Origin of the sequence: Bordetella genomosp. 8 (assembly GCF_002119685.1) — a bacterium.
Lineage (GTDB): Bacteria > Pseudomonadota > Gammaproteobacteria > Burkholderiales > Burkholderiaceae_B > Bordetella_C.
In genome coordinates, this window is sequence record NZ_CP021108.1 from 4,842,724 (window position 1) to 4,900,394 (window position 57,671).

The window sequence follows — 57,671 nt, forward strand, 5'->3', positions numbered from 1 at the left end:
GCTTGTCAGCCACGCCCTTCTCGTTCAGCCGGCTCACGAAATCTTCCGCCAGGTGTATCAGCGCCTTCGACAGGACGGCCGCGTCGTCGGGCGAAAACGCGCTGACGCGCAATACGTCGATCTGCTCCAGCACGTTGAAGGAAACCTGGACCGCCGACTGGTAGGCCCGGTAGAGCTCGTCCTCGCTCGCGTCCTCCGACAGTCGATTGATCGGGTCCAGCCCACCATGGGACAGGTAGCGACGCAGGCCGATGGCCTGGTCCAGCTGGCGCATGCAATCGCGCGACTTCAGGAAATCGCTGACCGCCCAGCCGTCCACGAAGCCGCCCAGCATGCCCGCCATGTTGCCGGTGGTGAGCAGGTTCGCCGCACCGCCGCCGCCGGATTGCTGCCCGGCGCCGGATTGCACGAAGAAACGCGACTCGGCCTCGTAGCGCGGCGTCGCGATCAACAACACATAGACCAGGGCCAGCGCCACCGGGGCCAGCACGATGAGCGCACTGACCAGACGATCGCGGCGACGCGCGCGCAGCGCGGCGCGCCGCTCGCGGCCGCGGCGCTCGACCTCCGACTGGGCCTCAGAGACCGAGCTGGCTGTCGCCGAATCCGCTTCCGTAAGCGTCTTCCCCGGCGCTTCCGGACTCGCTCCGGGATCGTCTTGGCGGATACTTGCGGATGCACCCGTCGAGGTCGTCTTCGATTCTGAGCGTGCTTCCTTCATACACTAAGCCTTTGAAGCAATAGTCCGCCATCTGGTTCTGGCGATAACTTGAAAAAATAAGCGTGCGGCCTACCAGGCGCTCCTCGAACAATGCAAGCCAGAGCCGGGTGAAACGGCAAGGCTCGAACGGTATCGCCCCCTCGATCACATACACATCGAACGCGGGCGCCAGCGCCAGCGCGAACGAGAACTCCTGCCTCGCATAAAGTGGCCAGTGCTCCATGGGACTGGACAACCACTTGGGATCGCTGACCAGGTCGGCAACCAGCTCCACGGTGTCGTCGGCGTCGAGTTCGTACATCTCGGATACGAACTCGATCATGCTCAGGCCGCTGGCCTTCCCGCGGATGAAACCTTGCCGGCCGATCGCCCAGGAAACGCTGCCGTCGTGCCTGACGTAGCCATGGCGCGGCGGACGCAAGCGGCACAGCACGTCGATGACCTGCCGGTGCAGCTCCGGCGTGGGCGACAGCAGCGCATAGCGTCCGACGGGCAGATCCAGATCGACGCCGGCCAGCAGCGTCTGCCGGCTGCCGAAGGCATAGGGTTCGTCGGTGACACCATTCAAATGGATCATCGCGGTTCCTCACATCGGCTGCACATTGCTGCGGGCCAGGCGCTCCGCCGCCAGCGAGATCACCGCCAGGAAAACCAGTGCGGTCAGGAAATAGCTCAAGCTGGCATCCTGTGACTTGTAGCTGTTGAAGTACGCCGAACGCAGTAGCTGCATGCCATGCGCGAACGGCGACCACAGAAAGTAGGGTTTCAGTTGCTCGGGCAATTGCTCCGATACGAAAAAAACCGCCGAAAAGATCTGCAGGAATCGCTCGATCACCGGCGCCAGCCTCAGGAAAAAATGCCAGGCCGTGGCAATGGCGCCGAACAGCACGCCGACGGACGCGCCGCCCAAGGCCATCAGCACCACGAACAGCAGGAAGCCCGACCAGCTGGCCGGCAGGGTGATCCAGCCCAGCGTGCTGCCCGCGCCGATCAGCACGGCGAACACCACCACATACACGGAAACATAGATAAGCGCCTGCACCACCGCCCCCATCAGCGGCGTCACGCCCTGGAAGTTCAACATGCCGCGCGCCGACACATAGCTCGTGCTGCTGCGGAAGACGATCTGGCGAAACATGATCCAGGTGGTCGCCCCCAGCAGCGAGAAGGTCGGCACATCCATCCCCAGGATGTAATGGGTTCCCATCAGGAAATACAGAGACGAAATCAGCGTCAGCAGCACCACCGGGCCGACCAGCGCCCATAACAGGGCAATCCGGCTCTCACCGTGCATCACGCGCAGCTGATAGACGAACATCGGCAACAGCGTGCGCAGCCGAGGCCGTCCCTGGTCGACGTCGCGGCCCGCGGGTGCCCCGTGCAAGGCGCGCAGGCGCGCACGCAGGATCGCCAGGTCGCGCGCCTCGTCCTCGGGCAGCTCGATCCGCAGCGCGATATCGTTGCGCGAAGCATGGCGGCGCGCGCTTTGCGCCTCGTCCTGCAGGCGCCGCCGTTCGCGCCGCTCATGCGCCTGGCCCAGCCGTTCGTCTTCCGCCGCCAGCCTGGCCGGCATATACCCCGGCGCAAACACATCGGCGCCCGCACGGATGTCCAACTCCAGCAGGCGCACCATGATGCGCAGGCGACGCCGGGGAAAATCCGCCGACGTGTCCGCGTAGCCATTGCGCTCGATCTCGGCGTCGAGCTCGGCCTGCACGGCTTCGTACACCGCCCGTCGCGCCGCCACGCTGTCATGCCGCTGGCCGCGCAGCCGCGCGACCAGCCGGGTCAACACCGACGCCGGCGATATGCTGGCGTCGGACAAGGCGGCCAGGTCCAGGCGCCAGGCCGCGATGCCTGCCCCTACCGTATAGCTGCGATCCTGCCGGCGCGCGCGCCAGTCCTTGATGCGGTCCTCATTGCTCGTCGACACGCTACTGGTTCACCGTGTTGCTGGAACCCGAATCGCTGTCGATCGCACGCGTCGCGCTGAAGCCGGCGCTCATGGTGACGCGGAAGGCCGACAGGACCTTCTGCACCTGGGTGAAGGGCGCATCGGAGATATAGATCGCCTGCCCTTCGCGCACGGTGAACTGGCCGGCCAACGCCACCTGTTCCGGACGCGTCAGGTCGAACTGGTAGACGATGGGGAGCGTGTCCGGCGCCCCCTGCGTGCCAGGCTTGGCCGGCGTGAACAGGAACACCGACCGAGGATCCGCGGTCTTGTCGTCCAGGCCCTTGGAATCGCCCAGCGCGTCCAGCACGCTGTAGTTGCGCTTGCTGATGGCGACCCGTCCCTGCGTACCGGCCGCGCCCAGCACGGTCAGGTACTCCCGCGCATCATGGGCGGTAATGACATCGCCCGCGCGCAGCAGGATGTCGTTGTCCTGGTTGCGATACAGGTCCGCCAGGCGCACCGATGCGATCTGCTTGCCCCGGCGCAGCGTGATCACCAACTGCTCGGGATTGGTCTGCACCGGCGCCGCCTGCGCCAGCGCGCTGCTCAACCGCTGCGTGGTCTGCGTGATGGGATACATGCCGGGCTTGGTCAGATTGCCCTGCACCGTCACCATCTGCCCCCGCGCGTCCGCCGCGCGGGTCACGCTGACGTCGGAACCCACGATCAGCTTGCTCAGGCGGGCCACGACGGCGTCGTGCAACTGCGCCAGCGTCATGCCGGCGGCCTTGAACCGGCCGAGTATGGGAACGTACAGATTCCCCATCCGGTCGATTTCCTGCGTGCCGAGCTCGCTCGCGCCGGCGGCGTTGGCGGCGAACACGCCCAGCCCGTCGCGCTCCCAGACCGTGACGTTGATGCCGTCGCCCGGGACGAGGACGTCGAAGGCGACGTCCTGGGCGTCACGATAGGGCGCGGGAAAATCCATCACCTCCGGCATATTGCTTTCGCGCGCCAGGTCCCGGGTCACCGGCATGACGATGACGTCCTTGTCGTCATGCGCCGACGTCATCTCGCTCAACATCGGGCCGGAGCGTGGAAGCTGGCATCCGGCCAGCGCAAGCACGGCGAGCAGCGCCATCGCTGGCGCCGCCCTGCCCCTGGATCGGACCACCATCACGCCTCCATCAAACGCATGGGTCCCATGGCGATACGCTCATCGTTCTGCGATATGCCCATCACCGACACGCACAGGCTCAGGAACTTGTCCAGCATCGCGTTCAGCGAAAACAGGTCGCGCGCCCGTTGCCGGCTGTGCTGCTTCAATACCTCGTTTCCACGCATCTGGTCGACGATGGACTCGATCTTGTCGCAGGCCTCGTTCAGGTCCGGATGATCGAGATCCTCGATCAGGTGGCCCGTGACGTTCTCGACGAAGCACTCGCCAGCGCCGCCGGCGGGCGTCGATACCACCGGCACCCCCAGCAGCTGCGCTTCGATCAGGACGTTGGGCAAGCCTTCGAACCGGGAAAGCAGAACCTTGGCATCCATGCGCGAATACCAGTAGCCGACGTGATTGGACAGCCCGACGAACATCAGCCGGTCCACCACGCCCAGTTCGTCCGCCAGCGCGACCATGTTGTCGAGCAGGCGTCCGTCGCCCACGATGAAGAAGCGCGCCTGCGGTCGCCGCTTCAGGTACATCGCGGCCAGCTTGATCCACAGTTGCGGCCGCTTGTCGGGCTCCAGCCGGAACACGCCGCCGATGGTTTCGGTGGCGTCGGGCGTGGACGCCACGAAGGCCTCCCACTTTCGCTCGTCTTCCGGCGAGGTATCGGTCGGCAACTCAGGGACGCCGTTATAAAGGATATGAAAGCGTTCGAGCGGGATGCCCAGCCACTTTGCATACTCCTGCGCCGCCGCCTTGCTGTTGCTGACGAAATGCACACCGGGAATTTGCGCGAGGGCCTGGTACAGCACCGGATATTCCTCGCGGAAGCGGTCCTTGCGGATATTGGGCGGCAGCCCCCGGAACACCAGGTGTAGGGTGGGCACGCCAGCCAGCAGCGCCGCCAGCGCGCCGAACAGGCAGGTTCCGTCCTGCCACAGGCTGACGACGTCGAACGCGTTCTCGCGCAGCAGCGGCGCCAGGCGGGTCACGCCGTAGTGCACGGGCGGCGGCAATTGTTCGAGCAAGCGGTTCAGGGCGGGATCGGTGACCGTCTGATGCGACGTGGAAATCGCGGGCAGTCCGTTGATCTCCGTGACCGGTATCCGCGCCTTGGCCAGCACGGGCAGGAAGAAATCCAGGCCCTGCTTCTTGCCGGACCCGGCAGGCTCGGTGTGCTGTTTCACCAGCACTTCGACCTTTTCAGGCCGCACCCGCATGAAAGCGGGGCGGCGATCCGCCGCCACCATGCGATCGCCGGACGCGGCCATGCGGTGCAGCTCGCCGGCCAGCCGGGTCAGTTGCCGCTCGGCGCCGCCCGGGCCCAGGCTACCTGTCACCAGTGCGATCGAGACCGCGTTTTCCGCCGGTTCCTCGACCACGCACCGGTTGCGGAAATGCAGGATGGCGTGCTTCATCGACACGATCCTGATGTCCTTGCCCGCCAGGCCCTCTTCCGGTTCGAAACGCCGGTAGAACGCGTAGTCGTTCGCCAGGGCGGTGGCGAGCTCGGCCGCCTTGCTGCCAGGGGCCAGTTGATCCGCGACCGGCCTGATCGTGTCATAGGCGTCCGCCAGCAGGCCACGCTTGCGCAGGCGCTTGGCGAACTCGACGCGCACGTTACGGTCTCCGTGCCGCGCGATCAGGCGCCGGAACAGGGCATCCGACTGCTCGTAGGCCCGGATGTCGCTCAGCAGCTTGGCCCTGGCGAACAACTTGTCCGGATTCCTTGCGGTTGCCGGAAAATAGCGGTTGACCAGTTCCAGGGCTTCGTCGACGTGACGGTCCTTGACCAGGCGGGACGCGCTGTAGCGCACGACCTGCGGATCCTGCGGGCAATCGCGCAGCAGCGCGCTCCACTGCTCCGACATGCCTTCGTTCAGGCCCGCGGCTTCCTTCAGACGCAGGACCAGATAGCGGACCTTGGGGTCGGCCATGTGTCCGGCGGCCAGCGCTTCGGCACGCGCCAGATTGGCCTGCGCCAGTTGCACCCTGCCCGACGCGGCGACGATTTCTTCCAGCTGGGCCTGGACCCGGTGGAGTTCGGCGGTACTGTCGGTACTGTCCTTATGCTCGGCTTCCGCTGGATGGTTCATGCTGCCTTCCTACGGTTGGCTTTCTCGATCCAGACCTGGCACCGCTGGATGTAGTGATCGAACTGATCCGGATTCTCGGAACGCGACTTCAACGCTTCCCAGTAAGGCAAGGCCTGCTCAAAACGGTGCAGGCGCATCGCACCGACCGCCGCGAGCCGCAGACCGATGGCATCGTCGGGCACTAGCTGCACGATCCGCTGGCCCAGGGCCAGGCGTTCGCTCGCGCTCGACGGATCCAGCGCGCGGGCCTCGGCATACAGCACGGCCAGGATGCGCCGCTTCTCGTGGGCCACTTCGGACATTTCCGGCCAGGACTGCGCAATCCGGTCCAGCAGCTGCCAGGCGCCGCGATGGTCGCCGGCGGCCAGTTTCTCGCGCGCCGCGCGTATCGATCGGGGGCCCAGGCGGCCGAGCTGGCGCTCGGCCTCTTCCTTCGCGCCCTGGTCGGCCGACGGATGGGCGAGCACGGCGGTATAGGCATCGATCGCCTCGCCATACCAGCCGCCGCTGAACGCCACCCGGGCGAAATACAGCCGGGTACTGAACTGCGCGGCGTCCTCGGCGGCCGCCAGCTTCAGATGCCGCATCGCGGTCTGCTTGTCGCCCAGCGCATCCGCCGCCCGTCCGCGCATCGCGTCCAGCTCGGGGAAATCGACATGCGCATCGAGCGCGATGTCCGTCAGTTCGATCACTTCCTGGTGATTGCCCGCCAGCAACGCCGAGCGGACGGCCAGGCGCATCGCACGTTCGAAGGCGCGCTGCGCGCGCACGCCGGCCAGGGCGTCCGGGTCGAGCAGGCGGTGCGCGCAGATGCGTTCGGCCGCGTCGCGCAAGCGCCCCTCTTCAAGCGCGCGGGCCCCTTCTTCGGCCCACGTCGCCGACTGCGAGCGCAGCCATGCGCGGACGTCGTCCTGCTCGCTCTTCACCAACCCGCGGGACACGGCCAGACCGGCCGCGGCCACCAGGAAGCCGCGCCAGGATGCTTCCTTGACCAGTTCCAGCGCATCGCCGTCGGCCAGCGCCGGGAACTCCGCCGCCAGCGCGCGCAGCGCGACACGGTCGCCGGCCATCAGATGATGGCGCCACAGCACCGCGTAACCACGTCCATACGAAGGCAGCGCGGCGCGGACCTCTTCGACCCAGCGTATGGCGGCGTCCATCTCGCCGCTTGCCTGCAGCATGGACAGAACGGTGTCGGCCGCCTCCGTCGCCAGCGGATCGTCAGGCGACGAAATGCGGAACAGCTGCCGCCAGCTGCCCAGCGCCTCGTCGACATTACCCAGCTGGCCCGCGCAGATCGCCGCGATGCGCAGGATTTCCGGCGTCTCGATCTCGTCGCCCAGCAGGCCGGCCGCCAGCGAGTAGGCCACGTCGTGGTGGCCCAATTCGAAGTGATTGCGCATCAGTATCTGCTCGGCCTTGCTGCCCGAGGCGATCTCGCCGTCCGCGCTCTGCAACAGGGCGATCGCGCCTTCGTAATCGCCCAGCTCGCCCTGTATGCGCGCCAGCAGCAGCACATGGTCGGGCGTGCCGGGATGACGGCGCAGCACATCGCGCGTGCGCCGGGAGGCCTCGCGCAATTCGCCCGCTTCCCAGACCTTCTCGATGCGCTCGGCGCTGTCGTCGGCGGACAGTTTCGCCACCGTGGGCGCCGGCGTGGAGGCACCCATACGCGGCCGTATGAAGGCCTTGTACCAATCGGCGCACAGGCGCTCGGCAAACAGCTCCGTGTAGTGGGTCAGGTCCAGCCCGCCGTCTTCCATGGCGTCCGCCTGGCCGATCTTGTTCATCAGCGGCGTGGGGTCGTAGCACGGCACGCCGATGCGCTGCGCGCCCGCGCCCACGGACGAGATCAGTTGCTGCCGCTGTTCGATGGGCGCGTTGTCGGGGGTCAACGCATTCACATGCGTGACGAACACCACTTTGTCCTGGCCCAGCAGGTCGACGAGCTCGCGCATATCGCTTTCGATCTCGTCGTCGGTCAGGTCGCGCTTGACGATGCGCGCGAGCAGTTCGCGGTCCTCCGCGGACAGGCTCTTGAACACCGGATCCTTGTCCAGCAGGGCGCGCCGCTCCGCCAGGCCATCGGCGGCGGCCAGCGACCAGAACGTCCTGGTCCGGCCCCGGTCGGCGAAGAACTCGCTGAAATGGCGCGCCAGGTAATTCGACTGTATGGGGTAGCCGTCTATGGTCAGCAACTTGCGCGACGACAACTCGACCATGTAGAGATCGGCCGGCTTGTGCGTGCCGCGGCGCGCCTGCTCGCCATTGGACGGACGGAATATGAGCCGCTGTACGTCGGCGGGAATATCGCGCTTGCCGTACATGAACCGCACCTGCTGCAAGGCCTCCGCGCTGGTGTGCACGAAACCGTAGTTGCGCCCGAGTTGCAGTTTGATCGGGTAGCGCCCCACGGCGTCGCGCAGCGGCGTATGGATCCGGCAGGTTCCCACCGGAGCGATCGTGAAAGCAGTCATTCAGGTCACCTCTGTTGATGGATCGACGGTGATGGGACCTTCGCCCTCGTTCACAGCGACCAGTACAGGAGATCGGGCTGGAGCTTGCTGCTGTCCAGCACCGACTTCAGGTCGCACACCATGCCGCCGCGCTTGACAAGCTGCGGCAGGTCGTCCCAGATGGACTCCATGGTCTGCTGGTGCGGGACCGCGAGGATCAACACGTCCATGTCGTTCAGATGGCGCCGCTCCGTAAGCTTGATGCCGTACTCGTGCTCCATCTGGGCAGCATCGGCCATGGGATCGCAGGCCAGGGGCGTAATGCCGTATTCGCCCAGCGCGTTGTACAACTCGACCACCTTGGAGTTGCGGATGTCGGGCACGTTTTCCTTGAAGGTCATGCCCATGATGCCCACCCGCGTCGAGCCGTTCAGGCGGCCGTTGCGCGCCAGCACCTGGACCACGCGCGACGCGACGTGATTGGCCATGCCGTCGTTGATGCGGCGGCCCGACAGGATGACTTCGGGGTGATAGCCCAACTCCTGCGCCTTCGACGTCAGGTAGTACGGATCGACGCCTATGCAGTGGCCGCCCACCAGTCCCGGCGTGAAGCGCAGGAAATTCCATTTGGTTCCCGCCGCCGCCAGCACTTCGGACGTCCGGATGCCCACCAGGTCGCAGATCTTCGACATCTCGTTCATCAGGGCGATGTTGATGTCGCGCTGGGTGTTCTCCAGTACCTTGGCAGCCTCCGCCACCTTGATCGACGAGGCGCGGTGCACGCCGGCCTCGATGATCTTCTCGTAGACCCCGGCAACGGTCTCCAGCGTGTCGGCGTCCTGCCCGGACACGATCTTGACGATTTTTTCCAGCGGATGCTCGCGGTCGCCGGGATTGATCCGCTCCGGGCTATAGCCCAGCTTGAAGTCGATGCCGCAGCGCAGGCCCGAGGCCTTTTCCAGCTCCGGACCGCAGATTTCCTCGGTCGCGCCGGGGTGGACGGTGGATTCGAAGACGACGATGCACCCCGGACGCAACACGGGGCCTATGGACTGGCAGGCGCGCACCAGCAAGGAAAAATCGGGATTGCACTTCTCGTCGACGGGCGTCGGGACGGCGACCACGAAGAAGTCGCATCCCTGCAAATCGGTGACGTCATCCGTAAACCGGAGCGTGGAATCAAGCAGAACATGGCGTTCGATTTCGCCAGTCCAGTCATCGGCCTCTTTCAGGCGCGCGATCCGGCGCTTGTCCACATCGAAACCGATGACATCAAAACGCCGGGCGAAGGCGACGGCAACCGGCAGGCCTACATACCCCAGGCCGCACACTGCGATTCTCTTTACCACGTGAACCTCACTATTTCATTCGTGTCGTGGACACAGGATCTCCACCGTGGGAGACACACGAGCAGATACGTCAGAAACTTTTTGTTTGATTTAGCCGGCCCTGGACAACGCCGCCCCGATTTAGGGGAACGACATCGAAGGAAATTTTTCGACCTTCAAATGGCCAGCCGCCGAAATGTAGACGCAAGGTTCAGCAATCTTTCTTTCTAAAAATTTTGATTGCTGTGGAAATGAATCAGACCCGGGCCTAAAGGGGCCCGGATGGGCCCAAATGAATTACATCCATTACAGGAGGCGCAACAAAAACAGGTAGTTCTTATATTTCTAAAAGTTTTTATTAGTGCCAAACAATCCCTATTAACAGATTCGTAACGTATTCCCGGGGCGGTCTGCATGCTTGCTGCTCGCGCCCCCCCCCGCGAGAAAAAGAGCCCCAGAGCCCTCAGGCCATAGGAGCTTGTTCCAATGAAATTCACGTTGGCCATATTGGCCGAATACAGACAGAGGGATCGGGTCTTTGGAAGGGCCCGAAACGTGTGGTCTCGTTCCCTATGCGCGTGCCTTGAGGTATTCGCGCAGTTTGGGATCAACGGCGTAGACATAGCATCCCTTCATGCCGCGCGTCATGAGGGTGCGATACGTATTCTTTATGATCCTGTCGGCAAGCAGTGCAGCTTCGGCCGGCCTCTCCTTTGACATTTTCACGAACCCTTTCATGGTCTTGTCGTGCTTGTCCCGGGCCTTGGGTACCGAAGTCAACGCAACGCCATCACTGCCCATCACGAGGTCGGGCCCGATGATTACCCCCACGTAGTCAACCTCCAGCCCCTGACAGGTGTGAATACACCCTACCTGCTGAACCGAGTTAGGAGCGACGATCCACAAGCTTCCGTCCTGGTCCAGATTCCATTGACGCTCATAATCGCCTATGACCACATCATTGACACGCGGGTGCTTCTTGCTGTTCCAAGGCCAGCAGTAGCCTGCGACCACGCGCGCACGGTTATTCCCGTTTTTGGCCTCAATCGCAGCATGCAGCGTCGCTGGATCGTCGAACACCTGAAAGTCGAAAGGGATGCCGTCGAGGGTCTGGTGGGCAGTCGAGCGAATCTGCAGCACATCGTCCACCCAAGCGAGGTAGCCGTCAGAGCCAGCGCAGCGAAATTGCGAAGTCAGCGAATATTCTTCGACCTGGGCACCACGCGTTTGTGCAAACTCGCGGATAACGGCTTTGGAACCCACATCCTTGAACGTCACGCGCTGGTCTTCGTCGATGAAAAAAATGCTGCACTTGGCCGCGTCGATGAGTTCTTTTACCTGATGGACGCCGAGGTTTCCGTAGAAACCGCTCTTCTCTGTGAGTCGGTGCGCCTCATCCACCACCAGTACATCGAAGGCGTCCGGGTCCGCTTCGGTGAAGGAACCTGATCCACCAAACAGATTTACGAGATGCGCGTTCTCACGGGTCTGGATAAGCCTGTCGCTGTAGACCGCCCGAGGCGCCGCATTTTTCGAGACGTACTTGACGGTCAAACCCTCTCGCAGCGCAGCGAGCAGGTTGACCGCGACGATCGACTTTCCCGTGCCGGGCCCGCCTTCAACGATGACGACGCGAGGCTTGCCCGAAGCGTTCGCCTGTCGGCACGCCGCCTTCGCCGCCTCGAACACTTCTTTTTGATCGTCGATCAGCGCGAACTCATTGTTGCCCTTCAGGAGCTTGTCCACCACATCGGCAAGGGCCTTCGAAGGACGAAGCCGTCCGTTCTCAAGGTCGAAAAGCACCTGGCGCCCGCGGCCATGCCTGATGTGCTGTTTGATAAATTCGCGAAGCCGCTTGCGATCTTCATCGCCCTTGAGGAACAGAGGAGCGCGCTCTATGTAGGGCTGGTAGTGCACGGCGTCGATAACGCCATCGGCGGCATAATTGTGCAGATAAGCGCACGGGCGCAACTGAAGGCCGCCGTCGTAGACCGCCTCGTTGAAGCCCTCCAGGAACGCTGTGTACGACCATGCCTGATAGCTGGGATGGACGCGCACCTGATCGGGGTGACCGTTTCCGCGCAGCAGCACCATCGCGTCCCGATCCGTGGCATCGACCGATGACCACTGTTTAAGTTCGACCACGACCAAACGGCGGGAACCGTCGTCAGCATGCCCCGCGAGGATCACATCGATACGCTTGGCCGTCTGGGGAAGGATGAATTCGACAGCCACGCCCACATCGTCGGCAATAGCCGAATCACGCAGTACGCGGGCAATGTAGCCCAGCGACTCGCGCCACGATCGAATCTCGGCCTTGGCGACTTTGCGACTCGTCGCCGCCTGGTACTTTGCATGGATAAGATCTTCAATATCGCGGTCGTCGTAGTCGAGTAGGAACCCTTTCTTATCGGCCTGATAGACGATCATGACTTTTTCAGCTGGTCGTACTTGGTGCTGACTCCCCGCGATGCCTCGACGGGATATTTGGCGGCGTTCGAAGCAAGCTTGCTGGCGATGGCCGCATTGAGATCCACCCCGAGAACGTCGGCGAGCCGAATGAGATACAGGGCGACATCGGCGATTTCGTCGCGCACCGCATTGGCGGTTTTGGGAGCTGTAGCGGCGGCATACGAGTCGGCTTCACTCGTCCACTGGAAGATTTCCGTCAGCTCACCGACTTCACCCGCCAGCGCCATCACTAGGTTCTTGGGCGAATGGAACTGTTCCCAGTCCCGCTCTTCGGCGAATTGCCTTAACGCCTGTGTTGCGCCGTTGACGTCGACCAAACTCTTTGCCATATCCGGCCCCTTTTTGACCGCTGATTTTAACCACCCGCGAAGCGCATCTGATACACCGCCGCGCCCGGGCTTTTCGGCAATTGCCGGCCGCGTCGAAAAGCGGCAAGCCCCCCTGACACCGCAGCGGAAGCGCCGTAGACCTGGAGGGCCCCGGCGCCGCCAGCCAGTGAGCGACGGCCGCAGGCTGGAAGATGGCCGCATGCATAGGGTGGGCCGGCTGCCCCGAGGCGGGCAGGGGTTTTATAGGCTTTTATAGTGAATTATGGTGGATGGAGTCGGACTGACACGTCGGCCTGTCTGCTGAGGCCGCCAACCGTGTGAGCGCAACACTTCGAGGCAGCCACCAAGGTGCGGCACGCAGCCAATTTGATCGAGCGAAGAAATCTGTGTATACTCTTCCCTCTTCACTGGTGACGCGTCGCCAGTATAGGGAAACCCGATCCGGGAATACCCAAGCGGGCTGTTAGCTCAGTTGGTAGAGCAGCGGACTCTTAATCCGTAGGTCGAGTGTTCGAGCCACTCACAGCCCACCAGAATTCTTTCGCAGTACCCGCACTTAGCCCACCGATCGCGGTGGGCTTTTTGCATTCCGGGGCTTGCAGGCTTGACGCGCATGGCCCTAGCCCTCGCCCCCAATCCCCGGCACCCCGCGCCGGATATTGCGCGAATACTCCGCCGGATCCCACGTCGCCCGCGCCCGGTCGGTGTAGCGGCCAGCGGCGCGATAGGCCTGGACGCTGTCCGCCCCCGACAACGCACCGATCCGATACAGGTATTCCGGCAGATACCCCGACAGCAGCAACCGGTAGTCCAAGGGCAGCCCGGACACGATCCTGTCGGCAAGGCGGTACGCGATCGTGATGCAGTTGGCCGACAGCGTGTTGTAGAAGCGCGGATGCTCCCGCAGGCGCGTGGCCGTGTCCACGTATGACAGCAGCAGCTTGCGCGGCGCGCCGGCCGGCATGTGGACCCGGTAGAGGTAGCCGTCTTCGCCGCGCACGTTGGTACGCACCCGCAGGCTGTCTTCCTCGGTCGAGGCCAGCACCGAAAGTTCGTACTGGCGGAAGAGCCCGCCGATCTCGGAAAACGTATCGCCGCGCTTGCGGCGGATTTCCACCGAAAACACCAGGTACTGGCCGTCCGTGAAGCCGAACGAGACCAGCGCATGCGCGATCGCGGGCCGGCCCCAATAGGAGAGCGCCAAGTCCACCGACGCCAGTTTCGTCAAGTCGTAGCGGCGGGTTTCCCAGCGCGCGTCGAAATCGGTCGCGCTGCGCCAGTCGAAGTTGCGCACATTGTGCAAGGTCAGGATATCGCCATCGACCGAGCCGTGGGTGATGCAGGCCACCTCTGGCATCCAGTCGCGCGCGTTGGACGGCCGCAAACCCAGGAACCACCAGGCCAGCAGTCCGGCCAGCATGGCGCCGAACAGCGCCGCGCCCCACGGGCGCCCGTTCGCCAGCCCCGCCAGCGCGGCGACCATCATTCCCAGCCACGCCAGTGGCGGCAGCAGGCGCAGGCGCCCGGCCAGGGGCGACTGGAACCACAGCGCCAGCGCGCCCCATACGCCGCCGGCCACCATCGCGGCCGCGGCCAGGGCCGTCATGACTGGGTCTGGGTGTGGGTCTGGGCGTTGCGGGCGACCGCCTCGCGATCCTGGCGACGCCAGGCGGCGCGCAGTGCCGCCATCTGGCGCAGCGCCGCCTGCGACACCTTCCACCAACCGAACGGCCGCGGATCGGCCAACATGCTGAGCGCGCGCGCGTAGTCCAGCGTCAGGCCGGGCGTCCACGCCATGGTCAAGGCGCGCTTGCGTATCTGCGCCGCCACCCACAGCTCCGGCGTCAGCAGCAGGCGCCACAGCACGCCCCAGCCCGCCTCCGGACCATGCAGGCGGCCGACCACGCCGTCCAGCGCCGCTTCCAACGCGGCCGACACCGAACTGGAGCAGTTGCGGTGCGTCAGGTTATAGATCTCGACGTTGCGGTAGTCATCCCAGAACGCCCGCAGCTTCGCCGCATCGTAGTTGCGGATGCGCACCTGCGCGGTCGACGGACACCAGGCCTTGGACTCGGTGGCGTAGTCGGGCTGGTAGATGCCCGGCACGTCGTTGTCCGCGGTGGCGCGCAGCAGCGCGCCGAACTGCTCGGGCGAGTGGTCGATTTCCTCCGCCGGGTACAGGCTGATGTATATGCCCTCGGGCGACTCCAGCGCGGCATGGCCGGTGGAGACCACGCCATTGACACCCACCGCCGCGATATAGCGGTTGACCACCGGATAATGGCGCGTCTCGGTCTTGGCCGAGCCCGACGGCGTCCACACGTGCACGGTCAAGGCGCGCTCGCTGGGCAGCGGCGGGCCGTCGAACACTTTCCGCGACGGGCCGTCGACGCGCGTAGGCATGAAGGACGGATCGGGATTGCTGGCCAGCGCCGGATTGGCGTCCAGGTTGCGCACGCGGCGCGCGAGCCACAGCAGCTTCAGGCCCGATATCGCCAGGAACAGGCCGACGCAGTACGGCACCGTGCCGGCGTAGTGGGTGGGATAAGGCTGGAAAAAGAAGATTGCCAGCAGCACCTCGGCCACCCCGGACGCGAACACCACCCGCCAACGCGGATAGCGCACGACGTGGGCGGCGATGCACTGGATCAGGCCATCTACCAGGAACAGCAGGCCGAACATCATCGACAGCACGAAGTTGCCGTGGTGCTGGCCCGCCAGCACCAGCGTGCCGGCCATCAGCACGAAAACGCCCTTGGTATAGCGCAGCACCCGCTGGCCGCCGACACCCGACTTGGCGATGGAAAGCGTCGCGATGCCTTCGATCACCAGCAGCGCGGCGAAGAAATCCAGGGGAAAGTAGAGTACCCCGTCGAGCGCGTCGATGAAGATCACCGCGCCTGCCACCAGCATCAGCAAGCCGCAAATGGCCAGCGCGCGGGCGCGCCTGTGCAGATAGTCGATACCAAGCAGCAGCAGGACCAGGTGGCTCATGGGGCAGGGATCTCCATGCGAGGGCGTAGTGCCGCGGAACGACAAGTATCGCATTTGGACGGGATCACGAGCCCAACCCGGCGCCGGTTCGGGAATGCCTGGCGGGCATCGCGTTGCCGGGGACACGGCGATGGACTGCCCCCTTGTCGCGGCAAGGCGACACTATCGCCTGCTGATCAGCACGGTTACATCTCGCCCCCGTGCCAGCATCCGCCTTTGGACTAGACCCGGCGTATGATCCTCCGATTCCATGCTTGAGTAGCCCCGCGGGTCGCCCGTACGTCCAATGTTCAGAATCGACCTGCGCCGTCTCATCCTTTGGCTGTGCCTGTGTTCGGTGCTGCTGGCGCTCGGCAACAGCTTTTACGCCAGCTATCGCGTCCAGCGCGAAATCCTGCTCACGAACACGCTGGAGGGCAACCACGCCTACGCCGCCAAGCTGGCCAACACCACCGACAACTTCATCAAGACCGTCGGCCAGGAGCTCGCCTACAGCGCCGGCATGCTGGCCGAGATGGAGACCGGCCCCGACCGCGCCACCGCGGAGACCCGGCGGCTCATGCGGCAAAACGACCATTTCAATTCGGTACTCGTCGTCGACGCCGCAGGCCTGATCCTGACGGTGGACCCACCGGTGTCCGCGCTGATCGGCGCCCGCCTCGACAGCGAGCCCGTACAGCGTGCCCTGCGTTCCCGCCAGCCGCAGGTCAGCGAACCCTATCTCGGCGTGACGGGACGCTGGGTCATCCTGATTTCCCAACCCATATTCGATCGCGGCGGCCGCTATCTGGGGTTCATCGCCGGCACCTTGTACCTGCACGAAGAAAACGCGCTGCACTTCCTGCTGGGCGAACACTATTACCGCGATGGATCCTTTCTGTTCGTGGTCGATCGTACCGGCAAGCTGATCTATCACCCGGAGAAGGGGCGCATCGGCGAATCGGTCGCCAAGAATCCGGCGGTGGCGGACATCATGCGCGGCAACTCTGGCGAGCGCCGCCTGATCAATACCAAGGGCATCGACATGCTGGCCGGCTATGCGGTGGTTCCGTCCACCGGCTGGGGCCTGATCGCCCAACGGCCCGTCGAAGGCACGCTGCAGCGCCTGGACGACCTGCTGTGGATGACCATCCGCAACTCCCTGCCGCTGATGCTGATCCTGCTGCTCGGCATCGGCTGGCTATCCAAGCTGATCGCCCAGCCCCTGTGGCAACTTGCCCGTGCCGCCAAGCAAATGGACGAACTGGACGCGTCCGACCGCATACGCGGCGTCAAGTCCTGGTACTTCGAATCCGCGCAGTTGAAACGCGCCTTGCTGACGGGGCTGGGCAGCATCAATCACAAGATCCGCAGCCTGCGCCGCGAATCCACCACGGATGCGCTGACCGCCCTGCTGAACCGCCGCGGCCTGATGCGGGCGCTCGATGAATTCGCGGCCACCGGCCTGCCCTTCGCCGTGGCGGTCATCGACATCGATAACTTCAAGGCAATCAACGACAGCCATGGGCATGACATGGGTGACGACGTCATCCGCATGTTGGCGTCGCTGATGCGCCATGGCTCGCGCAGCAACGACGTGCTGGGCCGCGCCGGCGGCGAAGAGTTCACCATGCTGCTGCCCGCCACCTCGCTGGACGACGCCGTGCGCGCCGCCGAACGCTTGCGCGCCTCCATGGAGAACACGGTCAATCCGACGGGCGGCAAGGTGACCATCTCCATCGGCGTATCGCGCTATCCCGACCACGGCAAAGATGTTTACGCCGTGCTGAAGGAAGCTGACAAAGCGCTCTACCAAGCCAAGAACCATGGCCGCAACCTGACCTGCGTGGCCGCCCCGACCGAACCGGAAGGCTTTCGCTTCGCGGCGCGCCAGGCGGCCTGACGACACGCCTGGGCGGGACTATCGACCCTGCCGGGCTTTCGCGGCCGGCTTCGGCGGCGGCGCCTTGGGCGGCTGCTGCATCTGGTGCAACAAGGTCGAACACTGGTTCTCGGCGCTCGAATTGCTCGGCACGATCAGGGCCAGCAGGCCCGCCGCCGGTGTCAGCACCGCGCCCAGGGCCACCATGCCGGCGCCCCGTGCCAGCAATGGCGCGACCTTTACGCCGGCCTTGGGATTCTTCAGCGTGCCATCCACATACAGCGGCGAACGCAGGGAGATGATGCGCAGGCCCTTGCTATGCGGCGTGATATCCAGATCGATCGCTTCGGTCTTGAAGTTCACCGACCCGTCGATATTGATCACTGCGTTCTCGGTGTCGAACACGAACAGGTCCGGGGTCGCCAGGCCATCCTTCACCTTGACGTCCGCCGCCGCGCAGTTGATAGGCACCTCCTGGTCGCCGAACAGCCTGGCGACGATATAGTTGCCCACGTTCAGCCCCGCCAGTTCCATCAGGCTGGCGCTGATCACGCCGTCATTGACCAGGAGCTTGGTCTCTCCGTTGGCGGTGGCGAGCAACGCCGCCACCGAATTGCCGGTGCCGCTCAAGGCGACATCGCCATTCAACTCGCCCAGGCTGCGTTTCATGCTTTCCACCTTGGGAAACAACTTGGGCAGTTGCAGGCGCCGCGCGGAAATCTTCGCGCGACCGGGCATCGGCTTCTTCGAACCGTCCAGGTGGATATCGGCATCCAGCGTGCCGCCCGCCAGGCCGAAACGCAGGGGCGTCAGCGCCAGCGCGCCGTTCTGCATGACCGCGCGCACCTGCAGGTCGGTGACGGGCAGGTCGGCGGTCTGGACAATTCTCTTGGCCATCAGGCTGACGTCGGCGTCCATGGCGTTCCAGCGGTCGGTGCGGAATTCCTGGACCGGCAAGGCCTTGTCGGCCGGCTGGTCAGAAGGCGTCTTGCCGCTATCGGTGGCCTGGCCCGACGCACGCTCGGCCTTCGCCACCTTCGCGCTGTCCGAGTTCGCCTTGCCGCCGCTGCCCTTGCCGGTATCGGCGCCCACCAGCGGCCCCAGGTCGGCGAAGCGCAGCAGGTTGGAGGTGAACTGCCCTTGCAGCCGTGGCCGCGGCTTGCTGTCGGTGAACGTCAGGTCGCCATGGATATCGCTGTCGCCGACCTTGCCGTTGAAGCCGCGGTATTCATAGACCGCGCCCTGGGGTTCGTTCAGGCGCCCCACCAGACGGCCGTCGGTGCTGTAGGGCGGCGTGTCCGGCAAGGCCACGCCGATCAGGGGATACAAGTCCGCCATGCTGGCGCCAGACAGGGTCAGGCGCAGGTCCAGCGCGCCCAGATGGGTGGGATTGGTCAAGGTGCCGACGGCGGACGCCTTGGTGTGACCCAACGCCGCCTTGACCTCCAGCGGGAAGGGCTTGTCGCTGTCCTGCAGCGCCAGCACGCCCCCCACCTTGCCTTGCGCATCGACGGGCAGGCCTTTGTACTTGCCCTTGGCCTGCCAGCCAAAGACGTAGGCATCGTTCGCACTTGGCTGCCCCGACTGGTCCGCTGTGTTCGACTGTCCGGATTGCCCAGCCTGCCCGCCCTGCGCGGCCTGGCCCTTGCCATCGGCTTGCGCCGGCTGCGCGTCGGATTTGCCAGCAGCCCGTTTCTGTCCGCTCAGGTCGCCGGCGATCTGGGCCCCCGCCAGATTGGCAATGGAGATGGGCTTGCCCAGCGGATCCACCACGACCTGCACATCCGCCTGGCGGGTGGCGTCCAGGTACGCCACCGTCCCCTTGTCGAAGGCGATCTCGCGCACGTCCAGCGTCCAGGCCGATGGTTGCTTGTCGGCATCCTTGTCCTGATCCTGCTGCGGTTGGAACTCCCAATTCGCGCGTCCGTCGGCTAAACGCTCCAGATTCACCGCCGGTTCGCCAAGCTGGATATGACGCAAGGCCACCCGATGCGTCAGCAAGGGCAACAGCCCCACCTGGAATTGCAGTTGTTTCAGCGTGGCGAACTTGGGCGCCTTGCCCCAGTCCGTATTCGCGACCGAGATGTCGCCGGCGGTCAGTTGTGCCCAGGGTATCCAGGCCCGCCAGCCATGCTCGTCTTCCGGCCGCCGCCATTCCAGCCGCAGATCGCCGTTGATGGCCACCTGCCGGCCCAGCGCGGCCGTCGCCTTCTCCTCGACAAAAGGTTTGAAGCGGTTTGCGTCCAGCGTCGCCAGGAACACGACCACGGCCGCCAGGATTAAAATTAACGCGGCTGCAATACCGGCAAGGATTTTGTTTCTACGCGCCATTCTTGTCGCCTTCTTCGATGACAGTCGTGGGACATGCCCGTCCTTGGCGGGCGCGGCGCATATTCCGTGCCGGGCCGCATCGGCCGGCCCGCCACGGCGCGGCGCCCCGATACGCATTAACATTGCGCCCCGGGGTTCGCCCCGGTCAAACCGGCCGCCTTCCCAGGAGGCCGACCCCGTCAGACCATACGGCAGCGCGGCTCGCGCGCGCATGCCAGGAGAGCCCATGCGGCAACTGTGTTTCGTTTTTATCGTCGCGGCGCTGATCATGCTGACCGTCAGCCGGTTGGCGCTGGCGGCCTGGCAGCGTGAGCGGGTGCGCAATGCCGGCGGCCTCTGGCCCATCGTGCTGGGGGGCTGGCGCATCGACGCACACCAGGTCTCCGTGCTGGCGATCGCGCCTGCCGTCTTCGCGCCCTGGCTGGGTCATTTCCCGACGGCGGCGGCCATCACATCGGTCTGGTTCCAGGCGGCATGGCTGCTGCTGGTATTCATGGAGGTCGCCACGCCGCCCTTCATACTCGAATACGACGCCCGCCCCAACCGCCTGTTCATCGAATACCTGAAGCACCCGCGCGAGGTCTCCGGCATGTTGTGGCGCGGCTTCAAGGGCCCGCTGGTGGGCGGGCTGGTGGTGGTTGCGCTGGCCGCGTGGGCCGGTCACGCCATGTTCGGTTCGCCGCGCCCCGACGCCGCCCTGGCCTGGTGGCAGATGCCGCTGTACAGCCTGGCCGCCCTGGCCATCGGCATCCTGGCGATACGGGGCACGCTGCAACATCGCCCCATCAATCCATCCACGGTGGCCTACTGCGGCGACGGCATGCTGAACATGCTGCCGCTGAACTCTCTCTATAGTGTGCTGTACGCCGTCTACAGCATGAAGAACGAAAAATCGGCGTCCGCCGTCTACGGCGACATGCCGGACGAAGAAATGCACGCGCAGGTGCTGCAGGCCGCCGGCCTCCCTCAGCCGCCGGCGGACCCGGCCTATCCCAGCATGCACCTGCAAACGCCCGGGCAACGCCGGGCGCGCCCCCTGAACCTGGTCATCATCCTGGAAGAAAGCCTGGGCGCCCAATATGTGGCCAACCTGGGCGGGCAGGCGCTGACGCCATGCCTGGATGCGCTGGCACGCGATGGCTGGAATTTCACGCGGGCCTATGCCACCGGCACGCGCTCGGTACGCGGCCTGGAGGCGGTCGTCACCGGCTTCATGCCGACGCCGGCGCAGGCCGTGGTCAAGCTGCCCGATGCGCAACGCGGTTTCTTCACGCTGGCGGATCTGCTGGGCCGGCAGGGCTACCATTCGCGCTTCATCTACGGCGGCGAGGCGCACTTCGACAACATGAAGGGCTTCTTCCTGGGCAACGGTTTCAACCAGATCGTCGACCGCGGCGAATTCGTGGATCCGCAGTTCGTCGGCACCTGGGGCGCCTCGGACGAAGACATGTTCAACCAGTTGCACCGGCTGTTGAGCAGCGACGGCGACCAGCCCACGTTCACGCTGGCCTTCACGGTGTCCAACCATACGCCCTGGGAATATCCCACCGGCCGCATCCAGCCGGACGGCAATCCCGCCACCGTGGAAAATACCGTCCGCTACGCCGACTGGGCCTTGGGGCGCTTCTTCGAGCAGGCCAGGAATTCGGCGTATTGGGAGAACACGGTTTTCCTGATCGCCGCCGACCACGATTCGCGCGTGTCGGGCGCCAGCCTGGTGCCGGTACGGCACTTCCATATTCCGGCACTCATCCTGGGCGCGGATGTGGCGGCACGCCGCGACGACCGCATCGTCAGCCAGGTCGACCTGGCGCCTACGCTGTTGTCGCTCATGGGCGTCGAAAGCCGCCATCCCATGCTGGGCCGCGACCTGACGCGCGCCCTCCAGGACGGCGACCCGGGCCGCGCCATCATGCAGTACGGCGACAACTACGGGTACCTGAAGGGCGATCGCCTGCTGGTCCTTGGCCCGCAGAAGGCACCGGTGCAGTACCGCTATGGGCAGCCCGAAACGTACGAAGCCGCGCCTGTCGATCCCGGCCTCGCGCGCGAAGCCCTGGCCCACGCCTTGTGGCCCAGCTGGGCGTATCGCGAAGGCCGTTACGCCTTGCCCGCCCTGCACGGCTCCGCCAGCCGGACAGCCCCATCGCTGCGCAGCGGCCTTGAAAGAGCCTGAATGGGCACCGCAAAATAGTACGAATCCAGGAGGCGTCTGAGCCGCAACGGATAAATTAGAAACAAATAGAAACTTCAACGGCTATCTGTATCATTATCCTGCTGTTCGGGCTGTTGCCTTTGTTAAACGTGTCACACTACCGGACAAAACAGAACGCTCGCGTGCCAGGAGAAAACCCCAGAATGACCGACAAAACCCTCCAGATCCTGATCGTGGACGATAACGAGATGGCCTCGGAACTGCTGTCGGAATTCGTCGAACTGCTGGGCCATGGCGCACAGACCACGGCCACGGCCGGCGAGGCCATTACCGCTTGCGCGGCGCGCCGCCCCGACGTCGTCATCACTGACATCGTGCTCCCCGACCTGGATGGCTACGAGCTGGCCGCCCGCCTGCGCGCCACCTACGGCAAAGCGCTCCGCATTCTTGCACTGAGCGGACTACCGCGGAACAACGATCGGGTGGAGGCGGTCAATTTCGACGCCTGGCTGGAAAAACCGCTGGATCTTTCCGTGCTGGAACGCTTGCTGGGTACTCCTGGGGAAACGACGACATAATGCGGTCCGGCAATCAAGACCTTCATCTGGTGGAAGGCATCCAGTTCAGGATCCTGGCGCACGTATTTCCGGTACTCCGCCACGATGCGCTGAAACCGCTGTCCAACGCCAAGCTCACGATCGTGCTGCTGGAAAAAGCCATTTCCAAGGGTACGATCGCGGAAACCGACCCGCCGCCGTTCGTCGGCGACCTGGACAACATGCTGGACGACAGCGTGGCGGCGATTCGCCTGTTGAACAACTGGTTCCAGGACGACAGCCCCGCCATGGACGTCCATGGCATCCTGCAGGAATGCCGGCGCCTGGCGTTTTCGCAACTGCTGCTGTCGGGCAAGAAGGTCCAGATCGACGACTTCCCCCACGCGACGCCGGTCGCCCATCGCCCCAGCCGCTACGTGCTGATGGCGTGGATGATCCTGGCGATCTACGGACTGCCGGAGCGCGGCGTCCTGCATATCAAGCAGGAAGGACCGCATGGACTGTCGGCCCGATCCCTGCCGGCGCCGCCGGATGCCACCACCCGTACCTTGCAGCCGGAAAGCGCCCCGCCCATCTCGCTGGAAGACGCGAAAAAAATAGCCTCGTTCTACGGATGGGAGCTGGTCAAGCAGGACGGCGGCTGGCTGCTGAACCTGCCGGTGGCAGATAACGCCTGAGGTGTCCGGCATGAACGCCTGGCCCAACATCAACTCGGATCACGGGGCGCCGCTCATTCCCTTGAGCGTGCTGGGTCTGCGTGAAGGCGAGGACCTGCCCGGCGTGCAGGAGCTCTGTCGGCTCACCGGCTTTTTTTTTGGCGTCTCGATGTTTGCGGTAACCTGGCTGCGCGACGCCAGCCCGGTCAGCCTGTGGTCCAGCGGCGCCTGCCAGCGCACCGCCGAGCTGCTCGCCCGGTGGAGCTACCCCGTACTGAGCTCGCCCGGCATCGTCACGGCGACGGCGGCCTCGCTGGCCGCGCATGACCCCGTCTGCGGGGGCGCCGCCACGGGCCCCATCCCGGCCGTGCAGTTTTTCGCCGCGGCGCCCCTGACGCTGGCCGATGGCACGCGCGTCGGCGCGCTGTGCATCGCCGACACCGATCACCGGACATTTTCCGAAGACGACGCACAACGCCTGCGTGACTTCGCCGCCATGGCAAGCGAAGCCTTGCGTGGGCGCAAGGCCCTGGCCGATACCAGGCGGCGCGAACAGCTGCTGGCCCGCGCCTTCCGCCTGGCCAAGGTGGGCGGCTGGGAATACAACGTGATCACCGGCCAGTTGACGCTGAGCGAACAGGCGCTGGAGATCTACGGCATGGATCCCACCATCCAGCCCACGCTGGACACCATGATGCGCCGCTTCTATCCCGGCGATGCGCTGATCGACACGCGCGACGACTTCGCCCGGTTGCTGCGCGACGGCCAAGGCTACGATTCGCGGCGGCGCATACGGCGGCTGGACGGTTCCTCGCGCTGGATCCACGTACTGGCGGAGCCGGAAACACAGGAAGGCCAGGTCGTCCACGTCCACGGACTGGTCGAGGACATCACCGACGAGGTCGAATCCCAGCAGCGTTTCCACGAGCTGGCCTACACCGACAAGCTGACCGGCCTGCCGAACCGCGGCGCCTTCCTGCTGGAACTCGGCAGGCACTTTTCGCGGCTCGAGCCGATCGTCCTGATCGCCATCGATATCGACGGATTCAAGGACATCAACGACACGATCGGCCACCATGCGGGCGATCAGTTGCTGATCGAAGTCGGCAAGCGCATCGCCGCGTATTTTCCGGTCGGCACCTTTGCCGCGCGGGTCGGCAGCAATGAATTCACCGTCATCGCGCCGCCCAACGGCACGATCGAGCAGGCGATCGAGCAGATGAACCAGTTGCGCCTGCAGCTCAAGCAACCCATCTACTACAGCGAGCAGACGCTGTCCGCTTCGGTCAGCATAGGTCTGTGCGAAGCGCCCGCGCAAGCCGGGGACGCCGACCAGCTCGTGCGCAATACGGATATCGCGCTCTATCAGGCGAAGAAGGCCGGCGGCGACCGTACGGTGGCGTTCGAACCCGAAATGCGCGACCGCCTGGAAGAGCGCGTCCAGTTGCTGCGCGACGTACGGCGCGGGATCGAACGCAAGGAGTTCATCCTTTACTACCAGCCCATCTACGACATGCGCACGCACACGCTGTCGGGGTTCGAAGCGCTGATGCGCTGGTCGCTGCCGGAGAAAGGCATCCTGGGTCCGGCATACTTCAACGCCGCCTTCGACGACCAGACGCTGGCGCCCCTGTTGGGCGACGAAGCCCTGCGCAATGCCTGCGAGCAGATGCGGCGCTGGACGAGCAAGGGTTTCGACTTCAAGCGCGTGTCGGTCAACGTCGCCGCCGCGCAGTTCTATCGTTCCGATCTGTCCAGCCATATCCTGGCCATGCTCGCGCAATATGGCTTGCGCCCCGACCAGTTGACGCTGGAGATCACCGAAAGCGTCTACCTGGGGCAAGGTGCCGACGCGGTGGAGGACGCCTTGCGCACCCTGCATCAGGCGGGGGTGGGCATCGCCCTGGACGACTTCGGGACGGGCTATGCATCCCTGACGCAATTGCAGCGCTTCCCGGTGGACTCCCTGAAAATCGACAAGTCCTTCGTGCAGAACCCGGGCGCCAGCTCGATAGTCGAAGCCATCATCGCCCTGGGCGCCAGCCTGAACATACAGATCGTCGCCGAAGGCGTGGAAACCGAGGCGCACCAGGACGCCCTGCTGAAGCGCGGCTGCCAGTTCGGCCAGGGCTACTACCTGGGCAAGCCCATGCCGGCCGAGTTCTATGCCTGATGTGCCTCGTGTTGCCAGGCCACAGGGTGCGAGGCCTGGCTGCGCGGCGCATTGTGCATAGCCACGCTGCGCGACGCGTCGGCGCTCTCCTGTAAACGCATCGCGGTGGCCTGCAGCTGGAAGACGCTGACCAGTTGCGACAAGGTCGAGGCCTGCTCCTGCAAGGCCGCGGCAGCCGAACTGCCCTGCTCCACCAACTGCGCATTCTGCTGAGTGACCGTGTCCATCTGCATGATGGTCCGGTTCACCTGCTCGATACCCTGCGCCTGCTCCACGCTCGCGCCGGTTATCTCGCCGACCAGCGAAGTCACGTGCTGCACGCTGGTCACCACTTCTTCCATCGTGACACCCGCCTGCGTGGCCAACTCGCTGCCGCTGCGCACCTTCTGCGCCGAATCGTCGATCAAGGCCTTGATCTCCTTGGCCGCCGCGGCGCTGCGCTGCGCCAGCGCGCGCACTTCCGACGCGACGACGGCGAAGCCGCGTCCCTGCTCGCCGGCCCGCGCCGCTTCCACGGCGGCATTCAAGGCCAGGATATTGGTCTGGAACGCGATGCTGTCGATGATGCCGGTGATATCGACGATCTTGCGGGCCGACTCGGAAATCGACGCCATCGTGTCGATCACCTGCCCCACGACCGCGCCGCCACGCGTCGCGATTTCCGATGCGGACATCGCCAGCGTGTTGGCTTCGCGCGCATGGTCGGAATTCTGCGACACGGTGGCCGTCAACTGCTCGATCGACGATACCGTACTTTCCAGCGAGGCCGACTGCTGCGCCGTGCGCGACGACAGATCCTGGCTGCCCGCGGCAATCTGCGCCGCCGCGGCGGCCACGGTATCGGTGCCCGCGCGTACCTGCCCGACGATGCCGGACAAGTTGTCGCGCATGCTCTTGACCGCGAACAGCAGGCTCGTCCTGTCGTTGTCCTTGACGCGCACCTGCACGCTCAGATCGCCCTGCGCGATACGGTTGGCGATTTCAGTGGCGTCGCGAGGCTCCCCGCCTAACTGGCGCAGCAGGCCGCGCACGAACCAGGCCGCCACGCACACGCCCAGGACCACCGCGAACAGCGACAGCGCAGCCATTTCCAGTTCGAAGTGGCCAGAAACTTCCTGCGCATGCATGGCGATGGTCCGATTCAGCTTCTCCTCCAGGTCGATCATCCGGTTGATGTCGGCCAGCCAGGTCACCAGGGCCGGCGCCGCCTGCGACAGCAGCAGATCGGTGGCTTCCTGGATCTTGCCCGACTGCTTCAAGGCAATGACGCGCTGGATCAGCGGCATGGTGCGCGTTTCGGATTCCTTGATCTTGGCCAGCGCCGACTTTTCCTCGGGCAGCACCACTTCCCGTGCGAACAACTGATCCAGGGGCCGCGCGGATTCCGCGTAGTCGCGCGCCAGCGCCTCGATGTGCTGCACCGCCTTGGCGACCTCGGCGGGCGAATTCTGCAGCACGACGTCGCGCAAGGCGATGGAACGGTCATGCACGCTGCCGCGGAAATTGATGGCATAGCGCTGCTTTACGCTGTTGATGCCATTGATCATGTTCAGGCTGCTGTCCACGGACCGCATGCGGACCATGCTCAGAACCGCCAAGGCCACCAGCAAGGCCAGCACCACTCCGAAGCCCAGCGCCAGCCGGCTTCCCACGCTTTGATCCCTCAACCGCATTTACACCACCCGTAGAAGCAAATTCCCTAACCATGTACGCGGGCGAGCCAGCGGTCCGGGCGCCCTGGGCACCGGACAGCCATCCAGCTTCGCAATATTTCGAAGGAAATTTTATCTTTTTTACAGGAAAGTGCGACTACAGCACCGCGCTCGGTTCCGCGGCCGCGGCGTGCACGCCGGCCAGGTAGCGGGCCTCCAGCGCCATCCGGCGCCGCATCACCGCGTCTTCGACCCCCCGCCTGGCCTGCTCCACACTGGAACATACGCCCGTCTCGTAAGCCGTCTGCCACCAGTAGCCGATGTCACGCATGTCCTCGAACCAGTCTATGCGCCCATGCGTCCTGCCCGCGACGTCGATGTAGTTCCAAGAGAAGATCTGCGACACCCAATACATCGTCTTCATACCCATGTCCCGGCTCCTCGCTTGAGGGCGCTCGCAAGGGTGGACGACGGGTCTGGCGGAGGGAGGACGCCAGCGTTCCGCGATGTCACGCGCCTGCGAGGCCGGAGGGCATTCTAGGAACCGGCGCGGGCTTCGGGTACGCGAAAAATCTGAGCCGCGGGACATGACGCTCGTGGAACCAGACTCGGAAATTTCCCACAATCAGATCAGCGATGCGAGTCGAGACGCCGTGTCTTCGGACAAGTGCCAGGACATATTCCCACGGCGCTTTCAGCACGTGGATACACGCAATTTCCGACCGCTCATGGAACGATTCCGACGCCGTTGAACAGACCTGAATTTCTGCTTGCACGGTTCGGTCGAGGCCTGGGGGTATTGCGCCATACTGGCCCGCCCCGTGACCTTTTGGCTATTCCATGCGATATCTCCACGACAATCACCATGGCATCCAGGCGGCACCGCCCATCGCTTACAACGCGACCGCCAATGTGACCAGCGCCAGCATCGCCATCGCAACGTCGCACAGTGCCTACGAAGCCGTCTTCCGGGAACTCGTGCAGAACCACGCCACCCGCCTGCACCGCTTCATCATCAAGCACATCGGCAATTGCCCCGACGCGGAAGACCTCACCCAGCAAGCCTTCCTGGAAGCCGCCAAGTCGTACCACAGCTTCCGCGGCGAATCGCAGCTTTCCACCTGGCTCTACGGCATCGCCTTGAACCTGGTGCGCAACTACCTGTCGCGCGCGCCCGAATGCCGCTACTTCTTCGTCGGCGAAGACGCGCTCAGCGACCACGCGTCCCAGGACCTGACCCCGGACGACGCCGCCGAGCAGAACCAGACCCTGCGCCTGCTGGAAGAATCCATCGCGGAACTCCCGGAAAACATGCGCAGCATCCTGTTGATGATGGGCCTGAACGATTTGACCTACGAAGAAGCGGCCGCACGGCTGACGGTACCCGTCGGCACCATACGCAGCCGTTTGTCGCGCGCCCGCGCCGCGCTGCGTTCCAAGCTGGAAACCAAGGGCGTCCGCCTGGACGCCTGATGGCGGAGGATCATTCCGCGGATCATTCCGCGGATCATTCGTCCGGTCATTTCACGGCCGGGACCTTCAACACCTGCGTGGGCCCCGGCTGCGACAACTGCAAGGTCCTGTCCATGCCGTCGGCATACACCGTCGATCGCGATCCCCCCTCCCAGGACCAGTTGACGGCCTCGCCCCACTTGCGCAACGATGCCGGAATCAAGGGCGTCCCGTTCACTTCCACCACCCGCGGCCGGATCACGAATATCCGTTCCCATCGCTTGCTGCTCTTCTTCTTGTGCGAGAAAAAGGCGCCCAGGCCCGGGATGTCTCCCAGCAAGGGAATCTTGCTGATTTCATCGCCGTCCTCGCTGATGTTGTACCCGCCGATCAGCAAGGCCTCGCCGTCCGCGACGACGGCCAGCGTGCTGACGCTGGTCTTGGACGTGACGGGCAATTGGTCGACCTCGGCATCCTGGGTGATCTTTCCGTCCTCGATGTCCACCGTCAACTCGACCTGGCGCGCGCCGTTCGCATCGATATAGCGCGGCGTCACACGCAATGATGTGCCGACCGTCACCGCCCGCGCGTCCACGTAGCGGTCGGTGGCCAGCCGGATGTAGAACGTTTTCGAGTGATCGATCAGTGCCCCCATGTTGTCGGAGGTCAATATGGACGGCTTGGACAGGATCTGCGCGTCGTTGTTGTGCTGCAGCGCGTTAAGCCGCGCCAACAGGGAATCCGCCACGCTCAGCCCTATCGTGCCGGGCGGCATGATGCCGCGGTCCAGCCCCCTGCCATCAGGGTTGTTCGCCCTTGGACCGCTGTAGCCCATGCCAAACTCCGCCTTGCCGGCCTTGGCGCCCCATCTGACGCCGAGCTCCTTGGTCGCGTCGGCCGATATGTCGACGATCATGACCTCGATTTCGATCAAGGTCGTAGGCACGTCCAGCTGGGCGATCAGCGAACGATACACGCCCATGCGCTCGGGAATATCCTGCACGATGACGGCGTTCAGGCGCGCGTCGGCCTGTATGGTGGCTTGGCGGGCTCGCCGCCCGGCATCGAACGAGCCAGCGCGCGACGGCTGCGCCGGCTTGCCGATGCCCGACAACGGAGACGTCCCTGCCGCGCCAGGTTCGCGCAAGGCGTAGGGATCGCGCAGCGGCGTCGCCATCGCGGACAACACCGAATTGCCGGCGCCGGGACCACTGCCCGCGATCAGCTCGCGCAGCAGGGTCGCCAGGCCCGGGGTCGTGATCGACTGGTCCCGGTAGCGCACGACGCGATCATTGACGGACGCATACTTCAGGCGAAACACGGCGACTTCCTGCCTGCCCGCCGTGGGCGGCAGCGCGTTGATGGTCCGCTCGATCAAGGCGACGTAGGCGGGCGGTCCCGATACCAGCGCAAGTCCCTGGTCGGGCAGCTCGCCCCAGCCGAAGCGGTCGTCGATCACGCCCAGCCTGTCCAGCGCATCGCGCAGACCGGCGATGGCGCCGTTGCCGACGCTGATCGTCTTGGTCACCATCGCGCTCGCCGGACTGACGAACAGGGTACCGGCGTACACGAACCAGTTGAAACCGTAGACCCCCGCCATCTTGTCCATGAACTCCGTCGGACTCGCCGCCGTGAACTTGCCGTTGACCAGGCCCGCCACGCCCGGCGCCAACTGCAGCGCCAGGCTGAAGCCGCTGGAGAACCGCCGCAGGACGTTTTCAAGCGATTCATCGGTCGCAAAATAGGTATAGGGGGCCGCCGGCCAGGAAGGCGCGGCCTCCGCGTTCGCCACCAACACCACCGTCGCGACAGTCAGGCACAGGCTGGGTAGCACCTTCCGACCACGGGAACACCATCGCTGAAACATCATTGTCCAACTCATCGATAATCATGGATACGCGTCTCTACGGGGATCCCGGCGGGCTGTCTCCATCCTCCATCGCCAGATCGCGCACGGCACGTAATACGTGGGCGACCGGAACGACGAGCTCGCTCGGGATGTATTCGTTCTCGCGGGCATCGGCCAGCAGCGCGCGCGCCAGCGGCACATCCCGCATGACCGGCACGCCGATACGGCGCGCCATGTCGATCATCTGCAGCGCCACACCGTCCAGGCCTTTGGCCATCACGATCGGCAAGGGCGTCTGGTCCGGCACATAGCGCAGCGCCACTGCGATATGGGTGGGGTTCACCACCAGTGCGGCGGCCTTGCGCACGGCCTCCACGACACTGCCATTGCTCATTTCCTGATGCAGGCGCTTGCGCTGCTGCTTGACCTCGGGCTGCCCCTCCATATCCTTCTGCTCGCGCTTCACTTCTTCCTTGGTCATCATCAGGCGCTTGTTGCGCTGCCTGCGTTGCCAAGCCATATCCAGCCCGGCGATCACCAGACAGAACACCGCCGTGTAAAGCAACAGCATGCGGAACAGGCTGCCATTCACCGCCAGCACGCCTTCCAGCCCTCCCGATCCGGCATGGACCAGCGGCGCCAAGCCGGCACGCAGCAATAGCCACGTCAGCAGGCAAAAGCAGACAATCTTGACCGTCGACTTGATCGTTTCGACCAGGTTCTTCACGGAGAAGATATTCTTGGCGTTGGACACCACGTTCAGCTTCACGCCCGACGGCTTGGCCTTTTCCGCGGCGAATATCACGCCGATCTGCGCGAATTCCACGAACAATCCGAAGCCGAGCACGATCGCCACGACAGGCCAGAGCAGGTCCACGCCTTCGCGCAGCGCGATCGTCGCCGCCACCTTGAGCGCCTCGCGGAACTCCAGGTCGCCCAGTCCGGCCGGCACGCCCAGCAGCCGCAGCATGCCGGCCAGAATGGCGTGACCGCTGAAGACCAGGTACGCCAGCAATGCCAGGGTCAGCATGGTCTGGCTGAAGTCCCGGCTGTACGGCACATCCCCCTTCTTGCGAGCGTCCTGGAGCTTTTTCGGTGTCGGCTTTTCTGTCTTTTCGCCGCTCACGGAGCCCGCCAGATGTGTGTCAGCAAGGGCAGCAGTTCATCCGCGCGCCGGGCTTCCTTATCGATGTGGCCGAACAATATGCCGACATACAGCACGAGCACGAACAGTGCCAGCCCCGTCTTGATCGGCATGGCCAGGAAGAAAACCTGCAGCTGCGGCGTGAAGCGGCTGGCCAGGCCCAGCCCCATTTCCGCCAGCAGCATGATGATGACCACGGGCGCCGACAGCAGTACCACCAGATGCATCAGTCGATCCAACTGGGCCAGGAACAAAGGCATGGCATCTTGGCGGAAGGCGGGGTACCACTGCCAGGGATTCCAGAGCCGGAAGCTGTCATAAAGTATCGAAAGCACCAGTGAAATGCCGCCACCCACGAAAAAGAAAACCCCATAGGCCAGTTGCATCAGCACGGCGGTAGGCGTGGTTTCGCCGCCCACCGTGGGATTCAGCAAGGCCCCCATGCTGGCGCCACGCTGGTAGTCGATGACCGAACCCACCCCTTCGATGGCCCAGAAAGGGATGGCCAGGAAGAGCCCCAATACCAGACCGATAAAGGCTTCCTTGGCCACCAGCATCAGTACGGCGAACAGGCTGATCGGCGCAGCGGCGGCGGTACCGGGCAGCACGAGCGGAACCACCAACAACCCCAGGGCGATGGCCAGCGCGCCCCGCAAGCGCCCAGGCAGTATTTGCTTGCTGAAGACCGGCAGCATCATGCACAGAAGCAGGATCCTGGGCTGCGTCAGCACCATGGATAACAGCAGGTCATATACCGCGGCGTAGGTGGCGTAACCCTTCATCCGGTTCCCCTCGTACTACCGGATCGCACGGAAAGACTCGAATATCGACAACGAGTAGTTGAAGATTTCCATGCCGATCCAGCCCGCGGTCAACAGCAGTGTCACGAAGACCGCCAGCAGCTTGATGGCGAACGACAGGGTCTGCTCCTGGATCTGCGTCAATGCCTGGAACAGGGAGAACAAGGTCCCTACCACGGACGCCACGGCCAAGGGCGGCAGCGACAGCCAGAAGATCAGGTACAAGGCTTCCTTCAGTTGATATACCAGTTCAGCGACGTTCATTCGGTCCCGTCTCATGCATAGGAAAGGACCAGGCCCTGGATCAACTTGGTCCATCCATCGAGCATCACGAACAGGAACAGCTTGAGCGGAATGGCGATGGTGACCGGGGACACCATCATCATGCCCATGGCCAGCAGGATGTTGGAAACAATCAGGTCGATGATGATGAACGGCAGGTAAAGCAGGAAGCCGATCTGGAACGCGGCGTTCAGCTGCGAGATCACGAAAGCGGGAATCAGGACGAGCAGATTGTCATCCCGCAGGCCGCTGGCCTGCTCCACCCCCCATAAGGCCGTGGCCGTCTCCACGAAGAAGCGGCGCTGCTGGACGCCACTATGCTTGAGCATGAACGACCGCAACGGGGCGGAGCCGCGTTCGACCGCCACCATCAGGTTATCGAAGCGCTCCGCCGGCTCGCTCTGCGTCGTGGCGCTCCGGTAGGCCTGCCTGGCCTCCTCGACCACCTTGCCCAGCACCGGCGCCATCACGTAGACCGAGAGAATCAAGGCGAGCCCGTTCAAGGCTGTGTTCGCCGGAACCTGCTGCACGCCGATCGCGTTGCGCAGAAGCGCGAGCACGACAGAGATCTTCAGGAAAGAGGTCGTCAACATGATGATCAGCGGCAAGAGCGCCACGCACAGGATGACGACGATCAACGCGACCGGATCGAAGTCGCTCAACCCCATGAGTCGCGGCCTGGAAACAGCGTGAGCACGCGTGCGCCTATGCGGCCATCGATATCGACAAGCTCGGCGGTGCCGATCAGCGTACCGTTCGCGCGTATGTGCACGGGACCCGCGTCGATACGCCGTTGCAGATCGAAGAATTCGCCGGGTCGAAGACGCCGCAGTTCGCCCAGGGGCATGTTCAGTTCGCCCAGGTCGAAGACCAGGTGCACCGGGATGCGGTCGACGTCCGGGCCGTCCGCCCCCGGGCGCGTCCCGGCCTTCGGCATGGCGGCGGAGGGATGGGGCATGGCGGTTGCTTCGACTTCAGCGGGCGACGCGTCATCTTCAAAAGGAAAATGCTCCCCCGCGTGCGGAGGACTTCCCGCGGAAAAGTCCTGCCCATGCTCCCGGTCATGGTCATGGTCTTGCCGGATTCCGTAATGATCCTCCGGCGACGGATAATCGTTCATGCGTAAGCTGCTCCATTCCTGTGTGACGACATAGCGGGATGCGCCCGGCCCGCACGCCCGCACGCCTAGACCTTGCCCATCGGGTGTGGCCAGCCAGGCATCGCCATCCAGGCTCGCCAGGCTATGGTCGAACAGCACGACGTCGCCGGTTTCCAGGCGCCGCAACGCCTCGCTGCGCAAGGTCGTTTCGCCGGCAAGTACGGTCAGCCGTATGGGCAGCGCGCCCGGAAGATCCGTCTCGGTCGTGTCCTGCCCTGGCGGGATGCGGCCCAGCAGTTCGCTCAGCAGCGGCAGGCCCGGCTCGTCCACGGCCAGCCGCGCCGAAACCGCGCGTCCGCTGGCGGGCGCATGCATGGTCAACGTCCACGCATATGGGTAGGCGGGCGCGGGCAGACCTGGATGCGCGGGTGCGTCTACTCCAAGCACCCGGATGCCGGGGCATCGCCGCTCGATGCCCAAGCCCTCGAAGGCGTCGCGGATCAGGTCTTCCCATGCGGCGTGGACGAAGCACGGCGGCAACGGCGCGAGGTCCAGGTCCGGCATGCGCAGGGCCAGCCATTCGTCGAATACCCGCGATGACAGTTGCAGCGCGAGCTGCGCCCCCTGCCAATCCAGCATGACCCAGCGCCATGCAGCGCCCCGCGCATTTTCGCCGTTTAAGGGCTCGCGGTGCTGCTCCGACGCACCGTACGTGGGTACTCCGCTCATACATAAATTCCACGGCTGAATGTCGGCATGTCCTTCGTCTTGCGGTTGGACGACGGCGCGGGCCGCATGCCTGGCGATCTTGCTCAGCGCCTGCGCCTGCGCAGCGGTGCGGCGGATCAGCCGCAATGGCACGGGCGCCGTCATGCCATCGACTCCCGCCGCGGCACGGGCGCCGCATCCGCGCGCGCTTCCAACGGCTGTCGATCGCCGTCATGGGCCGCCACCTTGACGGCGACATCGCGCGACAGGTCGGCCGCTATGCGGTTCGCCAGCGTGGCCGCGCCACGCCGCAGGCGATCGCGCGCGCGGGCATCGATGCTGACGAAATCCACCGCCAGCCGCCCCTCTCGTTCCTCGACGGACAGACGCGTGGCGGGGAGCAGATCTTCGTTCAGCGCCAGGCCCATCGTGCGACGCTCGTCGTGCAGGCCATCGAGGTAGACCTTCGTGACCATGCGTGCCAGCGCGTCCAGATCCCTGGGCGTAAGCGACGTGCGGTCGATGGACATGTCCTCCCGGGGTTCGGTGTCGGCCTGCCGTGCCGTCGCGCGCCCGTTTTCATCCTCGCATCCGGGACGGCGTTCCAACTGTTCCCATCCAGCATGCGGAGGGGAAAGTTCGACGAGCGTGTCGGGCTGCTTCCCGCCGCGCTCGCACAGCAGCGCGCGGAATACGGCGGCATCGTCCGGATCGACGGGAACCCGCATCGGTAAGCGGCGCGCATTCTCCGCCAGGCGCGCGCCGCGTTTCCGCGTCATCCCGGCGTGCGCAGGCAGGCTGGGTCTGGGCGTTCCATAGGGCTCCCTGCCCTGCGTCGGCGTTTGCGTGGCGGGCAATTGCGCTGATGGCGATACATTCATGTTGGCAACTCCTGGTTCGGCATATGAATGGGGCGATCATGGCGCGAAGCGGCCGTGTATCGTGACGGCTGCCTCATCGAGAGCATCGTCGGCCACCCGCTCTTGCTCCAGGGCGCGGTGCCGACGGTAGCGTTCCAGCACTTCCGTCGACTTGCGTGTCGCCCTGGCGGCGGCGGCACGCACGGCCTTTCCCTGGGCCAGCGCCGCGTCCGCTTGGTCGCGCGCCTCACGTGCCGCTTCCACGGCCCGTTCCAGGGCTCGTGTCCGCTGGCGCAGTGCGTCGATTTTTGCGAACCTGCGTTCCAGTTCGCGCCGGTTGACCGGCTCGCCGAGCAAGGCCGCGTACATGGCCGCTTCTTCATCAGCGGCCTGGATGCGCCAGTTGTCCAACTGGCGCTTCTGGCGAGCCAGATGCAGTGCCGCTTCTTCGGACTGGCGATACAACGGGGCCAAGGCCCGGGCCGCGCGGTCTTCCCGCAGGCGACGCAGGACGACCAGATCGTGCCTCAGGTCACGCGCGATCGTCGTCATCCGTGTACCAGGCCGGCCATGCGCGCCACCGTGGCATCGAAGCCGTCCTTCTCGTCACTCGCCTGGCGCAGGAATTGGCGCATATCGCCTATCTTGCGTACGGCCTCGTCCGCCACCGGGTCGTGGCCAGGCTGGTATTCGCCGATATTGAGCAACAGTTCGATTTCCGCGTACTTGGCCATCAGTTCCCGGAAGCGCCCCGCCGCGGTCGCATGTTCGCGCGACACGACGTTGCCCATCACACGACTGGCCGAAGCCAGCACGTCGACGGCCGGGAAATGGTTTTCCGCACCGAGCTTGCGGGACAGCACGATATGGCCATCCAGGATGGAGCGAACCTCGTCCGCCACCGGCTCGGTCATGTCATCGCCTTCCACCAGCACCGTGTAGAACGCGGTGATCGAGCCGCGCTCGTTCATGCCGGCGCGCTCCAGCAGCCTGGGCAGTACGGCGAATACCGAGGGAGGAAAGCCCCGCCGCGTCGGCGGCTCGCCCGCGGCCAGGCCGATTTCCCGCTGGGCTCGGGCGAACCGCGTCACCGAGTCCATCAGCAGCAGGACCCGCTTGCCCTGGTCGCGGAAGTACTCGGCGATCGCGGTGGCCACATAAGCCGACTTGACGCGCTCCATCGCCGACCGGTCGCTGGTGGCGCACACCACGACGCTATTGCCGAGCTTGTCGCCCAGGTCCCGCTGCAGGAACTCCCCAACCTCGCGCCCGCGTTCGCCGATCAGGGCGACTACCCGCACATCGACGTCGGCGTCATTGGCCAGCATGCCCATCAGGGTCGACTTGCCGCCGCCCGCCGCCGCGAAGATGCCCATGCGTTGGCCTACGCCACAGGTCAACAGGCCGTCGATGACGCGTATGCCAAGTTCCAGCGGCTGCTCTATGGGCGTGCGCGACAAGGGATGGGGCGCGGGTCCCAGGACAGGATAGGTCTGCGTCGTCACGAGCGCCCCACGCGTTGCCTCGTCCAGGGGACGCCCCAGTCCATCGAGAACGCGCCCCAGCAGTGCCGTTCCCACCGGCACGCACAGTACGCCGTCCGTGGGCAGGACTTCCGTCCGGGACGAGATGCCACGCATATCGCCGATAGGCGTCAGCAAGGCGGCGTCTTCAGCGAAGCCGATGACCTCGGCCTTGATGTCGCCGCCGCCTTCTGGATCGCGCAATATGCAGAGCTGTCCCACGCGCGCGCCGGCCACGGCGGCCCGTATTATGGTGCCCGTTACCTGGGTGACGCGCCCGATCACCTCCATGGTGCGGGCCTCGGCCAGGCCCGCACGCAAGCGGGGAAGAATGTGATCAAACATCATCTTGCGCCGACCCGGCGCCTGGCCGCGGCCCGCCTTGATCGACCACCGCGATTTCCAACGCCCGTTGCAACACGTCGAGCTGCTTGTCCACGCTGGTCTCTATCGTCCCGATCGGCGTTTCCATCCGGCAAGTTCCGCTGGGCAGCCGGTCGTCCGACACCACATCCAGGTAATCCACGCCGGGAAACCGCACCAATAGCGCCTGCATATGCTGGCGCACCACCGCCGCATCGTCGGTATGCATGCGCAGCAACACATTTTTTTGCCGGCGCAACACGGCAAGCCCGCCGCGCACGACGGTCAGGGCACGGTCGGTCGCGTCGAAGTCCCCTACGATGCGGCGCACCGACGTCACCACGAGGTCCGCCATGTCGCGCTCGATCCGCCGCAGATAGTCGGTCGTCTGCTGTGCCACGGACAGCATGGCGGCAGCCTGCTCGACGCGCGCGGCCTGCAGCCCTTCCGCATGGCCGCGATCGCGTTCGCGTCGATAGGCCTCGCGTGCCTGCTCCGCCAGGCGCGCGGCATCATCCCGCGCACGCCGGAGCAGGTCTTTGGCATCCAGGAATGCGACGTGTTCGTCACGGCGGACGATCTTCCCCACGGGGACGGCCATCAAGTCCCGCGGCTGATCATCGGCCGCCGCTTCAACCCGGAATATCATCTCGCCCCCCCGGAAGGTTGGACCGGGGCAAGAGGCCGGCCGTGGACAGCCCTTGCCAGCGCCATCGCGCCATCACTATCGATGGCCGCCGACACCGCATGCACGATATCGTCATTCGCCATGCTCGCGGACAACGATGGTGCGGCGGCCGCCAGAGGCGGAAGCTTCAGGAACAGGCGGCGCGCCAGCGCTGGCGGCGCGCCGCGAAATGCCAGATAAAGCGAGGCGTACCCAGCCAGGTCAACGTCGCGGCGTGCCTCGGCGGCATCGCCAAACATCGCTCCCGGCAAGCCGGGATGGACGGCGCGAGCATCCCGGATCCAATGCAAGACATCCGGCCCCAGTGCATCCTGCAGCGCCCGAACGGACGAACCCGTGATCGCGTGGCGCAACCTCGGAGCGCACAAGGCAACGCCCATTCGGCGGACCAGCAAGGTCAGCGCGTGCTGCGGCAGGACGGCGATGTCGAGCCCGGCATCCGCGCCGTCGGTCACCGGCATGTCGTGCAAGCCCTCCCGTAGGAGTATCGCGGCGGACCAGTGGCGGTGCCACGACGCCGCGGTGGTGGGAGCGACGGCCATGGCACAAGCGCGGGGCCAGGGCTCGTAATCCGCCATCCTCGCGGGATGCAGGGTTTTACTCGGCAGAAAGTTGAAGATAACCAGCGGCCGCTCCAGCAAGGACAAGCCAGACATGGTTCAGCCCTGACCGAACCGGCCCACGCCGGCCCCCTTGTCCAGCAGGGAGTCGTGGACGAAGCCATCGCGCCGCTTGCGCCATGCCCGGACCGCGACCACGCCCACGGCACAGGCGATCGCCAGCACGCCCGCAAGCCACCAGATCCAGCTTGCCTGCGTTCCCTGCGGGCGTCCGCCCTGCCAGGCCCCGGGGGTCGTCGGCAGGAGGGCCGGCAAGGATGTCGGCTGGGCTATCGGCGTGGGCGTCGGCAGCGAGAGCCCGGACGATGCCGGCGTCCGTTGGGCCATGACCAGCACCACGGACACCCGGTCTTCGCCGAGCTCCGGAATCGCATGCGACACCAACGTGCGAATCTGCGGCTTGAGCACCTCCAGGTTGTAGCCGGACTGATGCTTGATGAACACCGCGGCGGATGCCGGGGTCCTGCTGATCTTCGCGGCATCCTGGTCGGGCAGCACGACATGGACGCGGGCGACGAGGACGCCGTCCATCTTGGTCAGCGTACTCTCGAGCTCTTGCGAAAGCGCATAGATATAACGCGCCCGCTCTTCCAGCGGCGATGAGATCATGCCTTCCTTCTGGAAGATCTTGCCCATGCCTTCGAAGCGCTCCCTGGGCAGGCCTTGCAGCCGGAGGATACCGAGCGCCTTGGCGACATCCGACTCGGCCACGGACAGGGTGACGCCGTTCTTCTTGATCTGCTTCTCGGCGGGAATCGCGGACTGCAGCAGCACCGCCAGGATTTCGTTGGCTTCGGCATCAGTGATCGCCGAGAACAGGTCCACGCGGCTGGAACAGCCCACGAGCAGCGCCAGGGCGATCGCACCGAACAGTCGTATCAATACCTGGGGCGATGCTTGCTGCATGGAAGGCAAGTCAACCCCGCGACATGACGTCGGCCGTATGGGAGAACTTCCCACCCACCTTGGCTGCGACGTCGATATCGACCGACAGCCTGCTGGCCGTCCGAGCCAGTTTGAGCGCGTCCCGGATGGCCTGTCCGTCCAGCACCGGCCGCTGCTCCAGATCGGCTGCGAGCGCCTGCGCCTGCCCCCAGTTTCCGGAGATTCCGGCCAAGTGATTGCGCACACCGCCAGCGATATTCCGCAGCAGCGTACCCATGCCCATGGCATCGCCATCGCTTGATGGATCGTCGCCCGCCCCGGCGTCGCCCAATGGCGACACCGGCCCGTTCATGGCAGCGCGGAACAACGCCACCTGCAAAGCGTCGGCGCCGTCCGGCGGCAGGGCGACAGCGTTGACCGCGGGAATGGAATCGAGCAATCCGACTTTCAATTTGAACTCCTGAGTGTAGGCACGCGTTCGTCGCGCTCAACGGCGCAAGGCCCTGGACAACTCGCGCCTGGTGTCGGACGCGATATCTTCCTGCCCCAGGGCCTGCGCGAATTTCCTGTCGGCGGCCGCGCCATGGCCGGCGTCACGCAGCATGAGGCCCGTGCATAGCGCGGCCAGGCCGTTATCCGCATCCAGTCGGGCAGCCCGATCGACCACCGACAGGCCGGCCTCGGGCTGGCCGGCCAGCATATGGACCATGGCCAGACCCAAATCGACCATGGGATTGTCAGGACGCAACGCGCGCAGGCTGTTGAAGATGGTTTCCGCAGCATGCGCCTGCCCCAGAAACGCGCCGACAAAGGCGAGCTCGGCGAGTTTCTGGATGACCTTGCCATCCTCGATCATGTCTTTCGACACATCGGTAGCGGTCAAGGTGCTACGCCGTCATCTGTTCCGACTGGATCGAAGCCCGCGTCGCCAGCTCGCCGGTGTAGTCCCGGGTCAGATCGGCATTGGCTTGCAGGTTCCGGGCGACCCGATCCATCGACCGCCTAGTGATTTCATCGGTGTCGTGCATCTGTTCGCGGGTGATGCCCAGCAGCTGCTCTGTCTTGCGACGATAGGCCTGGGCGATCTCGACGTCCCACTGCGCCATGCCCAGGCTCAGGTTGCGCCAGCCATTGGCACCGCCGATGCCGCCGTTGGCGCCGTTCACCGCCGTCTGCGCGACCTTGGCAGCAGTTTCGATCCTGGGTTGCCACCCGGCCACGCTGTCCCTGACGGTCGCGGCCGCTCCCCTGGCCGTCGCCACGTTCAGGTTCTTGGCGGACTGCATGGCCTTCTGGAACAGCTGGGCCAACTCCTTCAGCTTGGCCAGCGACTGGCGGATGATCTGGATCACATCCTGCGCCAGGGTTTTCATCGAATCGACAAAGCGCTTCAAGGTCTCGGTGGCCGCCGACGCCACGTTCGACGCCACCGAGCCGCTACCGGCCCCCAGGCCGGACAACGCTTTCGAAACGCTCTTGACGACGGCCCCGCCTCCAGCCACGGCCAGATTGCCGATGACCACGATGGCCATTCCGACGAGCTGCCCCCAGAATTCCACCCGCTCGACCGTTTCCTTGCTGGCGCCGAACGCTTTCGCGATATTGCCGCAGAACTTGGCGAGGGGATTCGGGTCCGCCAACAGCAGCCCCATTACCGCGCCGACCGTGTCGGCCAGGGTATTCGCCGCTTGCTCCGACACGGCCTTGCCGGACGACTTGATCGCATCCGACACCGCGCCGACGACGTCGATACCGTTCTGCTTCAATACATGGTTCGCCAGGGCCGCTCCGGCCAGGGCCAAGGCAGGCCATGCGGCACCACCCGTCGCGACGGTCGCCACCGCGGCGATCGCCACGGTGACATAGGGCATGTAGGGGCCCAGGGTTTCCGAAACCCAACTGGTCAGCCGGTTGTACCAGCGCCCGGCGTTCTCGAGGAAATCCGCGGCCTTCTGCTCGAATTCCTTGATGCTGTTCATCTGCGCGTCCACATACCTGTCGACGCGGGCCTTCATCTGGTCGTAGGACTCGTTGGTCCTGTCATTGACGAGCGCGCCGTTGGCCTCGTTGCGCAGGCCTTGCACCTCCGACACCAGCAGGCCGACATTGAGCGGCGACGGGGCCGACAGAGGCGACACGGACGGCGCGCCCGGCGCCGCCAGGAAAGGCGCGCCGTTCGCGTCGTGCGTTTCCGTGGCTTTCACCGTCGACCGCCTGGCTTCGGTGTCGTCGCGCGGTCCGCCGACGCTCCCCACGATATCCTCGATCGCCCGGACGATGGCGTCCAAGGGATCGGATGCTTCCTTGGCATTGGCATTGCCGCCGGTCACCACCATTGCATCGCCGGACCACGACAACGGCCCGGGATTCTGAATACTTGTGCTCATAGCAACCTTCCTCGGCAATAAAAAATCAGGCCAGCACGCGCATGGCCGAGCGCATGAACTCCAGGCGAAGCTCGTTCACCTTGTCCAGGCGCCGGTTGGCTTCGCCGGTATCGCCGCTGCGCCGGCGTGCCAGGTCCATGGCGACATTGGCGTCGCTGTCCTGCATCTGGCCTTCGACGTCGTGGTACTTTTTCTCGGCATCCCGCTTGGCGCCCAGGGTCTGGCCGATCGAAGACGTGGCACTGCCCAGGCCCTGCGCGGTGGTCTGGCTGGCGGTGCCAAGGCCATTCCAGTTGTCGATCGCGGAGCCTCGTTCGGTATAGCGGGTCATATTCAGCACGCTACCCTCGCTGACGGCCTTGTTCATCTGCTTGCCCGCGGCATACACGCAACCGAAGCTGATCGCGGCCCCCAAGACGGACATTCCCGCATTGGCAAGCATGGCGAGATTCTTGTCCCAGGCGGCGTCCAGCTCCTTGCGGGCGCTCTGGTGCACCGCGACGCGCTTTTTCTGCAAGGCGATCTCGCGATTGTCCAGGCAGGCCTTCATGGCGTCCGCGTTTTCCTTCAGCGCTGCCTCGCCCATGATTTTTTCGGCTTCGGCCATCGCCCGCAATACGGACGATTCGGCCCCCGCCACCTGATCGACGTCGCCAAAGCCGGGAACCTGACTATGCGCCATTACGCCGGCGTTCGATGAAACGGACATCGTAGACATTATGAGTACTCCTAGATATTGGAAATATCGGATCGCCCCTGCGGGCGACCGACCCTCAGTAATCAGGCCGCCTGCCTGATTCCGGCAAGCGCCTGATCGCAACGCAGCTTTATCAGCTTGTGCTCCGGCCTGCTGCACATGGATCGCGCGAGGTCGAAGGAGTCGAAGGCCCGCGCGTGCTTGCCCATGGCCCGGAAGCAGTCTCCCGCGTGCATGACCACGGAAGGATCATTGACGTCCATGAGCGCCGCGACCGAATACATGTGCACGGCGTACTCGTATTGCCCCAGCACCTGGGTGGCTGCGGCCAGCCCCTTCATGTATCGCGGGTCCTTGTTGTCATACAGCACCAGCTGCGCGAACAGATACTGGGCCAGGTCGTACCTGGCTTTTCCGTAAAGGTCGTGGGCGACGGAATACAGCAGCTGGCGATCCACGTTGCGTATGCCCAGGGAATCGCCCAGCGGGCGATCGTTCTTCAGGATCCCGCGCACGACACGCATGACATCGACGCCGCGGCCGTGACCGCGATAGGGTGCGGCCATCAGACAGACCCGGTGATCCGCGCGAAACCCATGGCGATGCTCTGGGCGGCCTTGATCAACCCCTGGATGCCGGTCTGGAGCTGGTTGATGTTGCCAACGATCAGGCCCTGCTTGGACGCGACCATCGACTGGGAACTGGACACTTCATCGCGATAGCCGTCCAGCTTGGTCCGTATGGTTTCGAAGTCGGACTTTCTGGAGTCCCCCGTGAGGCCCGTCATGCCCAGTTCCGCAAGCATGCCGGAGGTGACTTCCAGCTTCTTGTCGTCGTACGGCTGTTCGATTTCGTCTTTTTTCCTGCCGCTCTCGCGGTCCTTCAGAATGCCCTCGATATCCTTCAACATCGGATTGTTGTCTTCCTTACCCATCTGGACGGGGAAGAGATTGATGAAGTTGCCGACTTCGGCGCGTGCTTCGTTGATCTGGCGCGTTCTGCGGATCAGTCGCGACGCCTCCTGGTTGCATGCGCTCAGTGAACTCCCGTTCGACTGGGTCACTTCATTGTTGGTCGCGATGGCCTCGGCGATGATCTTTCCCCAGTTTTCGCCAGGCGCGTCCGCGTATGCGCCGCCACCAACCCCCACCCCGGCGATTTCACCGTAACCGCCCAGAGACTGTCCGACACCCGTTGTAGACATACTCATTTAGCACTCCTGTTTGCTGCGTCGGGTCCATACGAAAGACCCGGGGCGTAGGTGCCTCGCCACAATGGGCAGTTCCGCTTCACGGCGGCCTGCATTCAACACTTGATCCGATATTGAGGGAGACCGGGAACGAAATCGGGAGCACGGCCACTACCATGACCCCACACACAGTCGACACCGCCGGCAAGAATCCAGGATGCGCCCAGAATGATCTCGCCCACCCCATCACTCAACGCACCGTCCGCGATAGGCGGCGCACATCCGGCGGGCGATCATGACGCCGGCGTGCGCGATCATCCAGCCGCCAGCTCGCCGGGTTGGCGTCCCACCCGCGCAAGACGACCGATCGTCACCCCGGCACCCCGGCCGGTCGAATCAGCATTGACGCGATTCCTCGGCCAGACCTGCATGGAACTTGCGGTCAACCACGCACTGGAGCCGGAGATCACGCAATCCGACCTGCAACATCCACCCACCTTCGACGCCGTGCTGCAACGCGCCCGGAAGGACCTGCGGGCCGCCGGTGCGGACGGCAGGAATGGTGGCCTCGACAGTGCGATATACCAATCGGCCCTGCTCGTGCTGGAGCGCACCGTCGTGCTGAGGAACCAGTCGCGTACCAACCGGGCCGCGTTGCAACAGGGATGAACCCGACCCACTCGGCGCGCCTTCCCGCCGAGACCATCGAACTGCTGCAAGTGCTGGCCTTCCTCAGATTACAGAACGGCAAGTCGCGCGACGCCGTCGCCTTGCTGGAAGCGTGCGACCGGGCAGGCGGCTGCCGAGGCCGGGCTTTGGTCCTCCTGGCTTACGCGCAGCTACGCGCGGGCGCCCCGGAGCAGGCGCTTTCCGTGCTGGACCGGGTGGATGCGCAAGCGCTCGCCCTGCCCGCCTGTCGCGTGGTCCGCGCACAAGCGCTTTCCGCCGCCGGACGCCATGACGAGGCGCGGCATGCCATGCGGGCCTACGCCGCCAACCGACCCGCCACTTCCGCCACCTCCGCCTAGTTCCTTCCCGCTGGTCCGCATCACCCTCCCCATGCAAGCAATACGACGCATCATCGCCATCGCGACCAGCCGGAACGATATCCTGCTGGCCGCGACCGTCATGGCCATCGTGTTCATGATGATCCTGCCGATGCCCACGGCGGTCATGGACATACTTATCGCCGCGAACATTACGCTGTCCTGTGTGTTGTTGATGGTGGCGATCTACCTGCCGTCGGCGCTTGCCTTCTCTTCTTTCCCCGCCGTCCTGCTGGTATCCACCCTGTTCAGGTTGGGGATATCGATCTCGACCACGCGGCTGATCCTGCTCGATGGCGATGCCGGCCACATCATCGACACCTTCGGCAACTTCGTCGTGGGAGGCAATCTGGTCGTCGGCCTGGTGGTCTTCCTGATCCTGACGATCGTGCAGTTCATCGTCATCACCAAGGGCTCCGAGCGCGTAGCCGAAGTGGCCGCCCGCTTCTCCCTGGACGGCATGCCGGGCAAGCAGATGTCCATCGACGCCGACCTGCGCGCCGGCGCGATACAGATGGACGAGGCGCGCCGGCGCCGCAGCGTGGTCGAAAAGGAAAGCCAGCTGTACGGCGCCATGGACGGCGCGATGAAGTTCGTCAAGGGCGACGCCATCGCGGGGCTGATCATCGTTGCCGTCAACCTGCTGGGCGGACTGCTGATCGGTTCGGTCCAACGCGGCATGAGCGCCAGCGAAGCAGCACTGACGTACTCGATCCTCAGCGTCGGCGACGGCCTGATCTCGCAGATACCGACACTGCTGACGGCGATCTGCGCGGGCATCATCGTCACACGCGTACCGACCGGCGACAAGCCGTCGAACGTCGGCAGCGACATCGGCGCGCAAGTCATGGCGCATCCGCGGGCCCTGATCATCGCCGCCGTCATCGCGCTGGGCATTGGCGTCATACCGGGCATGCCAACGCTGGTTTTCCTGACACTATCGGTCCTGACGGGCGTCACGGGCTTCGTGCTATTGAATGGCCCCCGGGGGTCGCGCGCCGGGGGCGCCGCCGGAGCTGGAGGCGCCACGGACAGCGCGTTCACCGGGCCGGGCGACGCGTCGCCGGAGCCGGGCCAGCCCGCCAGGTTCGCGCCCGCCGAGCCGGTGATCCTGGAGATCGCCGACGCCTTGTCCACGGAAATCGACGAAAGCGCCATCACCGCCGAGTTCCCTGCCGTACGCCACGCGGTCTACCAGGAACTGGGTGTCCCCCTTCCGGACATCCGCCTGCGGCGCGGCAAGCACCTTCGAGATCACACCTACCAGATCCTGCTGTTCGAAGTGCCGGTGATCCAGGGGACATTGCATGATGGCGCGGTGCTGGTGCGCGAAGGCTCGCGCAATCTCGACGCCATGGGCATTCCCTACGAACGGGATGTCAGCGGCCTGGCCAGCGAATCGGCGTTCTGGGTGCTGCGTGAACATGCTCCGACGCTGGACGGGGCCGGCGTGCCCTATCTGCTTCCCCATCAGGTGCCGAACTGGCATATGTCCATCGTTCTGCGCAAGCATGCCGCGCAGTTCATCGGCATCCAGGAAACCCGCCAGCTGCTGACCGCCATGGAAGAGAACTTCGGCGAACTGGTCAAGGAAGCGCATCGCGTCATGCCAATACAGAAGATCGCGGAGATTCTTCAGCGCCTGACATCGGAAGACATCTCCATTCGCGATATGCGTTCCGTACTGGAAGCCCTGGTCGAGTGGGCCCAGAAGGAAAAGGACATCGTCCTGCTGACCGAGTACGTCAGAATGGCGCTGAAGCGATACATCAGCCACAAATATTCGAATGGCCAGAACTTCCTGCCATCCTATCTGCTGGCGCCGGATGTCGAGGACGTGGTGCGCGATGCGATCCGGCAAACTGCCGGTGGCAGCTATCTGGCCATGGATCCCGAAAAATCCCAGGCATTGCTGGATAGCATCCGGCGCACCGTGGGCCCGCTGGAAACAACCGTGGCCAGGCCAGTGATCCTGACGTCCATGGACATCCGCCGATACGTGCGCAAGCTGATCGAGCAGGATCTCCACCAGCTTCCCGTCCTGTCATACCAGGAGCTGGTCCCGGAAATCAATGTGCAACCCCTCGCCCGGGTGGACCTATGAGTCATGATGCATGCCGGCTGGATTGCGGAGTACTGCCATGACACAAGACTTCGAATTGCGCGTCCTGACCGGTCTCCATCAAGGTGCGAGATGCCAGGCGCATGACGGGGCGCTGATCGGGTCGGATGGTGGATGCGACATCGTGCTGTGCGACGAAGGCATCGCGGATGCAGCTGCCCGGCTGCACCTGGGTCCTGACATATGGGGCATGCGTCCGCCGTTCGATCCCGGTAGTTCTGACGATGCCGTCGAACACCGCGATCCGCCACATTCCGCATCGGCTCGTTCCGACACGGGATTCGGGATGGCGCTCGCGCTAGGGCCCGTCCTGCTAACGGTCGCGCATCCGTCGGCATCCTGGCCGGAGCCGGACCAGATCGCCGCCGTCTCGCGTGACGCCCGGAGCCTGGCGCCGCGGTCCGACGAGGATGCTGACCGCAGCGTCGAGGGCATATCGACGGGTCCGTGCGCCGACTCTCCGCACACCACCGGCTCCCCGGGCTCCCCGGCCCCCGCCACGGACACCAAAGTCCTATTTGACGCGTCCATCCCGCCAGCCACGCAAGCGTATGGCGCCCTGAGCGCGCACACCTACCGTCGCCCCAGGGCCGCGGGCCTGCGATGGGCGGTTGGCGGTTTGCTCGTCCTGCTGGTGTTCGGCAGCGTCGCCTCATTTCCGCCCGGCAAGGTGCCACCCGCCGCGCAGGCCCATACGGGCCGGCCAGTGGAGCCGGAGACGCTGCTGCGCGCGCAGGCCTTGCTCGCTGACCGTAGCTATGCACCCCGAGTCAGGGCGAGCGCCAACGAATACCAGGAGGTCGTCGTGACTGGCTGGGTCCATGACCAGACCGAACACGACAGCCTTGCCACGGCCTTGAGCACCATATGGCCGCTGCCCGCCATGCGCGTGACAACGGAAACGCTGATCGCGGAACGCCTTCGAGCCCATATGCGCGATGTGGACGTCCGTGCGGAAATCGCCCGGTTACCGGCGGGCGATCTCGAGATCCGCGGCGTGGCGGGCACCGACCAGGCACGACAAGAAGCCTATCGACGGTGGCGCGACGATGCCGCGGCTTCCGCATTCCCGGTCACGATAAGCCTGTCGCTTGCCACCGACGTTGTCGAGACATTCCGCAAGGCCACAGCCACGGCGGGCCTGCCCGCCATGGCATCGACCTGGGAAGACAAGGCGTTGCACATCAAACCCGGCGTGCTGGACATGTCGCAACAGGAAGAACTCAAGGCCGTCCTGGATGCGTTGAACCCGCTCTACATGGGCGTCATCCGCATCGACAGTGATCCAGGGCAGGTGAGCGCATCCATTCCGTTTCGCGTGCGGACCGTCGTCGGAGGCGGGCAACCATGGGTCGTACTGGAGGACGGAACCCGCATCGCGGTCGGTGGCACGCACGGCGCCTACCGGCTGACCTCCATAGACGACGGCAGCGTCGTGTTCGATGGGCCCAGCCTTACGGTCATCACGCGATGATCTCGCACACGGGTGCAGTTTCACGGATACCTGACATGCCTCCTGAACACATCGACGTCGCCGAGATACTCGCCCTGTTCGGCTGCGCCGCGGATGAAGCAAGCCGCCTGCGCATGCACGCTGAACTGGACGCTATCCAGAAATGCATGCTGCTGCGGATGCGCACTCCGCTTCGACCGCAGGAATTCGCCAAGGCCAAGGCAATGGCGGATGCGTCGATATCGGCACGGGAGATCCTGGCGGCTGTGGACGCCGTCCTGTCCACGAGCAGCCGCGTTGCACGCTAACCCGGGCATCCGGCCCGCAACCTCTCGTACGGAGCACACACAGATGAACGTCAACGAAAACCTGAGAACCAGCACCAGCGCAATAGACCAAGAGACCGCGAATGTCGACGCGTCGTTTCGCGAGAACATGAATGCACCGGCGCTGGACATCGCAAGCGCGCAACGCTTTGCGCTTATGAGTGGCAACTTGAGCTTCAAGTCCACGTGCGCCGCCGGCATGATCAAGCTGGTAGTCAGCTCGTGCAAGGACATCGTCCGCGTCGTTGGTACGTGATGTTCGCAAACTGTGCTGGCCTGTCGGCCACGTCATGTGCATAGTGCGAGATAGCCACACTCATCACTTTGCATCCTTCGAAATACAAAGACCCGAGCTTCTCTATGAGGCTCGCGAAGGTTCATCGATAAGCGCGAGACCCCTTGCAACAAACGGTGGAAAGGATCGTTCCCGTATGTTAATAATTGCTATATCCACGCAGCCAACCGTTGCAAGGTTGCACGGCACTGCAGTGGGCGTACGGAGGGACGCGCGCCATGATCAGCTCTCAACCCTTGAAGCACGGAGCTCGACTACTGCTGGTAGACGATAGCCCCGCGGATCTCAGGTTGCTGGTGCAACTGCTGAATCAAGAGAACTTCAAGCTCATGGTCGCGCTCGACGGCAAGCAGGCATACGAGCGAGCGACAACCCAGGTCGCCCCCGATGTGATCCTGATGGATGTGTCCATGCCTCGCGTGGATGGTTATGCCACTTGTCGGCTTTTGAAAAGCAATCCCATCACCGCGCATATCCCAGTGATTTTCGTCACCGCTTCATCCGGACTGAACGAACGCCTCAAGGGCTTCGACGCCGGCGCGGCCGATTACGTACTGAAGCCGTACAACCCGGAAGAAGTGCTGGCGCGCGTACGGGTACAGCTGCACATGACTGGGCGCGCGACCTCACTCCTGTCCGCGCAGCACGGTACCCGCGATTCACTCGACGAATTGATCCCCGGAACGAACGCGACGCCGCAACTACGGGTGGGTTCGATCTCCAATGAACAGGCGATCGTGAATACCACCACGCAATACCTGTCGGATCACCTGTGCGACGCGCCTTCCCAGAAACACCTGGCGCGGTTGATCGGCGTGAACGAGAAACGGCTGACCAACGCCTTCCGTAATCTGTTGGGCAAGACCATCCATGACTACCTGCGTGACCAGCGCATGGAAAGAGCCCGCGCGCTGTTGCAGGAAGGCTCGATGACCATCGCGGAGATCGCGGACCAACTCGGCTTCTCCAGCCCCGCCAACTTTGCATCGGCGTTCCGACGACAACTGGGTTGCAGCCCCGTCGCCTTCCGCCGTCACTTTGAAGGGCCGCCCGCGTCGTTGATCAATTGCACATGTGACAGATTGGCTTCGACGAGCGGCATTTTTCAAAAGCTATGAGCGGGTTTTTAAACGCACCGTGATCACGCATTGCCTAGCATGGGCATGCCGCTTTCCCTCCCCACCGCCTACCCAGCGAGCTCATGCGGGGAAGCCGTATCCATACAAGGAGACGACGTGAGCCAATCCACCCTATCCGAACCGCGCATCGCGCCCAATCTCGAATCCGTTCCGATGTCCAAGACGGCGGACGTGAGCCAGCGCAACGCCTTGCCCACGACGTATCGGCGGCCTTCACACGTGCTGATCGTGTCGGATGACGCATCACAGTTGCACGCGACTACCGACTTCCTGCGCAATCAGCTCTTTCGCGTGACGCTGGCCTCCGGATGGCAAGGCTATTATCACGCACAGGCCTGGCGTCCCGACATCATCCTTGTGGACGGGTCGATGCATGACATGGACCCGTTCATGATGGGCCGACTGCTTATGCAGACACCGGACACGCAGTCCATACCGCTCATCTTCCTGCTGGAACAGCAACGCCAGGCCGCCAGCAGGGAGGCCTTCTCGCTGGGTGCCATCGATTGCATCACCAAGCCGATCTATCCCGAGGAGTTGCTGGCGCGCATTTCGGTTCATCTGCGTCGGACGCCGGTCCGCGATGAGAATTCCGCGCCGCGCATGCGCGCGCCAGTCGCGGAAGAATTGCTGTTGCGCAACGCCCTGAATGCAATCGCGACCGACGTCGGCAGCATCCATACCGTCAGGCAGCTCGCCCGACAGATCGGCACCAATGAGCGCAAGCTGACGGCGCTGTTCAAGACCAAGATGGGCAAATCGGCGCATAAGGTGATCTTCGGGCAGAAAATGGAAACGGCCCGACGCTTGCTCGCGCAGACCGGTATGCCGGTACGCGAGGTCGCCAATCACGTGGGCTTTCGTAGCGTATGCAATTTTTCGGTCGCGTTTCATCGGGACCATGGCATTACGCCGTCCGGCTACCGCCGTCAGACGCGTGCGACGGAGGGCGGCACCGAATCGATTTAACGAAGCTTCCACCGGTAAGGAGCGAAACTTATGGATGCCGATACGGGCGCTATCCCAAGCTCGTATCCCGACAGCGCACAGCAACGGTGCGTTCCCATAGTTTGTTCCATGTCGCCGACATGGGCGCGCTTTACCAAAGCGTCTATCTAAATGATTCGAGTCATACTTGCCGACGACCACCCTGTAGTACTGCTCGGCATGAAGAATGCCCTGGAAGCCTCCGGCGACATCCGGGTTGTTGCGGTGGCGGATTCGCCGGAAAGCCTGTTTGCGTGTTTATCCCGGCATCCCTGCGATGTCCTGGTGACCGATTTTTCCATGCCCGGTTCGCAACAGCCCGACGGGCTCGCCATGCTGCTTCAACTGAAGCAGAAGTTCCCCGACGTTCGTATCGTCGTACTGACGAAGATGGCATCACCAGCCCTGATGTCTCCGATCCTGCAGGCCGGCGCATTCGCCCTGGTGGAGAAAAGCGCGGCGGTGAAGGAAATCGCGACGGCGGTCCAGCGTGCCGCGAGCCGGCGTACCTACGTCACGGAGAATGTTCAACGCGAATTTGCCGCATTAGGCGTCCCGCGAACGCAGGTTGCCGAACCCGTGCAACTGTCGCCTCGTGAAATGGAGGTGGTCCGGCTGTTCGCACAGGGCTATAGCAATAACCAGATTGCCGAGATCCTGGGCGTCAGCGCGAAGACGACCAGCCGCCAGAAGATGGATGCCATGCGCAAGCTGGCGGCACGCAACGATGCCGAACTTTATGCGCATGCCCGGGATATGGGACTGGTGTAGCGCCGCTACTCAAGCGCGCAGGCTGTTTCCTGGGGGTGCGGGCTTGGCGGCCATACTGGGCATGACAGGGGCGGCGTGCCCGACGGTGGCCAGCTTTTCACGCCAGCTCAGCGAGACATCGACCATGCTTTCCACCGTGCGACGCAGCTGGATGACGGTAGCGTCGGCCAGCTCGAGCCGGCGCGTGAGCAGGATTTCGCCCGTACGATCGTCCAGCGACAAGGCGGCACCTTCGGTTTCGTGTCCAAAGGCGTTGGCGGAAAGCATATCGCGGTAGAGCGTCAAGCGCTGGTCTGCTTCGACGGGTTCCTGTCCCAATACCGCATAGGCGTGCAGCATGTCTTGCGGATCATCATGTTCCAGCGTGACGGTGACGTCGTTATCGAATATCAGGTCTATGGTCCCGGATTCACCCAAGGTGAGCGGAACACCGCTTTCCTCTCCGAACAGCGCGATCAATTTATGCGCGTCCATGTGAGTCTCCGTCGGGCGATACCGTATTCATGAGCAACCTCGGCATATGATGGGACCGGTCAGTGGCATTGCCCGAGGTATGGTTCCTGAGGGGTTCTTGTGGAATCCTGTGCCCAGGGTGGACAGCCTCAATCGGTTTCCATGAATGGGATGGTGTATTCGCCGGCCAGGCGCGGGACCGCGACCTCCGTCGAGTCTTCGCGTTCGCAGACGGCGCGCGCCGCCAGCAGATCGCGTATCAGCAATGGCGCTTCTTCCTCGATGTCAGCAGGACACTGGCGCACCATCTGCTCCGCATAGAGCGGCACGCCGCGCGCTTTCTCAACGATGCGGCGACGTATCTTGCTGGACAGCCGCTTGTCCTTTCCGCGGAAGGTCACCAGTTGCACCATCGCGTCGCGACGCAGCGGCGGCATGGTGATGGTTTCGTCGATCGGCACGTTCAGGTTCATGCCACGGCCACACAGCAGGATCATGACGGGATCGCGGCGACGCTGATGCAATAGCGATGTCAGCAAGCCGCGGGTGGCGGCGTCCGCCCATTGCGCATCGTCCACGAGTACCAGCAAGGCCTGGTTGGGTGCGTCGCCATCGAGCAGCAGATTGGACAACGGCGCGACCAGGGCGTCGACTTCGGGCGTCGACGGCGCCGGGCCGCTGGCCCCGCTGCGCTGGCCGACGAAATAGTCCACCAGCATCGCGCTGGTCGCCTTGTCCAGGCCGACGCGATAGCCCAGCGATTCGATGGCCCGCGCATAGCCGAGCTCGGCGTCGTCCGCGGCCCGGTTGCCCACGCTGTCTTGAACCGCGAGCCGGGACAGGAAGTATTCGTGAAAGGGATGCAACGCCAGTTGCCGGTTTTCCTGGTCGCAGCGGAGGAAAGAGACCGCGCCGCCACCGCGCCGCACGTATTCGGCGAAGACCTGGGCCAGCAGGGATTTGCCTATGCCTTGCTCGCCCCGCAGATACATCACATGCGGCCGCTCGTTCTTGCGCAGGCTGTTCCAGCGCCGGACCAGGATGTCGAACTCGGTGGTGCGGCCGAACATGCGATGGACGGTGATGGCCTGGGACTGGCCTTCCAGTATGCCCACGCGCAGGCCATAGCGCTCGTCCGGCCGCACGACGAAGCGATCGCTGAGGCGTGCCTGGGCGGCGTCCGTCAGCAGCGTTTCCCCCGACTCGGCAAGGTAAGCGAGGCGCAGCGCCCTTTGCCCGACCAGCATCATCGGCAGCGTTCCGTTATCGGGCGGAACGCGCGCGAGCTCCGCGTGGATGCCCATGCCCAACGACACATGCGGCGATATCGCGCAACGGCGGATGTAGCAGGCCAGGCGCGCGGCGGATTCGGTCGGGCGTTCGTTCAGCGTGGGATAGCCGAAGAGAATGGCGAGATTGCCATCGGCGCCCAGGCACACGCGGCGCCCGGCGGCCTGCGCCAGCCGGACCAGCCGTTGACGGGCCGCCTGCACCCGGTCGATGGTTTCTTCGCCCGGGACACCGTCGCCCTCATGGCCGATGGCCACCGCGAGGACCGCCAATGGCCGGGCGTCATCGTTGGCGGAGGACGGCGCTTGCACGGCGCGTTCGTTGGAGGCCGAGACATCGAGCAGCGACCGGGTTTCCAACGATGGCGTCGTGCCATAGTATTCGCCCATGACGGCGACGCAATGCTCGTATGCCTTCATCGCCGATTCCCTGCGGCCGGTATCGCGCAACATGCGGATCAGGTCGCGATGGGCATGTTCGTCGCCCGGGTGTACCTGCACCCACTGCCGCGCGCTGGCCAAGGCATCCTGGATTTTGTCTTCCGCGCACAATTGCGCGATGTAGGCCTGCCGGCATTGCGAGACTTCCTGCGACAGGCGCGACTGCCAGCTCATGCGCCAGGCGGACAATGCCGCGTTGACCGGCGTGACCATGTGTTCGAGCAGATCGCCGCGATCATGGCCGAGCCTTTCTTCCAGGGTAAGCCGCGCGTAAGGGCCGATTCCGCAGAGCGCCAGCACGTCCACGGTGACCAGATTCTGATCCAGCGCCAGCATGCTGGAAGTGGACAGGATGGCTTTTTCCATGGGCCCGAGCACGTGACGCAGCACGCAGAGCGCATGGCGCAGGTTCGCACGCGCCCCCGATGCGCAGTTCGGCCACAGGAGCTCCGCCAGGGCGGCGCGCGATTGCTTCTTATCCAGTGATAGCGCGAGCATGGCGAGCAGCAGCTTGGGTTTGCCGTAGGCGATCAGCGGGGTTTTATCCACGCCGTCGACGATCAGCTGGAATTCGCCAAGCAGGCAGATCCGAACGGGCCGATTCAGTATTTGAGACATAGGAATCCAAGTCGGCCGAATGCATCGAACGACCGTAGGCGTAAAGTTGGCGGCGCCATCCGGGCGCCGAGGCAGAGGGGTCAGGGTTGATACCTGCGGTAACGTCCGGACGTGTGCACGTGCGGATTGACGTCTGTTGGCAAGCAACGTGGGCGCCAACAGGGTCACCGAGGTAACGGGCGGCCGCCTTGCGGAGACCTGGAATGTGGCATCACGCATGGAAACAACGTGGATCGCCAATCAGTCGCCCCGACACCTTAATGCGTCGAAGTCTAGGCAACACCTAGCGCAGGAAAAATAGGAAATTTCTGAGCCGTAGCTTTAGGGAAAGTTACGGTTCTACAGGCACAGCGCCTCTACAGGTGCCGCCCGTGCGAACGCGGCCCTCGTATTTGAGGCGCGTATCGCGTAGGAATGAGCTGAAGTGACGCACCGGAAACCGCGCGATCTTGGCGGACGAACTGGTGTTCAACGAGCGGGATATTCGACGCTGGCCGGCCAGCGCTGCCTCTGCCTGTTCGGCCCGAGCGTGGATTGCTGATCACGCGACCACGGACAGCACCACGGGCGGCAACGGGCGTTGAAGAAATAACAACACCGCCCGGAAAATAAAAACGCCGCTCGTGAGAGCGGCGTAGATACCTGGACTGCAGGATAATTCTGGTGGTGGGTCGTGCGCGACTCGAACGCGCGACCAACGGATTAAAAGTCCGCTGCTCTACCGACTGAGCTAACGACCCGACCGAAGCCCGCGATTATGGCCTATGAGGCCTGGCTTGTCAAAAAGCAAGCCCCCTGGGCGGGGACGTGCCCCGAGGCCGCGCTTGGTGACCACCAAGCGGTGATCACCCGACAATTACCCCGACAATCACCCCGACAATCACCCCGGCGATCGCCCCGGCGATCGCCAGGCAATAACCACCAAAGCAGCGATCACCACGCTGCGATGACCGCGCCGTGGTACTTCGTCTGGATGAAATCCTTGACCGCCTGCGAGTGGTACGCGGCCACCAGCTTGGCAAGGTCCGGACGGTCCTTGTCCTTTTCGCGCACGGCCAGCACGTTCGCGTAGGGCGAATCGGGCGCTTCCTGCGCGATGGCGTCTTTCTTGGGATCCAGGCCGGCCTGCATGGCGAAGTTGGTATTGATCGCCGATGCATCGGTGTCATCCAGCGAGCGCGGCAGCTGGGCGGCGTCCAGTTCGATGAACCGCAGCTTGCGGGGATTTTCCGCGATGTCCAGCGGCGTGGCCTTCAGGCCGGTGCCGGCCTTCAGCTTGATCAGGCCCTGGGTCTGCAGCAGCAGCAAGGCACGGCCGCCGTTGGTCGGGTCGTTGGGAATGCCGATGCGGGCGCCTTCCTTCAGCGCGTCCAGGCTCTTCACCTTCTTGCTGTAGATGCCGATGGGGAAGATCACGGTCTTGGCGATGCTGACCAGCTTGTAGCCGCGGTCCGCATTGGCGTTGTCCAGATACGGCTGGTGCTGGTAGCTGTTCACGTCCAGGTCACCCGCCGCGAGCGCGACGTTGGGTTGCACGTAGTCGGAGAACTCGACGATCTGCAGCTTCAGGCCTTGCTTGGCGGCCTGTTCCTTCACGACTTCCATGATCTCCGCATGCGGGCCGCCCGTGACGCCGACCTTCAGCGGCTTGTCCTGCGCGTAAGCGGACGCCGTGGCGCCCAGGCCGGCGGCCAGTGCCAGCACGGCGATTTTCTTGATGAAGTTCAGCTTCATGATTATTTGGATTCCCAGGATTGCGATTTGACCGCGGCGCGGGCGCCCCATGGCGACGCGACGCGCGGCCGGCTAACGATGCGACATGCGGCGGACCGCCCAGTCGCCAAGACTCTGCATCACCTGCACCAGCACGATCAGGACGACGACCACCGCCGTCATGACTTCGGTCTGGAAGCGCTGGTAGCCATAACGTATGGCCAGGTCGCCCAGGCCGCCGCCGCCGATGACGCCGGCCATCGCGGAATAGCCGATCAGGCTGACGATGGTGACCATGACGCCCGCCACCAGGCCGGGCAAGGCTTCGGGCAGCAGCACTTTCATGATGATCTGCGCCGGCGACGCGCCCATCGCCCGGGCTGCCGTGATCAAGCCGGGGTCGACCTCGCGCAAGGCGTTTTCGGCGATGCGCGCCATGAACGGAATGGCGGCGACCGATAGCGGCACGATGGCTGCCGTCGTGCCGATCGACGTCTGCGCGACCAGGCGGGTAAAGGGGATGATGAAGACCATCAGGATGATGAAAGGCAGCGACCGCGTCGCATTGACGATGGCCGCCAGCACGCGGTTCACGGCCAGCCGCTGCAGCATGGCGCCGCGGCTGGTGACCACCAGCACCACGCCCAGGGGTATGCCGAGCAGCACCGCGATGCCGCCGGACACGCCGACCATCAATAGCGTTTCAAGCAGCGAAGTGGTCAGTGCGTCTATCAGTTGTTGCGGGCTCATGTGCAAGCTCTTGTACGGCGACGGCGCGCGTCGCCAGGTCATTCGAGGCCTGGTCCAGGGACTGCGGCGCACCTTGGACCAGGACGAAGGCCGTTCCCACGGCAACGCCCTGCACGTCCTCGATACGGGCCTGGATCAGGCTGACGTCCAGTGAAAAATGGCGGGAAAGATGAGAGATCACGCCGTTGGCGCCATGGCTGCCGCCCAGCGACAGCCTCAGCAGCCGGACGGCGGTGTCAGGCCGGGCGGCGACGGCGTCGCGCATGCGCGATTGCAGGGCGGACAGCGTGGCATCCGTGAGGTCGCTGGCCGTTGCCGCCGACACCATGGACTTGGTGATGTCGTGGCGCGGCGTGGCGAAGATTTCGGCGGCGGTGCCCATTTCCACGATCTGCCCTTCGGACAGCACGGCCACGCGGTCGCAGACTTCGCGCACCACTTCCATCTGGTGCGTGATCATCACCACGGTGACGCCGGTCTGGCGGTTGATATCGCGCAGCAGCGTGAGGATGGTGTGGGTGGTTTCGGGATCCAGGGCGGACGTGGCCTCGTCGCTGAGCAACACATCCGGCTCGTTGGCCAGGGCGCGCGCGATACCGACGCGCTGCTTCTGCCCGCCACTGATCTGGGCCGGGTAGCGATGAGCCAGATGCTGCAGGCCGACCAGCTTCAACAGCCGGTCGACACGGGCGGGAATATCGCCTCGCGGCACGCCGGCGATCTCCAGCGGCAAGGCGACGTTGCCGTAGACGGTGCGGCGGGCCAGCAGGTTGAAGCCCTGGAAGACCATGCCGATGCGGCGGCGCTGCTGCCGCAACTGGTCTTCGGGCAGGCCCGTCAGGCACTGGTCGCCGATGGCGATGGTGCCTTCGTCCG

Annotated in this window: 52 protein-coding genes and 2 tRNA genes (2 of these 54 only partly in view); 16 read left to right on the forward strand and 38 right to left on the reverse strand. The window is 64.4% G+C overall.

The genetic code is table 11. The annotated features are described in order from the left end of the window. The 9 genes from CAL12_RS21930 to CAL12_RS21970 form a co-directional block, all read right to left on the reverse strand. Positions 1–457 carry the beginning of a sugar ABC transporter gene (locus tag CAL12_RS21930; protein WP_086068046.1) on the reverse strand. It extends 575 nt beyond the left edge of the window, so only the first 457 of its 1,032 coding nucleotides appear in the window; it begins with the start codon at positions 455–457; its stop codon lies off the left edge, out of view. 121 nt (positions 458–578) lie between these two features. Continuing rightward, positions 579–1,298, reverse strand: coding sequence for an ATPase (locus CAL12_RS21935; RefSeq protein WP_086066552.1), 720 nt, complete (start codon positions 1,296–1,298; stop codon positions 579–581). Positions 1,299–1,307: 9 nt separating this feature from the next. Beyond that, the gene (locus tag CAL12_RS21940; protein WP_086066553.1) at positions 1,308–2,654 is read right to left on the reverse strand and encodes an ABC transporter permease; all 1,347 of its coding nucleotides are present in this window, start codon (positions 2,652–2,654) and stop codon (positions 1,308–1,310) included. Between the two features lies 1 nt (position 2,655). Continuing rightward, positions 2,656–3,759, reverse strand: a complete 1,104-nt coding sequence (locus tag CAL12_RS21945; RefSeq protein ID WP_232464597.1) for a polysaccharide biosynthesis/export family protein — start codon at positions 3,757–3,759, stop codon at positions 2,656–2,658. A gap of 35 nt (positions 3,760–3,794) precedes the next feature. Next, positions 3,795–5,882 (reverse strand): glycosyltransferase, encoded by a 2,088-nt coding sequence (locus tag CAL12_RS21950; RefSeq protein WP_086066555.1) that lies wholly within the window; start codon positions 5,880–5,882, stop codon positions 3,795–3,797. After that, a complete protein-coding gene (locus tag CAL12_RS21955) occupies positions 5,879–8,359 on the reverse strand; it encodes a hypothetical protein (RefSeq protein WP_086066556.1) in 2,481 nt (826 codons plus the stop codon). Before CAL12_RS21955 ends, CAL12_RS21950 begins: the two co-directional genes overlap by 4 nt. Positions 8,360–8,409: 50 nt before the next feature. Beyond that, entirely contained in the window at positions 8,410–9,669 is a 1,260-nt protein-coding gene (locus CAL12_RS21960; RefSeq protein ID WP_086066557.1) for a nucleotide sugar dehydrogenase, read from the reverse strand. Positions 9,670–10,236: 567 nt separating this feature from the next. Continuing rightward, positions 10,237–12,096 (reverse strand): DUF2075 domain-containing protein, encoded by a 1,860-nt coding sequence (locus CAL12_RS21965; RefSeq protein ID WP_086066558.1) that lies wholly within the window; start codon positions 12,094–12,096, stop codon positions 10,237–10,239. Next, positions 12,093–12,467: a nucleotide pyrophosphohydrolase gene (locus CAL12_RS21970; protein ID WP_086066559.1), complete on the reverse strand. Its 375-nt coding sequence runs from the start codon at positions 12,465–12,467 to the stop codon at positions 12,093–12,095. The genes CAL12_RS21965 and CAL12_RS21970 overlap by 4 nt, the downstream gene beginning before the upstream one ends. A 457-nt stretch (positions 12,468–12,924) precedes the next feature. On the opposite strand from CAL12_RS21970, the gene CAL12_RS21975 reads away from it, so the two are divergent. Continuing rightward, positions 12,925–13,000, forward strand: a tRNA-Lys gene (locus CAL12_RS21975). Positions 13,001–13,086: 86 nt separating this feature from the next. Here the strand turns inward: CAL12_RS21975 and CAL12_RS21980 are convergent. Both CAL12_RS21980 and CAL12_RS21985 read right to left on the reverse strand, forming a co-directional pair. Then, the gene (locus CAL12_RS21980) at positions 13,087–14,073 is read right to left on the reverse strand and encodes an Lnb N-terminal periplasmic domain-containing protein (RefSeq protein WP_086066560.1); all 987 of its coding nucleotides are present in this window, start codon (positions 14,071–14,073) and stop codon (positions 13,087–13,089) included. After that, a complete protein-coding gene (locus CAL12_RS21985; RefSeq protein ID WP_086066561.1) occupies positions 14,070–15,461 on the reverse strand; it encodes an HdeD family acid-resistance protein in 1,392 nt (463 codons plus the stop codon). Before CAL12_RS21985 ends, CAL12_RS21980 begins: the two co-directional genes overlap by 4 nt. A 286-nt stretch (positions 15,462–15,747) precedes the next feature. Here CAL12_RS21985 and CAL12_RS21990 point away from each other — a divergent pair, with 286 nt between their 5' ends. Continuing rightward, complete coding sequence (locus CAL12_RS21990) at positions 15,748–17,343, forward strand: sensor domain-containing diguanylate cyclase (RefSeq protein WP_086066562.1); 1,596 nt, start codon at positions 15,748–15,750, stop codon at positions 17,341–17,343. An 18-nt stretch (positions 17,344–17,361) separates the two neighbouring features. Here the strand turns inward: CAL12_RS21990 and CAL12_RS21995 are convergent, their stop codons facing one another. Next, entirely contained in the window at positions 17,362–19,653 is a 2,292-nt protein-coding gene (locus tag CAL12_RS21995; protein ID WP_086066563.1) for an AsmA family protein, read from the reverse strand. 226 nt (positions 19,654–19,879) lie between these two features. Here CAL12_RS21995 and CAL12_RS22000 point away from each other — a divergent pair, with 226 nt between their 5' ends. From CAL12_RS22000 to CAL12_RS22015, 4 genes are all read left to right on the forward strand, one after another. After that, positions 19,880–21,829, forward strand: a complete 1,950-nt coding sequence (locus CAL12_RS22000; protein ID WP_086066564.1) for an LTA synthase family protein — start codon at positions 19,880–19,882, stop codon at positions 21,827–21,829. Positions 21,830–22,011: 182 nt separating this feature from the next. After that, positions 22,012–22,386 (forward strand): response regulator, encoded by a 375-nt coding sequence (locus tag CAL12_RS22005; RefSeq protein WP_086066565.1) that lies wholly within the window; start codon positions 22,012–22,014, stop codon positions 22,384–22,386. Beyond that, positions 22,386–23,042, forward strand: a complete 657-nt coding sequence (locus CAL12_RS22010) for a hypothetical protein (RefSeq protein ID WP_086066566.1) — start codon at positions 22,386–22,388, stop codon at positions 23,040–23,042. Before CAL12_RS22005 ends, CAL12_RS22010 begins: the two co-directional genes overlap by 1 nt. Positions 23,043–23,052: 10 nt before the next feature. Then, entirely contained in the window at positions 23,053–25,194 is a 2,142-nt protein-coding gene (locus CAL12_RS22015; RefSeq protein WP_086066567.1) for a putative bifunctional diguanylate cyclase/phosphodiesterase, read from the forward strand. Here CAL12_RS22015 and CAL12_RS28645 read toward each other — a convergent pair. Together CAL12_RS28645 and CAL12_RS22025 are read right to left on the reverse strand one after the other, a co-directional pair. After that, positions 25,185–26,846 carry a methyl-accepting chemotaxis protein gene (locus CAL12_RS28645; RefSeq protein ID WP_269768408.1) on the reverse strand — a complete coding sequence of 554 codons (1,662 nt, stop codon included), beginning with the start codon at positions 26,844–26,846 and terminating at the stop codon, positions 25,185–25,187. The genes CAL12_RS22015 and CAL12_RS28645 overlap by 10 nt on opposite strands. A 157-nt stretch (positions 26,847–27,003) precedes the next feature. After that, positions 27,004–27,276, reverse strand: a complete 273-nt coding sequence (locus CAL12_RS22025; protein WP_086066569.1) for a hypothetical protein — start codon at positions 27,274–27,276, stop codon at positions 27,004–27,006. 410 nt (positions 27,277–27,686) lie between these two features. Here CAL12_RS22025 and CAL12_RS22030 point away from each other — a divergent pair, with 410 nt between their 5' ends. Beyond that, entirely contained in the window at positions 27,687–28,319 is a 633-nt protein-coding gene (locus CAL12_RS22030; RefSeq protein WP_086066570.1) for an RNA polymerase sigma factor, read from the forward strand. Positions 28,320–28,365: 46 nt separating this feature from the next. Here CAL12_RS22030 and sctC read toward each other — a convergent pair whose 3' ends face one another. The 18 genes from sctC to CAL12_RS22120 form a co-directional block, all read right to left on the reverse strand. Continuing rightward, the gene (gene sctC / locus CAL12_RS22035) at positions 28,366–30,132 is read right to left on the reverse strand and encodes a type III secretion system outer membrane ring subunit SctC (RefSeq protein WP_198298293.1); all 1,767 of its coding nucleotides are present in this window, start codon (positions 30,130–30,132) and stop codon (positions 28,366–28,368) included. Between the two features lie 70 nt (positions 30,133–30,202). Beyond that, positions 30,203–31,273, reverse strand: a complete 1,071-nt coding sequence (gene sctU, locus CAL12_RS22040; RefSeq protein ID WP_269768409.1) for a type III secretion system export apparatus subunit SctU — start codon at positions 31,271–31,273, stop codon at positions 30,203–30,205. Next, positions 31,270–32,073 (reverse strand): type III secretion system export apparatus subunit SctT, encoded by an 804-nt coding sequence (gene sctT / locus CAL12_RS22045; RefSeq protein WP_086066573.1) that lies wholly within the window; start codon positions 32,071–32,073, stop codon positions 31,270–31,272. The genes sctU and sctT overlap by 4 nt, the downstream gene beginning before the upstream one ends. A 15-nt stretch (positions 32,074–32,088) precedes the next feature. After that, positions 32,089–32,355 (reverse strand): type III secretion system export apparatus subunit SctS, encoded by a 267-nt coding sequence (gene sctS / locus CAL12_RS22050; protein WP_086066574.1) that lies wholly within the window; start codon positions 32,353–32,355, stop codon positions 32,089–32,091. A gap of 11 nt (positions 32,356–32,366) precedes the next feature. Beyond that, positions 32,367–33,035, reverse strand: coding sequence for a type III secretion system export apparatus subunit SctR (gene sctR, locus CAL12_RS22055; RefSeq protein WP_086068047.1), 669 nt, complete (start codon positions 33,033–33,035; stop codon positions 32,367–32,369). Beyond that, positions 33,032–34,201: a type III secretion system cytoplasmic ring protein SctQ gene (gene sctQ, locus CAL12_RS22060; RefSeq protein ID WP_157793078.1), complete on the reverse strand. Its 1,170-nt coding sequence runs from the start codon at positions 34,199–34,201 to the stop codon at positions 33,032–33,034. The genes sctR and sctQ overlap by 4 nt, the downstream gene beginning before the upstream one ends. A 140-nt stretch (positions 34,202–34,341) precedes the next feature. After that, positions 34,342–35,061 (reverse strand): hypothetical protein, encoded by a 720-nt coding sequence (locus CAL12_RS22065; RefSeq protein ID WP_157793079.1) that lies wholly within the window; start codon positions 35,059–35,061, stop codon positions 34,342–34,344. 36 nt (positions 35,062–35,097) lie between these two features. Further along, the gene (gene sctO / locus CAL12_RS22070; RefSeq protein WP_086066577.1) at positions 35,098–35,592 is read right to left on the reverse strand and encodes a type III secretion system stalk subunit SctO; all 495 of its coding nucleotides are present in this window, start codon (positions 35,590–35,592) and stop codon (positions 35,098–35,100) included. Beyond that, positions 35,589–36,911 (reverse strand): type III secretion system ATPase SctN, encoded by a 1,323-nt coding sequence (gene sctN / locus CAL12_RS22075; RefSeq protein WP_086066578.1) that lies wholly within the window; start codon positions 36,909–36,911, stop codon positions 35,589–35,591. The genes sctO and sctN overlap by 4 nt, the downstream gene beginning before the upstream one ends. Then, the gene (locus CAL12_RS22080; RefSeq protein ID WP_157793080.1) at positions 36,901–37,515 is read right to left on the reverse strand and encodes an HrpE/YscL family type III secretion apparatus protein; all 615 of its coding nucleotides are present in this window, start codon (positions 37,513–37,515) and stop codon (positions 36,901–36,903) included. Before CAL12_RS22080 ends, sctN begins: the two co-directional genes overlap by 11 nt. Before the next feature lie 56 nt (positions 37,516–37,571). Then, the gene (locus CAL12_RS22085) at positions 37,572–38,270 is read right to left on the reverse strand and encodes a SctK family type III secretion system sorting platform protein (protein ID WP_086066580.1); all 699 of its coding nucleotides are present in this window, start codon (positions 38,268–38,270) and stop codon (positions 37,572–37,574) included. Between the two features lie 3 nt (positions 38,271–38,273). Further along, positions 38,274–39,140, reverse strand: a complete 867-nt coding sequence (sctJ, locus tag CAL12_RS28650) for a type III secretion system inner membrane ring lipoprotein SctJ (RefSeq protein WP_086068048.1) — start codon at positions 39,138–39,140, stop codon at positions 38,274–38,276. A gap of 10 nt (positions 39,141–39,150) precedes the next feature. Next, positions 39,151–39,570, reverse strand: a complete 420-nt coding sequence (locus tag CAL12_RS22095; protein WP_086066581.1) for a hypothetical protein — start codon at positions 39,568–39,570, stop codon at positions 39,151–39,153. Between the two features lie 36 nt (positions 39,571–39,606). Then, a complete protein-coding gene (locus CAL12_RS22100) occupies positions 39,607–40,002 on the reverse strand; it encodes a tetratricopeptide repeat protein (protein WP_157793081.1) in 396 nt (131 codons plus the stop codon). Between the two features lie 4 nt (positions 40,003–40,006). After that, complete coding sequence (sctE, locus tag CAL12_RS22105; protein ID WP_157793082.1) at positions 40,007–41,506, reverse strand: type III secretion system translocon subunit SctE; 1,500 nt, start codon at positions 41,504–41,506, stop codon at positions 40,007–40,009. A gap of 25 nt (positions 41,507–41,531) precedes the next feature. Further along, a complete protein-coding gene (locus CAL12_RS22110) occupies positions 41,532–42,224 on the reverse strand; it encodes a hypothetical protein (RefSeq protein WP_157793083.1) in 693 nt (230 codons plus the stop codon). Positions 42,225–42,286: 62 nt separating this feature from the next. Further along, a complete protein-coding gene (locus tag CAL12_RS22115; RefSeq protein WP_086066585.1) occupies positions 42,287–42,769 on the reverse strand; it encodes a hypothetical protein in 483 nt (160 codons plus the stop codon). After that, on the reverse strand, positions 42,769–43,407 hold the full coding sequence (locus CAL12_RS22120) for a hypothetical protein (RefSeq protein ID WP_157793084.1): 639 nt from the start codon (positions 43,405–43,407) through the stop codon (positions 42,769–42,771). Before CAL12_RS22120 ends, CAL12_RS22115 begins: the two co-directional genes overlap by 1 nt. 213 nt (positions 43,408–43,620) lie before the next feature. On the opposite strand from CAL12_RS22120, the gene CAL12_RS28160 reads away from it, so the two are divergent. From CAL12_RS28160 to CAL12_RS22165, 9 genes are all read left to right on the forward strand, one after another. Then, positions 43,621–44,061, forward strand: coding sequence for a hypothetical protein (locus tag CAL12_RS28160; protein ID WP_157793085.1), 441 nt, complete (start codon positions 43,621–43,623; stop codon positions 44,059–44,061). Further along, positions 44,058–44,420, forward strand: coding sequence for a CDC27 family protein (locus CAL12_RS22130; RefSeq protein WP_086066588.1), 363 nt, complete (start codon positions 44,058–44,060; stop codon positions 44,418–44,420). Before CAL12_RS28160 ends, CAL12_RS22130 begins: the two co-directional genes overlap by 4 nt. A gap of 31 nt (positions 44,421–44,451) precedes the next feature. Continuing rightward, the gene (gene sctV, locus CAL12_RS22135) at positions 44,452–46,542 is read left to right on the forward strand and encodes a type III secretion system export apparatus subunit SctV (RefSeq protein WP_086066589.1); all 2,091 of its coding nucleotides are present in this window, start codon (positions 44,452–44,454) and stop codon (positions 46,540–46,542) included. A 55-nt stretch (positions 46,543–46,597) separates the two neighbouring features. Further along, complete coding sequence (gene sctD, locus CAL12_RS22140) at positions 46,598–48,034, forward strand: type III secretion system inner membrane ring subunit SctD (RefSeq protein WP_157793086.1); 1,437 nt, start codon at positions 46,598–46,600, stop codon at positions 48,032–48,034. A gap of 35 nt (positions 48,035–48,069) precedes the next feature. Then, positions 48,070–48,321 carry a hypothetical protein gene (locus CAL12_RS22145; protein ID WP_086066591.1) on the forward strand — a complete coding sequence of 84 codons (252 nt, stop codon included), beginning with the start codon at positions 48,070–48,072 and terminating at the stop codon, positions 48,319–48,321. Between the two features lie 43 nt (positions 48,322–48,364). After that, on the forward strand, positions 48,365–48,595 hold the full coding sequence (locus CAL12_RS22150) for a hypothetical protein (RefSeq protein ID WP_086066592.1): 231 nt from the start codon (positions 48,365–48,367) through the stop codon (positions 48,593–48,595). Positions 48,596–48,852: 257 nt separating this feature from the next. Then, entirely contained in the window at positions 48,853–49,752 is a 900-nt protein-coding gene (locus tag CAL12_RS22155; protein ID WP_086066593.1) for a response regulator, read from the forward strand. Positions 49,753–49,869: 117 nt separating this feature from the next. Then, positions 49,870–50,742 carry a response regulator transcription factor gene (locus CAL12_RS22160; RefSeq protein ID WP_198298296.1) on the forward strand — a complete coding sequence of 291 codons (873 nt, stop codon included), beginning with the start codon at positions 49,870–49,872 and terminating at the stop codon, positions 50,740–50,742. Between the two features lie 150 nt (positions 50,743–50,892). Then, the gene (locus CAL12_RS22165) at positions 50,893–51,531 is read left to right on the forward strand and encodes a response regulator transcription factor (protein ID WP_086066595.1); all 639 of its coding nucleotides are present in this window, start codon (positions 50,893–50,895) and stop codon (positions 51,529–51,531) included. Between the two features lie 9 nt (positions 51,532–51,540). On the opposite strand, the gene CAL12_RS22170 is transcribed toward CAL12_RS22165, so the two are convergent. From CAL12_RS22170 to CAL12_RS22195, 6 genes are all read right to left on the reverse strand, one after another. Continuing rightward, positions 51,541–52,005, reverse strand: coding sequence for a type III secretion system chaperone (locus tag CAL12_RS22170; RefSeq protein ID WP_086066596.1), 465 nt, complete (start codon positions 52,003–52,005; stop codon positions 51,541–51,543). A gap of 128 nt (positions 52,006–52,133) precedes the next feature. Next, on the reverse strand, positions 52,134–54,332 hold the full coding sequence (locus tag CAL12_RS22175; protein ID WP_198298298.1) for an AAA family ATPase: 2,199 nt from the start codon (positions 54,330–54,332) through the stop codon (positions 52,134–52,136). Between the two features lie 664 nt (positions 54,333–54,996). Continuing rightward, positions 54,997–55,072, reverse strand: a tRNA-Lys gene (locus tag CAL12_RS22180). Positions 55,073–55,265: 193 nt separating this feature from the next. Next, entirely contained in the window at positions 55,266–56,066 is an 801-nt protein-coding gene (locus CAL12_RS22185) for a MetQ/NlpA family ABC transporter substrate-binding protein (protein WP_086066598.1), read from the reverse strand. 72 nt (positions 56,067–56,138) lie between these two features. Then, positions 56,139–56,795: a methionine ABC transporter permease gene (locus CAL12_RS22190; protein WP_086066599.1), complete on the reverse strand. Its 657-nt coding sequence runs from the start codon at positions 56,793–56,795 to the stop codon at positions 56,139–56,141. After that, positions 56,749–57,671, reverse strand: partial view of a methionine ABC transporter ATP-binding protein gene (locus tag CAL12_RS22195; RefSeq protein ID WP_086066600.1) — the 3' portion only. Its footprint extends 169 nt past the window's final position; the window shows 923 of its 1,092 coding nt (coding positions 170–1,092); its start codon lies beyond the right edge, outside the window — the gene reads right to left on this strand; it ends in the stop codon at positions 56,749–56,751. Before CAL12_RS22195 ends, CAL12_RS22190 begins: the two co-directional genes overlap by 47 nt.

What these genes read in the sequence shown, in the direction of transcription:
- CAL12_RS22000 (WP_086066564.1), top strand. Translation starts at nt 19,880, where the DNA reads ATGCGGCAACTGTGTTTCGTTTTTATCGTCGCGGCGCTGATCATGCTG.
- CAL12_RS22110 (WP_157793083.1), bottom strand. Translation starts at nt 42,224, where the DNA reads ATGTCTACGATGTCCGTTTCATCGAACGCCGGCGTAATGGCGCATAGT.
- sctV (WP_086066589.1), top strand. Translation starts at nt 44,452, where the DNA reads ATGCAAGCAATACGACGCATCATCGCCATCGCGACCAGCCGGAACGAT.
- CAL12_RS22170 (WP_086066596.1), bottom strand. Translation starts at nt 52,005, where the DNA reads ATGGACGCGCATAAATTGATCGCGCTGTTCGGAGAGGAAAGCGGTGTT.
- CAL12_RS21950 (WP_086066555.1), bottom strand. Translation starts at nt 5,882, where the DNA reads ATGAACCATCCAGCGGAAGCCGAGCATAAGGACAGTACCGACAGTACC.
- CAL12_RS22190 (WP_086066599.1), bottom strand. Translation starts at nt 56,795, where the DNA reads ATGAGCCCGCAACAACTGATAGACGCACTGACCACTTCGCTGCTTGAA.
- CAL12_RS21990 (WP_086066562.1), top strand. Translation starts at nt 15,748, where the DNA reads ATGTTCAGAATCGACCTGCGCCGTCTCATCCTTTGGCTGTGCCTGTGT.
- CAL12_RS21965 (WP_086066558.1), bottom strand. Translation starts at nt 12,096, where the DNA reads ATGATCGTCTATCAGGCCGATAAGAAAGGGTTCCTACTCGACTACGAC.
- CAL12_RS22130 (WP_086066588.1), top strand. Translation starts at nt 44,058, where the DNA reads ATGAACCCGACCCACTCGGCGCGCCTTCCCGCCGAGACCATCGAACTG.
- CAL12_RS21980 (WP_086066560.1), bottom strand. Translation starts at nt 14,073, where the DNA reads ATGACGGCCCTGGCCGCGGCCGCGATGGTGGCCGGCGGCGTATGGGGC.
- CAL12_RS21970 (WP_086066559.1), bottom strand. Translation starts at nt 12,467, where the DNA reads ATGGCAAAGAGTTTGGTCGACGTCAACGGCGCAACACAGGCGTTAAGG.
- CAL12_RS22185 (WP_086066598.1), bottom strand. Translation starts at nt 56,066, where the DNA reads ATGAAGCTGAACTTCATCAAGAAAATCGCCGTGCTGGCACTGGCCGCC.
- CAL12_RS22150 (WP_086066592.1), top strand. Translation starts at nt 48,365, where the DNA reads ATGAACGTCAACGAAAACCTGAGAACCAGCACCAGCGCAATAGACCAA.
- CAL12_RS22025 (WP_086066569.1), bottom strand. Translation starts at nt 27,276, where the DNA reads ATGGGTATGAAGACGATGTATTGGGTGTCGCAGATCTTCTCTTGGAAC.
- CAL12_RS28160 (WP_157793085.1), top strand. Translation starts at nt 43,621, where the DNA reads ATGATCTCGCCCACCCCATCACTCAACGCACCGTCCGCGATAGGCGGC.
- CAL12_RS22145 (WP_086066591.1), top strand. Translation starts at nt 48,070, where the DNA reads ATGCCTCCTGAACACATCGACGTCGCCGAGATACTCGCCCTGTTCGGC.
- CAL12_RS22115 (WP_086066585.1), bottom strand. Translation starts at nt 42,769, where the DNA reads ATGGCCGCACCCTATCGCGGTCACGGCCGCGGCGTCGATGTCATGCGT.
- sctO (WP_086066577.1), bottom strand. Translation starts at nt 35,592, where the DNA reads ATGACGACGATCGCGCGTGACCTGAGGCACGATCTGGTCGTCCTGCGT.
- CAL12_RS21995 (WP_086066563.1), bottom strand. Translation starts at nt 19,653, where the DNA reads ATGGCGCGTAGAAACAAAATCCTTGCCGGTATTGCAGCCGCGTTAATT.
- CAL12_RS22165 (WP_086066595.1), top strand. Translation starts at nt 50,893, where the DNA reads ATGATTCGAGTCATACTTGCCGACGACCACCCTGTAGTACTGCTCGGC.
- CAL12_RS22175 (WP_198298298.1), bottom strand. Translation starts at nt 54,332, where the DNA reads ATGTCTCAAATACTGAATCGGCCCGTTCGGATCTGCCTGCTTGGCGAA.
- CAL12_RS22030 (WP_086066570.1), top strand. Translation starts at nt 27,687, where the DNA reads ATGCGATATCTCCACGACAATCACCATGGCATCCAGGCGGCACCGCCC.
- sctT (WP_086066573.1), bottom strand. Translation starts at nt 32,073, where the DNA reads ATGAAGGGTTACGCCACCTACGCCGCGGTATATGACCTGCTGTTATCC.
- CAL12_RS22085 (WP_086066580.1), bottom strand. Translation starts at nt 38,270, where the DNA reads ATGTCTGGCTTGTCCTTGCTGGAGCGGCCGCTGGTTATCTTCAACTTT.
- sctQ (WP_157793078.1), bottom strand. Translation starts at nt 34,201, where the DNA reads ATGAGCGGAGTACCCACGTACGGTGCGTCGGAGCAGCACCGCGAGCCC.
- CAL12_RS21955 (WP_086066556.1), bottom strand. Translation starts at nt 8,359, where the DNA reads ATGACTGCTTTCACGATCGCTCCGGTGGGAACCTGCCGGATCCATACG.
- CAL12_RS22065 (WP_157793079.1), bottom strand. Translation starts at nt 35,061, where the DNA reads ATGAATGTATCGCCATCAGCGCAATTGCCCGCCACGCAAACGCCGACG.
- CAL12_RS22005 (WP_086066565.1), top strand. Translation starts at nt 22,012, where the DNA reads ATGACCGACAAAACCCTCCAGATCCTGATCGTGGACGATAACGAGATG.
- CAL12_RS21985 (WP_086066561.1), bottom strand. Translation starts at nt 15,461, where the DNA reads ATGAGCCACCTGGTCCTGCTGCTGCTTGGTATCGACTATCTGCACAGG.
- CAL12_RS22120 (WP_157793084.1), bottom strand. Translation starts at nt 43,407, where the DNA reads ATGTCTACAACGGGTGTCGGACAGTCTCTGGGCGGTTACGGTGAAATC.
- sctN (WP_086066578.1), bottom strand. Translation starts at nt 36,911, where the DNA reads ATGATGTTTGATCACATTCTTCCCCGCTTGCGTGCGGGCCTGGCCGAG.
- CAL12_RS22010 (WP_086066566.1), top strand. Translation starts at nt 22,386, where the DNA reads ATGCGGTCCGGCAATCAAGACCTTCATCTGGTGGAAGGCATCCAGTTC.
- CAL12_RS22015 (WP_086066567.1), top strand. Translation starts at nt 23,053, where the DNA reads ATGAACGCCTGGCCCAACATCAACTCGGATCACGGGGCGCCGCTCATT.
- CAL12_RS21935 (WP_086066552.1), bottom strand. Translation starts at nt 1,298, where the DNA reads ATGATCCATTTGAATGGTGTCACCGACGAACCCTATGCCTTCGGCAGC.
- sctE (WP_157793082.1), bottom strand. Translation starts at nt 41,506, where the DNA reads ATGAGCACAAGTATTCAGAATCCCGGGCCGTTGTCGTGGTCCGGCGAT.
- sctS (WP_086066574.1), bottom strand. Translation starts at nt 32,355, where the DNA reads ATGAACGTCGCTGAACTGGTATATCAACTGAAGGAAGCCTTGTACCTG.
- sctJ (WP_086068048.1), bottom strand. Translation starts at nt 39,140, where the DNA reads ATGCAGCAAGCATCGCCCCAGGTATTGATACGACTGTTCGGTGCGATC.
- CAL12_RS22155 (WP_086066593.1), top strand. Translation starts at nt 48,853, where the DNA reads ATGATCAGCTCTCAACCCTTGAAGCACGGAGCTCGACTACTGCTGGTA.
- CAL12_RS21945 (WP_232464597.1), bottom strand. Translation starts at nt 3,759, where the DNA reads ATGGCGCTGCTCGCCGTGCTTGCGCTGGCCGGATGCCAGCTTCCACGC.